Genomic DNA, 57,671 nt, shown 5'->3' with positions numbered 1-57,671 from the left:
CATCACCCATTGTATTCAGGAATTTACAGCGAAGGTTGCAAAAAAAAGGCAGAGGCCAGGATTTGCAGCCGATGGCCGAGATCAATCGCAGGGTTCGGGTTTAAAGAATTAAATTTTACTTCCACGGCGTGCGGGCTGTGCTAAGACGGCAGCAGTTACACTTTTCACCACCATGAAATTCTCCCTCGCCTCCCTGGTACTGGTCTCTCTGGCCTTTGTTTCCGTCAGTTGCAGCACGGAGGAAAAAGACGGTCGGCAGTATTACGCCGGGGGCAGCCTGCCAGTGCAGGGGCGCATGGGTGTGCAGCATAAGCGGCTGCGGACAGGCAATGAAATCCCCGGCCGCAGCGATGACGGCAGCCTTTTTGGCCGCTCCAACAATCCGGACTCCCCCGGCCTGCTGGACCGCAACCGCACACCGGATGAACCCGGCGCGATTTATTGGATGGATGCCGAGCAGAGCGCCAACCCGGTGCAGGGCCGGATGGGCGTGCAGGTGAAGCGCCGCAAGAAGGAGCCGGTAGTTGCTGAATAAGCTCACCACCACAGGATGTCCACCAGCACGGTGGCCACCATGCCCAGGCTGATGACCAGCCGCGCCACCAGGCCCACGCCGGTGCCCAGCAGGGTGCCCCAGGTGGACTTCACGGCCGGGCCCATGCGCATTTTGGCAAAGAACAGTTCAAATAGCAGCCCGCCAGCCAGCGGCCCAAGGATGAACCCCAGCGGGGCAAAAAACAGCCCGACGATGCCGCCGACAAAGACGCCTAGGATGCCCCAGCGGCTGGCACCAAACCAGCGCGCACCCATAGCCCCGGCCGCGAAATCCAGCACGTAGGCGATGACCAGCAGCACAAAAAGCAGGATCATCCCCGTCAAGCTCATGCCGGCCTCCGGCTGGAGCCAGGTGTGCAGGACGCCGGCCACAAACAGAATCAGCGGCCCCGGCAGCAAGGGCAGTACGGAGCCGATGAGACCCACCAGAAGCAGGCAGCCAGTGAGCACCCAGACGCCCATCCCGCCAAAGGGGATGGCCTCAAAGGACTGGGAAATCATTTCCCACCAGGAGGTGAGAGTTTCAATCATGATGCCAGGTGATCTTGCCCGCCACAGGCTGGCGGGCGCTGCGCGGCCAGGTAAACCCCGGTTTAGGCCAGCCGAGGTAAAGCAGCCCGAGGCAGCGGTCCTGGCTGCGGATGCCTAACCAATTTTGAAATTCAGCGGTGTCCAGCACCGGCGGGGAGGACCAAAAGGAACCCAGGCCCGCTGCCGTGGCGCTGAGCATCAGGTTCTGCATGGCGCAGGAGACGGCTTCAATTTCCTCCATCTCAGGGATCTTGCCCCCGCCGCTGCGCTCCATCACGCAGGCGATGATGACCGGTGCCAGAAGGGGATTGCTGCCCATCTTTTGTAGCTTGTCCTCGCGGAACTCGGAAGCGGGCGTGGTCTGTTGATAAAGAGTACTCAGCCCGTCCGCCAACCGCTGGCGGGAGCTGCCGCTAAAGACATGAAATTTCCACGGCTCCGTCATCCCGTGATTCGGTGCCCAGGTGGCATTTTCGATCAGCTCCGTCAGCAGAACCGTCTCCACCGGGCGCGCGGCATCCATGTCCACCGGTTTGATGGAGCGGCGCTGCCGGATCAGGGCGGAAGTGTCAGCAAGGGAGGGCAAACTCATGCGGCAAAGATTAAAGCGGGGAAGGGAAGCCGTCCACTGCGGGAGTGGGGCGGATTCGGCGGATGAATGGAGTCGTCGTCCTGGAGGATGAAGTGCGTGCGGTTGCTGTGGCAAGACGATAGAACCTGTTGAACGCGGCCGTAAGAGCTTGCCCACCACAGGCTTCCAACCTTCGCGGTCGCATTGCGGGAGCTGTTGCCGTGGCAGCTTGGCACCCCACCCATCCCCTCATGATGAAATATCCGCTCGCAGCCCTGTTCACGATTGTTTTCACGGCGGTCGTGCCTCACGGCGACCTCCAGGCAGAGGAAAAAACGCCGTTCCATTTTGCTCACCGGGGCGGCGCGCATGAGTTTGAAGAAAACACGCTCTTTGCTTTCAAGAGCACTTATGACAAGGGGATCCGTGGTTATGAACTGGATGTGCGCATGACCAAGGATGGCGAGCTGGTGGTCCTGCACGATGACTCCCTGGACCGCACGCATCAGGGCAAGGGCCCTGTCGAGCACATGGCTGCAGACAAAGCCCGGAAAATCACCTCCAAAATTCAGAACGAACCCTTGCTCTTCCTGGACACATTGCTGGCTTACTTGAATGACAAGCCGGGCCTGTATGTGGAATTTGAGATGAAGACCAGCAACAAGGAGCTTTATCCAGATTCCCGCATCGAAGAGTATGCGGCCAAATTGCATCAAAAAGTCACAGCCCATGTTCCCGAAGGCTCGACCTATATTTTCACTTCCTTTGACCAGCGCCCTCTCATCGCCATCAAAAAAATCGATCCACGGGCTGACATCATGCTGATCAAAGGCGGCCCGCTGACCCCGGAACTGATGGAAGCAGCCAGGGCCATCGGCTCCAAAAGGATCGCCGCAAAAATGGAGGGAACGACCCGTCTGGCCGTGAAGGAAGCCCAAAAGCAGGGTTTTATTGTGACCGGCTGGCCCGGGCACAATCTCAAGGATTATTTCCTCGGCGTAGGCCTCGGAGTGGATGCGATTTGCAGCGACGTACCGGTCTTGGTACAGGAATACATCAATACTAAAAAGTAAGAGTGCAGAACCGCAAGCGCTCACAACCAGCCATTATGAAAGCCAAATCTGACTCCGCCTCCCGCAACCGGCGTTCCTTTATGAAAGCTTCAGGCACCGCCATGCTAAGCGGTCTCTGGGGTCAGTCTCTCCTCGGTGCCGAGAAGGGGGAGACTCCGCCCGAAGGCTGGAAGCTGCGCATGGGCCACGCTCAAACACCGGAAGAAGCCATCGCAGAACTGGAAGCGTTTAAAAAGGCAACGCCAGATCTGGCGAGCTGGGAAAAGCGCAAGGCCGCCATTCGTCAAGGCATGCTCGAAGGAGCACGCCTTGCAAATCCGCCGGAGAAACCGCCGCTGGATCCTGTCTATTCCAACAAGCGGACCTATGAGGGCTATACCGCTGAAAGCGTCTATATCCGCAGCTGGCCTGGATTCTATGTCACAGGCACCTTGTACCGGCCTCTGGATATGAAGCCGCCCTATGCAGGCATTGTCTCCGCCCACGGTCATGGAGGCCGTTTCCTGCCCTCCCGCCAGACCCGCTGCGCCGTGCTGGCGCGCATGGGCGCGGTGGTGTTTCATTATGACATGGTGGGTTATGGCGATAGCAAAAAGGCAGGCTGGGAGCACGGCAAAGTGCCTGAAATTCTGCGCATGATCATGTGGAACAGCATCCGTGCCCTTGATTTTGTTTCCTCCATCGAAGGGGTGGATCCCAAGCGCATCGGCATGACCGGAAACTCCGGCGGCGCCACGCAGACATTCATCACCTCCGCATTGGATGAGCGGGTGGCGGTGGCGGTGCCAAGCTGCCAGGTCTCCTCTCACTTCTTTGGCGGCTGCCCTTGTGAAAGCGGCATGCCTGTCCACTGGGGGCCTAACCACAAAACCAACAACGCCGAGATCGCCGCGATGACCGCACCCCGGCCCCAGCTCATTCTTTCCAATGGCGCAGATTACACCCAAAACACACCAGAGGTGGAGTTCCCATACATCCAGCACATTTACAGCCTTTACGGAGCCACGGATAAAGTCGTAAACGCCCACTTCCCTCTGGAAGGCCACGACTACGGCCCAAGCAAGCGCCTCGCCGCCTACCCGTTCTTCATACGTCACCTGGGGCTCGACAGCAAACGCGTCTGGGCGAAGGAGGAGCAGATCAACGAAACCTTTGCGAAAGTGGAGACCGAAGAACAGATGCACGTCTTCAATGCCAGCTACCCCTGGCCCAAAGATGCAGTCCCGCCAAACACGCCCCTGCCATTTTGATCAGGCACTCTCTGCCAGATACTTGCCTTGTAGTTTTCGCCAGTTCCAGAAAAAGATGCCTGACGCCTGGACAAAGGTGACTGGGCGCTGACTCACTCCGGCGGATTTTGCGGGAGGTGGATAGAAACTAGGAGTGCGTGACTGCCGCCCCGCTCAGCTTGCCCAAAGAATCTCCACCTTCTCCCCATGCTGGTCATGGGCCGGGTTCAGGGCACGGAGTTCCAAGACGAGTTTCTCCGGCGTGGCGCGGGCGATGACCCAGCCGTTGGGCCGGTCCTGGCCAAAGACGTACGCTACGGGCGGCAGGTTGATGAGGTGCAGGCCGGTGGCTTCATCGCGGCTGTGATGCCAGTTGTGCGTGTGGCCATAGACAAAGGCCTTCACGCGCTTGTGTTTGGCCAGCACTTTGAAAAGGGCATCGCTGTCCTGCATGCCGGTGTGCTTCTGGCCCTCGCCCACGATGGGCTGCTGGGGATTGTGATGGGCCATGACGACGGTCGGTTTGGCCGGCAGGCTGGCCAGGGTGCGGTCCAGCCAGCCGAGCTGTTTGTCACCCAGCAGGCCGGGGGTTTTGTTCACCTGGTCCAGCGTATCCAGCAGCACCCAGTTCATGGTGGCGCTGGAAAAGACGCTGACATGCTTGCCATCCACCGGGCGCGGATCCTGCACGCTGGTCATGGCGGACATGAAGTTTTTCCGGTCATCATGATTGCCCAGGGTGCAGTGGACGGGGATGCCGGCATCGCGCAGGGGATTGATCAGGCTGACAAAGGTGGAGTAGTCAGCCGTTTCCCCTTTGAGGAAGGCGCAGTCGCCATTCACAAGCACGCCATACGGCTTGCTGCCCAGCTTCAGCACCTGGTTGGCGCATCGGGTCAGGTTGTCCCCCATGATGACGCCGCGCGCCTCCGCCTTGGCATCCGCAGGGATGTGGGTGTCTGAAAACAGCACCCAGGACTCCGCCGCCGGGCTTTTTTCCGCACCCATGGCCCAGCCAGGGGCAAGGGCCGCTGCGAGACTGCTTTGAATCCATTGACGGCGTGTGAGGGCGGGAAGGGTGATGGGCATGACGTTTTTTGGCTGATTTTCTGGCAGAGCCTAGCGTTCAGGCCAGGTCTCGGCAAGACATCAGGATACGCATGAAGATCGGCCTTTCTTTTGCCTCCAGGCTTGGCATGATCGCCGCACTCTCTCCCGCGTATGCTTCATGATATCTCCGCCGTCGCCCGCTCCCTCGGAATCTCTGATGACCACCTCTCCCTCTATGGGCGCGACAAGGCCAAGGTGTCTCTGAAGGCACTGGAAAACCGTCCGCAAAAGGGCCGGCTGATCCTCGTCTCCGCCATCACGCCCACTCCGGCGGGGGAGGGGAAAACCACCATGTCAATCGGCCTGGCGCAGGGGCTGAAAAAAATCGGCCAGAGCGTCGCCCTCGCGCTGCGCCAGCCTTCCATGGGGCCGGTCTTCGGGCGCAAAGGCGGTGCCACTGGCGGTGGCCGCAGCACGGTGCAGCCCGCAGAGTCCATCAACCTCCATTTCACCGGCGATTTCCACGCGATCACGAGCGCGCATAATTTGTTATCCTCCGTCATCGATAACCAATTGTTCAACCAGCAGACACGCCTGCGCCCTGACGGTGTCCTTTGGAAACGGGTACTGGATGTCAATGACCGCGCGCTGCGCAGCCTGACGACCAGTGTGGGGAAGCCGACCGAGCGCAGCTCCGGATTTGACATCACCGCCGCCTCTGAGGTGATGGCCATCCTGTGCCTCTCCGAATCCCTGGCCGATCTGCGCGAGCGTCTGGACCGCATCGTCATCGGTTTCACGCCGGAGGGCACTCCTGTCTTTGCCAAGGAATGCCACATCACCGGTGCGCTGCTCGCATTGCTTCGCGATGCCCTTCAGCCAAATCTGGTGCAGTCCGTGGAAGGCGTGCCCGCCTTTCTCCATGGCGGCCCCTTTGCCAACATCGCCCATGGCTGCAACTCCGTCCTGGCCACACGCATGGCCCTGGCCCATGCGGACTTTGCCGTCACCGAGGCCGGTTTCGCCTTTGATCTGGGGGGTGAAAAATTCATGCATATCAAATGCCGCCAGTCCGGCTTGAAGCCGGAGGCCATCGTCATCGTCGCCACCGTGCGTGCTTTGAAGATGCATGGCGGCGTGGAGCTGGACACACTCACGCAGCCGGACCCCACCGCCCTTTCTCGCGGCCTGGAAAACCTCGCCGCCCACCTCGACAGCGCCGCCCAGTTTGAGCGCCCGGTCATCGTCGCCATCAATAAATTCACCACCGACAGCGTCGAGGAAATCGCCCTCGTTCACGACTTCTGCAAAGCGCGAAACATTCCCTGCGCCACCGCCGATGTCTTTGGCCAGGGTGGAGACGGTGCCGTGGAGCTGGCCGAGAAAGTCCTCGCCGCCCTGCCTGTGGAATCGCACCCCATGCCGTATCTTTACGACGCCCACGCGCCCGTGGAGGAAAAGCTGCACGCCATCGCCACCCGCGTCTATGGCGCAGCTGGCGTCACCCTCACCGATGCCGCCAAAGAGAAACTGGCCCTCTTTTCCCGCAATCACTTCGGCCACCTGCCCCTGTGCATGGCCAAGACCCAGAACTCCCTCTCCGACGACGCCAAAAAGCTGGGCCGTCCACGCGGTTTCACCATCACCGTCCGCGATTTTGAGATCGCCAACGGCGCCGGTTTCCTCGTCGCCCTCACCGGCACCATGATGCGCATGCCCGCCCTCCCCAAAGTCCCCGCCGCCGAACGCATCCAGGTGAGTGAGGACGGGGTGATCCGGGGGATTTAGGCTGATCAAAGGAATTCGGTGCCTTTATGAAAGCAGCGGATTCCAGACCCTGGTGAAGCCAAAGTCTTCAAAATCCTTCACATTCGCAGTGGCGAACTCAGTAACTCCGAAGGCGCGCAGGCAGAGTGCCGTGCGGGTGTCATAGATACGACGGCGGGCAATTCCAGGGCTGGAGGCATACTGCCACAGATTCGCATGAATATCCCGGCTGCCCGGTGGAAACCCGAGTATCTTCCAGCGTGGATGTTGGCGGTAAATTTGGACCACTGCGACCGCTTCTTGAGCTGTTAAGGCTTTGGTCAGGACTGCCGGATTGCGCAGCAACAGGTAGTATTCCGTCAGGATAAATTCACTCAGTGCGACGTCTTCACGAGCAGACGCCGTCTCAATAAACTGACGCGCCGCTGCATGGTGCGGGGAGATCTCGCTGTAGCTGTAGAGCAGGAGATTGGCATCAAGGGAAAGCATGATTGGGGAATTAACTTTTATGCCAAATGCGGATCTGTATCAGCGAAGGCGGCTTCCCTCAATTCTTCGGGGCTGAGACCTTTCCATCCCGCTTCACCAGACGTAGGCGGAGTCCATGCCACTGCCTCGGGATTGGAGTTTTTGGGATACACATCGAGAAGCAATTCCGCACCTCGACGAAAAGTCTCGGCCAGGGACCATTCACGCTGTTTGGCAAAGGCGCGGAGCTCCTGGAACAACTCTTCAGGGACCTGGATTTGAGTCTTGGTCATATGCCAAAACATACACTTCCATCAAATTGATGTCAATGTTCGGCAGATATGCCGAGGGATCGGCTTCAAAGTGGAACTTCGATGCCCTTCCCGTTTGCACCCGCCCGCCTCCCGCTTAAAGGCCGCGCGTGCAAAAAGCTTTCGTTCTCGGTGCCGGTCTGGGGGAGCGGTTGCGTCCGCTCACGGCGCAGCTTCCCAAGCCCCTCATTCCTGTCTTTCATAAACCGCTCATTACTTATGCCTTTGACCATCTGCTGGAGGCGGGAGTGAAAGGGTTTGTGGTGAATACACATCACCTGCCGGAGCAGTATGGTGTGGCCTTTCCTGATGGCAGCTACCATGGCGCGCCGGTGGCATTCCGCGAGGAAAGCCCCCTCCGTTTGGAGACGGCGGGCGGCATTGCCAATGTGCGGGACCTGCTGGATGAGCAGCCGTTCATCGTTTATAATGGCGATATCCTGACGAATCTGCCGCTTCAGCCGCTGCTGCAGGCGCACCAGGAACAGGGGAATCTGGTCACGCTGGTGCTACGCAGTTCAGGGCCGTCCTTGCATGTGAGCTGGGACGAAAAAACCAGGCTGGTCACCGATATCCGCAACATGCTGGGCACGGGCAGGGAAGGGGAATATCTGTTCACCGGCATCTATGCCTGCCAGCCGGAGATCCATCAATGGCTCACCCCGGGCAAGGCTGAATCCGTCATCCCCATTTTCCTGAAAATGATCCAGGAAGGCGCGCGCCTAGGTGCCGTGGTGATCGATGAAGGGCACTGGTGGGACCTGGGCAGCCGGGTGGCTTACCTGGCCGCGCATCAGGCGCTGCACGGGATGAAATCCGGCGCGGCCCCGGCGATCCATCCAGGTGCTCAAGTGTCCGAACAGGCCTCGCTCAAAGGCCTGAATGTCATCGGCGACAGAGCCGTGGTGGAAGCTGGTGCGCGGCTGGAGGACTGCATCCTCTGGCCCGGTGCCACCGTGGCTGCCGAGGCTGACCTGCGACGTTGCATCATCCGCAGCGGCATTCGCGCGGAAGGGCAGCATACGGACATGGACCTGTGAGAGACTTTGGCGCAAGGCGTGATGGCATCCTGCCGTCATGCTAAGACCGGGACGGCTTCCCTACTTTTGTAGCAGCTTCTTCATCGCTCCCATGAGCACCGCCTCCACCTCGGGGCTGGTATTGCAGGCGCGGTCACTGGTCTCGTAACCGCCTTCCCCATACGCGACAGCGGTGCCGATGTAACCGGTGCCGTAGTCGCCATAGGCGGCCATGCTCACCTTTAAGTCTGGCCGCATGGCCTTGGCGGCGAGCTGGTATTCCACAAAAAGCTCCCCTGGCAGATGCAGCACGCGGGCCTGGCCGATGCGCAGGCAGTTGATGCGGATCTGATGCCCGCTGTCGCGGCGGCTCAGCCAGGCCAGCTTGGCTGCATAGGCATGCATGGGTTCTTTGGGCAGGCTGGCCACGTAGCTGCCATCCAGCAGATGTTTTCCCGTGGGCAGGATGACCGGTTCATAGGCCCAGCCGATGTCGGCAGCGGTCAGAGGCAGTTTTTCCGTGGCCTCATAGGCGCGCTTCATGCCATCGGCCAGGCGCTGCGCCAGGATCAGCCGGTTCGCGCGATTGCCGTCGTTGTACTTGCCCGCGCCGATGTTCCCGCCGGCTCCGTTGAAGTGTACATGCAGCGCCTCCGGCACATCCTGGCCGCGAAAAAACCGCGCGATGCCGGGGAAATCCGGGCTGGGGATGCCCATTCGGTAATAGCTCTGCGGATGGCAGGCATAGTAGCTCAGTACGGCCACCGGCGCGTCCCCGTTCCAGAAGCTCAGCAGCGTCACTTCAGGATCAATCGTGCCTTCCGGTTCGGCGCGGATGGCGGGATCTTTCGCCGTTGTCAGGCGCATGGCGCGGATGCGTCCGCCGGGTCCGGGCAGTCGGCGGTTGGAGGCCACCTCCTTCACCTCCGCTGCGCCCTGGCCATAATGCGTCACGATTTGCGCCTTTGGCAGGGCCGTTTTCACCGCCTCTGCCAGCCGTTGCAGCGCTTCACGCTGAAACGTGCCCTCGTAACGCCCATAGTCCGTCGCTCCTTTTTCCTTGAGGATCTTTTCCGCAGTGAAGTCACACCCCGGTGCATCGTGCTGGTGCAGGCTGTGTACGCTCACATGGTCCGGCGTGGTGCCTGCCGCCTCTGCCAGGGCGGCGCAAAAAGCATCATGCCCTTCATTGGCAATGCCCAGCCAGTCCACCGCGCAGAGCACGATTTTCTTCTCCCCGCCAATGAGCACAATGCCCCGCGCCCGCAGCGTCAGTTCATCCACGCGTTTCACCGGATCATAGGCCATGAAGGAGCCCACCGGCGGCGTCACATCCACGTCAAAGGTAGCCACCTGCACCGACTGGCCGGAGACAAAACTCGGCAAAATCAGCAGCAGGGCGAGAAAGAAGCTTTTGTTCATACAAGGTGAAGATTCATACTACGGCGCGAGTTTTGATCCTCTCGCCCGTTTTGCTTCTCCTGCTTTGTTTCGTCCCGATTCGCTTTTGCCTCGCCCCGCCTTGCTTATGAACCGTCTGCTTCTGCCCCTGGTCGCCACCTCCGCGCTCGCGTTTGCCGCTGATTTTCCCAAGCCATTCAATTCCGAAAAGGGCGACCCGATGTCAGCCGAGGAAGCCGCCGCCACCATGGAGCTGCCACCGGGATTCAAATGCGTGGTCTTTGCCTCTGAACCGGACGTGCAGCAGCCCATCGCCATGGCCTGGGATGCCAAAGGCCGCCTCTGGGTTGCGGAAAACTACACCTATGCGGAAAACCCCGCCCGCTGGGACACCAACCTGCGCGACCGCATCATCATCCTGGAAGACAAGGACGGCGATGGCAAACACGACGACCGCAAGGTCTTCTGGGATCAGGGCGCTTACCTGACCAGTGTCGAGTGGGGTTACGGCGGAGCCTGGATTCTCAATGACGGCACCCTCGGTTTCATCCCGGATAAAAATGGCGACGACGTGCCCGATGGCCCGCCGGAGATCCTGCTGGACGGCTTCAATACCAAGACCATCGGCCATAACATCGTCAACGGCCTGCGCTGGGGACCGGACGGCTGGCTGTATGGCCGCCACGGCATCACCGATACCTCCGCCATTGGCGCGCCCGGCACACCGGATGAAAAGCGCACCCAGATCAACTGCTCCATCTGGCGTTATCATCCCACCCGCAAAATCTTCGAGGCCGTCGCCCACGGCGGCACCAATTCCTGGGGCCATGACTGGAATGCCGACGGCGAGCTTTTCATGATCAATACCGTCATCGGTCACCTCTGGCATGTCATCCCCGGGGCCTATTACCGCCGCATGTTCGGCACCCATTTGAACCCGTATGTGTATGAGATCATCGAGCAGACCGCCGACCATTTTCATTGGGACACCGGCGGTGAAAAATGGAGCGACATCCGCACTGGCATCAGCAACAAAACCCTCGAACTCGGCGGCGGTCACGCCCACGTCGGCATGCTCATCTATCAGGGCGGCACCTGGCCGAAGGAATACCATGGCAAGATGCTCACCTGCAACCTCCACGGACGTCGCATCAATGTGGATACATTGGAGCGCGAAGGCTGCGGTTACGTCGGCAAACACGCCCCCGATTTCATGCAGGCCAAAGACCCCTGGTTCCGCGGCCTCGACCTCCTCACCGGCCCCGACGGCAACGTCTTCGTCTCCGACTGGAGCGACTCCGGCGAGTGCCACGACAATGACGGCGTGCATCGGACCAGCGGCCGGATTTACAAGATTGTGTATGGGGAACAGAAGAAGGTTGGGCCGATTGATGTCGCAGCGATGAAAAATGAGGAGCTGGTCAAGCTACTCGGGAGTGAGAACAATTGGTGGGCTAGGATGGCGGGCCAGACGTTGATCGAGAAAATGGTGGCTTTGTCTGGGAATACCAATCTTCCAGCTGCTGAAGCAATGAAGCTAGTGAGCATCCTTGGCGATATACAGACCAGTGCCGAATCGGCAAAGCAGGCAAAGTTTACGGAGCTAGCTATTGCTGAACAGAATTTAAGCCAGTTCAAACATTCTTGGAGCCCTCACGAAGCTGATATTTTAAAGGATGAAGTTTTTGCAGCAAAATGGGTCGATGCTGCTGTGATCACAAGCAGTGTTTCTATGGGTCGCGATGTGTTGACTAGCCATGCTGAAAGCACGCCCTCAGGCCTAGTCCGCCTCCACCTCGCTTCCGCGTTGCAACGCTTGCCGTTAGACGCCCGCTGGCCCATCGCCACCGCCCTGGCCCAACGTGAAGAAGACGCCAACGACCGCCAGCAGCCCCTCATGATCTGGTACGGCATCGAACCTGCCGTGGCTGCGGATACCATGAAAGGCGTGGAGCTCATCGACAGTGCGAAGATTCCCACCGTGCGCCGTCTCGTTGCCCGCCGCATCACCGAGGAGATTGAAAAACAGCCGGCGGCAGTGGACGCCCTGGTCGCGCTCATGACGAAGGATGAAGTTGTCCGTGAAGACGTCCTGCACGGCATGGCCGCCGGGCTCAACGGCTGGAACAAAGCCCCGAAGCCCAAAGGCTGGGATGAGCTGGCGAAGCTCGTCAAAACAAGGAGTGAGGCCGTCCCGGCCTCAACCGATGAGGGCAAGATGCCCTCACTCCTTGAAGAAATCCAGCAGCTCTCCACCGTCTTCGGCGGCGGCCGCCCGATGGAAGAACTGATCCCCATCGTCCAGAACATCGAGGCCGATGCCTCCGCACGCTGCAATGCCTTCGCCAGCCTCACCCGCAGCGCCAAGCCCGAGCTACTTCCCATTTTGCTCAAACTCGTGAATGACAAAGTACTCGCCGTCCAGGCCCGCAGCGCCCTCGCCGCTTATGATGATGAAAAGGTACCCAAGGCCCTCATCCAGCCATGGCCCGTGCGCAGCCTGGATCAGCAAGTGGCCACCGTGGATACCCTCATCACCCGCGTCAGCTATGCCCATGCGCTGCTGAATTTCATCAAAGCCGGCCGCGTGCCACCTTCCGTCATCAGCCCCTACCAGGCCCGTGCCATCCTCAGCCTGGATGATAAAGCCCTCACCCAAAAGCTGACGGAAGTCTGGGGTGAACTTCGCGACACCCCGGAAGCCAAAAAAGAGGAGATGGAAAAATGGACCGCCATCCTCACTCCCGAGGCCCTGGCCAAAGGAGATGCCGCCCAAGGCAAGACGATGTTCATGACCGCCTGCGCCGCCTGCCACAAGCTCTACGGTGAAGGCGGCATGATCGGCCCCGACCTCACCGGTGGCGACCGCCACAAGCTGACCTACCTGTTAGAAAACATCATTGACCCCAGCGCCATCGTGCCGGCGGATTATCGCATGAGCATCTTCAAGCTCAAAGATGGCCGCACCCTCACCGGCGTCATCCCCGAGCAGAACCCCAAGACTCTCACCGTCCAGACCCCCGCCGAGCGCCTCATCCTGGAGCGCAGCGAGATCGCCGAGCAGCAGCAGCTCCCCATGAGCCTCATGCCCGAAGGCCTCCTCACCGCTCTGGGGGAGGAGAATGTTATTCATCTGATGGCGTACCTGCGGAGTCTCGGGCCTGTCAAATAATCATCTACTATACGACTCGCTGGTACAGCACCACATCAAGCCACCTGCCAAATTTATACCCCACCTCCCGCAAATGCCCGCTGCGCACAAAACCCTGCCGCTCATGCAGGCGAATGCTGGCGGCATTCTCCGCATCAATGACCCCGATCATCGCATGCACGCCCTGTGCCTGTGCCATTGCGATGAGCCGCTCCAGGAACAGCTTCCCCAGCCCCTGGCCGCGAAAGTGTGACTCCACATAGATGGAATGCTCCACCGTATGCTGATACGCCGGATGCGGACGAAACGGCCCATAGGTGGCGAAGCCTGCCAGCACGCCATCCCCACTCACCGCACCCAGCACCGGATAACCACCTTTTTGTTTGGCCTCCCACCACGCCTCCATGAAAGCCACTGAGCGCGGTTCGTATTCATAAAGTGCCGTCGAGTTTTCAATGGCCTCGTTAAAGATGGCGCGAATAGCCTCCAGATGTTCCGGGCTGCATGAGATCCACTTCATATTGCGTTATTGGTTAGGATCATCCAGCCGTTGCGGCCATGTTTTCCAAAGCATCACCCGTCACGCGCATGATGCGCCAGTCGCCCTTCATCTCCGCGCCCAGACTTTCATAAAAGCGGATGGCCGGGGTGTTCCAGTCCAGCACCGTCCATTCATAGCGCCCGCAGCCGCGCTCCTGGGCGATGCGCGCCACCGCCGTGATCAGCGTCTTGCCCAGCCCGCAGCCACGATGCGCCGGCTGCACATAAAGATCCTCCAGATGCAGCCCGGGCCGCGCGAGAAAGGTGGAGTAGTTTTGGAAAAACAATGCAAAGCCGACCGCCTGCCCGTCCACGCAGCCCATCAGCGCCTCCGCACACGGCCTCGGTCCGAAGAGTGTCTCCCGCAGTCCCTCCACCGTCGCCACCACCTCATGCGTCAGCTTTTCATACTCCGCCAGCTCCCGGATCAGCGCGAGAATGACCGGGACATCAGCTTCCGTGGCGGGGCGTGTGGAGAGGTGGTGCATGCTTGGTAATGAAGTTTAAGTCGGACCCCCGCTGCCATTCAACCATTAGTGCAGATGGCCCGATATTCAGCATCCGCACCTCAAGGATCGGCGCATCTTCGCCTAAAATCTCACGGCTGCATTGCCAAACGAAGGGTTCCCGCTATTCTCAACTCACCCATGTCCCTCGAAGCCACTCTCCAGTCCGCCGCAGAAGCAGGCCACCTGCTTCCTTCCAGCCTTGAAAACATCCAGGCCCTGCTCGCCGCCAGTGAAAATCCCGTCTATCGCGCCAGCATTGAGGAACTGGCCAATGGCAGCCAGTGGGCGGAGCTGAACGACCGCTTCTTCCAGGCACTCAAATTCGGCACCGGCGGTCTGCGTGGCCGAACGATTGGCAAAGTGGTCACCACCGCCGAGCGCGGCAGCGCCCCCGCCGACCAACGCCCGGACCACCCCTGTGTGGGCACCAATGCGATGAACTTTTACAACGTCGGGCGTGCCACGCGCGGCCTTGTGGCCTATGCCAAGGCCTATCGCGCCGCCGCCGGCCTGACGGGAAAACCGAGCCTGGTTTTTGCTCACGACACCCGTCATTTCTCGCCGGAGTTCGCCAAGCGCTGCGCCCAGATCGCCACGGAAAACGGCGCCGATGTTTACCTCTTCGACGGCTGCCGCGCCACCCCGGTCATGTCCTTTGCCGTGCGTCATCTGCGGGCGGATGCCGGCGTCATGCTCACCGCCTCCCACAACCCCGGCCATGACAATGGTTACAAGGTCAATTACAGCGACGGTGCCGGCATTGTGGAGCCCCACGCCACCGGCATTATCAAGGAGGTCAATGCCATCGCCGATGAAGCTTACACCCCGCTGCCTGCGGATGAGCAGGGCAAGCTCACCATCATCGGGTCCGAGATTGACAATGCCTACCTCCAGCGCGTGGAGACCATGATGCTCCAGCCGGAGCTGTTGAAAAATGAGAAGGCCAAAGAGCTCAAGATCGTCTTCACCGCCCTGCACGGCACCGGCGGCGTCATGGTCCCCGGCCTGCTGAAAAAGCTGGGATTCAATTACCTCACTGTGCCGGAGCAGGACATCCAGGACGGTCGCTTCCCCACCGTCAAATCGCCCAATCCGGAAAACGCCTCCGCATTGCAGATGGCCGTGGACCTGGCCAACAAAGAAGGCGCGGACATCATCATCGGCACCGATCCCGACTGCGACCGCATGGGCGTAGGCGTGCGCAATGCCGCCGGTGAAATGGTCCTCCTCACTGGCAACCAGACCGGCTCCCTCATGGGCTGGTACCGCCTGAAGACCATGTTTGACCTTGGCATCCTGAATGAGGCCAACAAAGACCACGCCGTCTTCCTCAAGACCCTTGTCACCAGCCCCATGCAGGACACCATCGCCGCCAAATTTGGCGTGCTGTGCGTGAATACCCTCACCGGTTTCAAATGGATCAGCGCCAAGCTGGCCAAATACGAAGCCGCCCTGCCTGCGGAAATCCTGGTCAAATATCGCGACCTGCCTGCCGCCGAATCCCGCGCTGCACGCCTCCAGCACAGCAAGTTCCTCGTCTTCGGCGGTGAGGAAAGCTACGGCTACATGGGCGATGACTTCAGCCGTGACAAGGATGGCAATGCCGCCGTCGTCATGTTTGCCGAGCTGGCCGCCTACGCTGCCTCCCGTGACCTCACCGTCGCCGGCCTGCTGGATGAAGTTTACGGCGATGTCGGTTACTTCCTGGAAGTGAACCAGAGCAAGCTTTTCGAAGGAGCCACCGGCGCCGCCAAGATCGCCGCCCTGGCCGACAGCTACGGGGCCAACCCGCCTGCTGAGGTAGATGGCAGCGCCGTGATCAAAGTCCGCGATTTCCGCCGCGATGAAATCTTTGACGAAGAGGGAGAAGTCCTGGCCAAGGAAAAGATGCTTTTCGTGGACCTGGCCGATGGCCGCAGCTTCGCTGTCCGCCCCTCCGGCACGGAGCCGAAGATCAAATACTACATGTTTGCCCGTCAGGTTCCTGCCGCTGGCAAGAAGCTTGGCAGCGAGGAGCTGGCGGCGGTGAAAACCAAAGTCTCCGCATCGCTGGAAAGCATGTGGGCCTGGCTGGAAAAAGACATTGATGCCCGTCTGGCGTAGCCCCCACCATCCAAGCCGCAATAATAATCAGCAGTCAGGGTTTGCCACAACCCCCAGACCGCCGATAGTCGCGCGCCCTTAGGTCATCTCCAAAGGGCCATTGCCACCCAATGAGCACCGCCCAAATGTCCCGACCTCCCCTGCACCGGCGGCCTGAGCTGCCGCCGCAGGAGCCGTTGAGCTGGCGCAACCCGGGGCATTGGTGGCGGCTGTGGAAGGGGGAGGACAGCTCCATTCTCACCACCGCCACGCGCAATTCCATGCTGCCCGTGCTCATTGAAGTCTTCGCCGGATTCTCCAAGCTGGATGGCGAGGTGGAGGAGGAGGAGATCGAATCCTCCCTTGGCTACCTGCGTTATGACTACAGCGGCGCCATCTATGCGGACATGCGCCGTCTTTATTTTGAGGCGCTCCAGCAGCCGCAGGACCTCGCCCAGCGTGCCAAGGAACTCAGCAATGAGCTCACCATGGAGCAGAAGATCCTCCTCTGCGTCCAGCTCTACCTGCTCATCTCCAGCTCACTGACCAACCAGCGTCAGATGGTGGAGTTTTACCTCTTCATGACCAACTTGGGCATCGCCGCCCAGGCCATTGACATCGTTTACCAGCTCAATGCTGGCGACAAACCGGCCGAAGAAGACTTCACCAGCAAGAGCGGCCAGCCACTGGAAACCCTGCGCATCGGCTCCGGCGAGACTTGTGATGTCCTGCTCCGCTCCCTTTCGCCGGAGTGCTCCGTTGTCGCCTTCCGGTTTCAGAACCTCGTCCTGTTGAAGAACACCGGCGGCATCCCCATCCTGGTCCGCAGCCGCCGCCAGCCACCGGGGGATTTCTCCCGTCTTTATCCGGGGGAGCGCGTTGTGCTGGAGGACGTCACGCTGGATTACAACGACCTCATCTCCTACTTCAATTCCAAGAAGACGGTTACCGGCTCCCAGCTCTACCTCACGCTCACCGATTCCGGCGATGCCGAGATCGCCCAGCAGCGTGCCCGTGGCACCAATCTGCGCGTCAGTTTCGGCCTGGGCGTTTCCGTCGAAGCTCTCCGCAATACGGATGCCACCATCAACGGCATCGCCCTCAAAGAAGGCGTCATTGTCGAGGCGTCCATTGAGGACAGCATCATCGCCCAGGGGGATATTGAAATCTCCCTCCGCGACCTGCGCGTGCGCGCCCAGGAATTTGGCGGCCAGTTTCGCCTGGAAGGCAGCCGCAATACCTACCTCGTCTCCAACAAACCCGAGCTGCTGGAGGAAGGAGACATTCTCCTCTCTGAGGATACTGAGGGCGAAATCCTCCTTCGCATTGAGTGCAACTATGCCCAGAAACATGGCGAGCTGGAAGTCCTCCGCAGCTCCCGCCCCATCTACGTCGGCCAGATCCCCGTGCGGGACCGCATCATGCTCAGTGATGGGGACACCATCACTCTGGGCGAGGGCCAGTTCCTGCGCTGCCATTTTAGCGACCGTATCATCGAGGAGGAGCGCAACACCATCCGCCAGATGGAAATCCGCGAGCTGTCCCACCGATTCGACGGTCGTGATACCGCCCTGGACGGCATCAGCTTCATCGCCCGCCGGGGTGAGATGATCTGCGTCATGGGTCCCAGCGGCTGCGGCAAAAGCACCCTCCTGCGCGTGCTCGGCGGCCAGTTAAAAACGAAGGGCGGTGAGGTGCTGATGAACGGCCTCTCGCTATACAACAACCTCCCCAATCTCACCCCCTACATCGCCTACATCCCTCAGGAGGACGCTTTTGACCCCCTCCTCAAGGTGCAGGAAAACCTGGACTTCTCCGTCGCTGTCCGCTGCCCGCATTTGAAGACCGAGGAGCGCCGCAAGCGCGTCGAGGCCAAGCTGGCCGAACTCGGCCTGGCCGACATGCGCAAACGCCTCGCTGGTACCCCGCAGCAAAAATTCCTCTCCGGTGGCGAGCGAAAGCGTCTCAATGCCGGCCTGGACATGATCGGCATCTCCGATGTCTATCTCTTCGATGAACCCACCTCCGGACTGTCCTCCAAGGACAGCGAGCACGTTCTCGAGATCATCCGCAGCCTCGCCCGCAACAAGATCGTCCTCACCTCCATCCACCAGCCCAGCATGCGGCTGCTGCAGATGTTTGATAAGGCCTTGCTTCTCGATAAAGGCGGCAAAATGGCCTACTTCGGCACGCCCCAGGGCATGATCGAATATTTCTGGAAGGCCTATAACGACGAGACCGGCCAGCGCGAGGCCGAGATGCCCACCAACCTCACCCCCGACTTCGTCTTCGATGTCTTAGAAACACCCCTGCGCGACATCAGTGGCGACATCATCCAGGAACGCAGCGCCGACGGTCACCTCGTTGCCGCCCGCCGTTTCCCGCCGAATTTCTGGCGCGACCGTTACCAGAGCCACCTCATGCTGGAGAGCATGGCCAAGGCCCAGGCCTTCCCTGGCAGCACCAATCTCATCGCCCGTCCCCGGGAGGACACCGCCTCCAGCCCCCGCTCCCGGGCCATGCCCAAGCCGCCCAAGCACACGCTGCGGGAGGAGAGCATCCTTTTTTACACCCTGCTGAAGCGCGCCTTTCTCAGCAAGCTGCGCAATCGTACCAACCTCCTCACCACCCTGCTGGAGGCCCCTTTGCTCGGCTTCCTCATCGCCAGTGTATTGAAGTACAGCGAGGAGGAGAACTACACCTTCGCCACCGCCTTTCACATCCCCACCTATCTCTTCATGAGCCTCGTTGTGGCCATGTTCCTGGGGCTGACCAACAGTGCCGATGAGATCATCCGTGACCGCCACACCCTCAGCCGGGAGCGCAATCACAACCTCCGTACCTTCTATTACCTCAGCGGCAAGATCATTTCCCTGAGCACTTTCGCGCTCATCCAGTGCTTCATCTACCTGCTCATTGGCAATAACGTCCTGGAGATCCGTGACATGTTCTTCATCCATCTCTGGTGGATGTTTGTCACCGCCCTCACCGGCATCTGCCTGGGCCTGCTCATCTCCAGCATTGTCTCGGATAACCGCACCGCCATCAATGCCATCCCGCTCATTCTCATCCCGCAGATCATCCTCGGCGGAGCCCTCATCAAGTATGAGGAGATGAACAAGAACCTGGACTTTGTCTATTCCATGCAGCGCTGGATGGACAAGGCCGGCATCACTGAGGAAAGCGAGCCCAGCAAGCTCAAGGTCCCCTTCATCTGCCAGTTCATGCCTCTGCGCTGGAGCTATGAGGCCATGCTCATCTCCCAGGCCAAACTGAACCCTCTCACCTCCGCCCAGGACCAGCTCGAGGCCCGTATGCAGGAGCTCATCAACCTGCCGCCTGAGATCAAAATGACCTCCGACCAGCAGCGCGACCTGGAGGCCGCCAAGCAGGGCCTCGCCGTCGTCTCCGGCCTCTATGCTCGCAACGAGCGCGAGGCCGCCTCCAAGCTGAAGGAGATCCGCAATGCCACCATGCGTGGCCGCGTCACTCCCGAACTGCTTCAAAGCGCCCTCGAGCAGGAGGACGGCGTCAGCGCCGAGGAAGTCTATGTCAACCGCAAGGTCCTGGACCTCGTGACCAAGGCCGAAATGGAGCGTGAAGACTACCGCCGCAAGATCAGCCCGAACGTCTTCTTTGGCACCGTGAAGCGCTACTTTGGAACCGATTTCGATACCCTCTGGATCAACACCGTCGTCATCTTCCTGACGTTGGCTTTCCTTATTGCCGGCGTTGAAATCTCCCTCCGCCGCCAGCTCACCCGCGTCTGAGTACAGTATTCATCACTCTCCGAGTGATGCGATCCAGGGCAACGCATCGCATTTCAATACGCATTCCATTTCTCAATTAATTCCCTTTTGCGGCCTCCCAAACCCATCACTCGGAGAGTGATGAATACTGTGCTCCGAGTGATGTGATCCAGAGCAACGTCTGCCCTTCTCTACTCCGTCTCGGCTGACAGGGCGAATCGCCGGATACCCAGCTTTCCTTTGCCGGTTCTTCATGACATTAAACATCCAAAAACATCGCTAAAAATTCGGCATTCAATCCTTCCGCAAATCCCCACATCTGTTCCCCCTGTTGCGCCCCGCAACACCGGAACACCCCTCCACCTCATCTCGAATTATCCCGCCATTTTCCGAACTCCCACAGTCTCAACGGTTTAAATCTGGCTGATCATCGTTGGCACCGCATCTGCCATAGGAGTGACCTGCTTACCTCAAGCATCACACTCCCATGAAACCCTCCCTCCCGATCCGCCTCAGAGGCACCCTCGCTTTGCTCATGCTCAGCGCCGGGCTGGCCCTTTCGCCAGCCGTCACCCATGCCGGTGAAAAGAACACCCTCTCGCCCGTCATCGAGCCGCCGCCATCCCCGTGGCTTCACGCGCTGTTGAAGGTGGATGTTTCAGACCACTACATCACCCCTCGCGGCCTCAACATTGAAAACCAGGGTCTCATCATCCAGCCCCTCTTCCTCATCTTCTCCAACCTCTATTCCAATCCGGACGGTTTCATCAATGACGTCACACTGACCACCGGTGTCTGGACCTCCATTCACACCCGTTCCTCCGGTCCTGAAGACGGCAACTGGAACGAAGTGGACCCCATCGCCGGACTGGCCTTCAAATTCGCCAAATACTGGCAGTTCGATGTCAACTACACCGCCTTTGAGAGCATGGTGTCCGCCTTCCCGACCTCCCATCACCTGGAATTGAAGCTGTCGTTCAATGATGCGGCTTACACCGGAAACAAGACCTTCTCCATCAATCCCTACGTCGCCTTTTGGAAGGAATTGAGCGACAAAGCCACCGTGCGCTTCAATGCCGACACCTCCAGTGAGAGCCACTACTTCACCCTGGGCATGACGCCCACGATTGATTTGAAAAAGGTGAAGTTCGAATTCCCCACCTTCTTCAACTACACGGACAACGATTTCTACCAGCAGTTTGACGGCACCGGCGGCGGCTCCGGCATCGCGGTCATCCGCACTGGCATCCAGGCCACCGTGCCGCTGAACTTTGTCCCGAAAAACATGGGCTTTTGGTCCGTGTATGCCGGCGTCAAATACTATCACCTGAACAACCCCGGCCTGCTGGATGGCAACATGGTCCTCGGCGCGGATGGCTCCCGCGAACGCAACCTCGTCCAGTTTCACGGCGGCATCTCCATCTTCTTTTAGTCAAACCCGGCACGCGATCCGCATCAAACCGCCTCAACCCCGCACGCACACCCATCATGGACATGAACGCCCCTTTAAGCATCGAGGCCGAGCCCTACACCTTTGACCTTCTGCCAGCCAAGTGCGCCCTGCTCATCATCGATATGCAGCGTGATTTTTTGGAGCCGGGCGGCTTTGGTGAAATGCTGGGAAACGACGTCTCCCAGCTCCGCCAGGCCATCGTGCCTAACCAGGAGTTGCTCGCCGCCTGGCGTGCCGCAGGCCTTCAGGTCCTGCACACCCGCGAAGGCCACCGCCCGGATCTGGCCGACCTGCCGCCTGCTAAAAAAGTGCGCGGCCACGGGGCCAAAACGATTGGCGATTCCGGTCCCATGGGCCGCATCCTCATCCGTGGCGAAGAAGGACACGACATCATTCCTGAACTCTATCCGCTCCGGGGGGAACCTGTGATAGACAAGCCAGGCAAAGGGGCCTTCTTCGCCACGGACCTTCACGCCATCCTTCAAAACCTTGGCATCACCCAGCTCGTCGTCACCGGCGTCACTACTGAGGTCTGTGTCAACACCACCGTCCGCGAGGCCAATGATCGCGGCTACGAGTGCCTCGTCCCGGAGGACTGCGTCGCCTCCTACTTCCCCGTCTTCCAGGAGATGGGGCTGAAAATGATCAAAGCCCAGGGGGGCATCTTCGGGTGGGTCACCCACTCCTCCTGGATCATCCCTCATCTGGCCTAACTGCATATGAATCACATCGCTCAAGAAACTCAACGTTACTCCCGTCATGACCGCCCCTAACAAACCTAAAATCTGGACGCCCGGAGACTGGAACGCCTTTTTCGGCTTCGGCACCAATATCCTCGTCAATCTTCTCACGCTCACTGCGCTTCTGCGTTTTGTGCTGAAGATGCCGGATGACATCGTCTTCGGACGCATCCTCCCCGCCACCGGCCTCATGCTCTGCATGAGCACCATCTACTATGCCTGGCTGGCTTACAAGCTGGCTTTGAAAACCGGGCGCAACGATGTCTGTGCGCTGCCCTCCGGGACCAGTGTGCCGCACATGTTTGTGGTCGTCTTTGTCATCATGCTGCCCATCTCCTTGCAGACGGGAGATCCGATCAAAGGCTGGGAGGCCGGATTGACCTGGGTCTTCATCCAAAGCTTCGTGCTTATGATCGGCGGTTTCATCGCCCCGGTCATCCGCAAGATCACTCCGCGCGCCGCCCTGCTCGGCACCCTGGCCGGTGTATCCATCAGCTTCATCTCCATGCGCCCGGCTTTGGAAATGTTCACCACGCCGGTCATTGGTGTGGTTTGTTTTGCTATCATCCTGCTGAGCTGGTTCGGCGGTGTGCGTTATTATAAAGGCATCCCGGCAGGTCTCATCGCCATCGCTGTGGGCAGCATCATCGCCTGGGGCTCCAATTTATTCGGCCTCAATTATGGCGACATGACCCTGGCCAAGCTCACCGGTTCCTTTGCCAACTTCGGCTTCTCGGTTCCGCTTCCTGCTGTCGGCCACATCTTCTCCGGCTTTGAATTCCTGGGTGTCATCCTGGTCACCGCCATTCCCTTTGGCATCTATGATTTGGTGGAGGCCCTGGACAATGTCGAGAGTGCCGCTGTCGCCGGAGACGACTTTCCAACAACGCGCGTGCTGACCGCCGACGGTGTCATCAGCCTCGTCGGTTGCTGCCTGGGGAATCCCTTTATCAATGCCGTTTACATTGGGCATCCAGGCTGGAAATCCATGGGCGGCCGCATCGGGTATTCCGCCGCCACGGGGGTGGTGGTCATCCTCTTCTGCACCTTTGGCATCATCTCTCTGATGTCATCGCTGATCCCCATCGTCGCCATTTCACCCATTTTGTTATACATCGGCATGCTCATCGGTGCGCAGGCTTTCCAGGAGACGCCCAAGAGCCACGCTCCGGCCATCATCCTTGCTCTCACGCCGCACCTCGCTGCCTGGGGCAAGCTGCTTATTGATAACTCCCTCGGTGCCGCAGGTACCAATGCCGCTGCCGTCGGTATGGAAAAACTGGGCCAGGTGGGAGTGCTCTATCATGGCCTGGAGGTGCTTGGTGGCGGGGCTATCCTCAGCGGAGTCATCCTGCCGGCCATCGCCGTCTTCGTCATTGATCGCAAATTTGCCATCGGAGCCTACTTTGCTCTCACGGGTGCCATGCTGACCTTCTTCGGTCTCATGCACGGGGAGCAGATCGGCATTGGCGAATCTCCGGTCATTGCTTGCAGTTATGTCATGGTGGCCCTGGTCCTGGCGGGCTGCGCCAAGTATGCCGTTGTGGCTCCCAAGCCTGCCGAGGAAGAAGAGGTGCACGGGCATCTCCCCATGGCGGCTGACTGACAATGTTTGGTGTTGATGATACTCCGGGTGGTTCTGCGGTCTGGTTAACCGCAGGACCACCCGAATCTGGTTCACTCTTTGCTGTTAACGATCCATTCCAAAAATTCTGATCCCATGCCCTACATCGAAGCCGATCCCTATCCCTGGCCTTACAATGGTGACCTCCGTCCGGAGAACACGGCCTTCCTGGTCATAGACATGCAGACCGACTTTTGCGGCCCCGGTGGTTATGTGGACAAGATGGGCTACGATCTCAGCCTCACCCGCGCACCCATTGAGCCCATCAAAAAAGTCTTCGGAGCCGCTCGCGCCAAAGGCTACCACATCATGCACACCCGCGAGGGCCACCGCCCGGATCTTTCGGATCTCCCGGCTAACAAAAAGTGGCGCAGCCAGCGTATCGGTGCGGGCATTGGTGAAGCAGGACCCTGCGGGCGCATCCTGACCCGTGGCGAGCCCGGCTGGGATATCATTCCTGAGCTGTATCCCCTGCCTGGGGAGGCGGTCATTGACAAACCTGGCAAAGGCTCCTTTTACGGCACCGATCTGGACATGCTGCTGCGGCAGAAGGGCATCCTGAACATCGTCCTCGCAGGCATCACCACGGATGTCTGCGTGCATACCACCATGCGGGAGGCCAATGACCGGGGCTTTGAATGCCTGCTGCTTTCCGACTGCACCGGAGCCACCGATTACGGTAACTATCTGGCCGCCTTGAAAATGATCAAAATGCAGGGCGGCGTCTTTGGTGCCGTCAGTGATTCCGCCGCCTTCATCCAGGCCATCCAGGCCTAACGTTTGTTAATATCATCCGCCCAAAACTTCCACTCGCCATGTGCCCTGGCATTCATATGATGCCGCCCTGTTGTGACTTCCGACGATCCTCCCTCATCCCCAGGCTTCAGCTTCCCTCACTTTGAGCTGAAGGACATTTTCAACATCCTTCAAAGGGAAGATGACATTCCGTGGAGTTATTTCCGTGACGGTGTGGACATCTACCGGTTTTATGGCGATGGCATTAGCGGTCCCACGGCCGCCCTCATCCGCTTCCGCAAAGAGGCCCGTGTGCCCATGCATCTGCATGAAGGCTGGGAGCACATCCTCGTGCTGGCCGGCAGTCAGCGTGACCAGAACGGCATCATCCATGCCGGCTCCCTGCGCATCCATCCCCCCGGCACCTATCACAGCGTGGTCAGTGAGGCCGGTTGCATCGTCCTGGCCATTTATGAAAAACCCGTCCGCTTCATGGAGCGGCCCGTAAAATTGGAAGATGACCCGGCCTCCCATGAATGAATTAGAAGATAACAGACCTGTCATGGAAGCAGGACTGGAATACTAACATCCCTATGTTTAGAATTCCTGTCCAGCATGACCAAACGACCAGCCATCAAGCCACCGCGCCAGTCCAAGGGCGGCAAACTGCCGGATGTAAAGACCGGTTCGATTGAAGAGCATTTTCGTCTGCTGGTGGAGAACATCGGCGATGTGCTCTGGTTCAAGGAGGTGGATCCGCCGCGCTTCTCCTATGTCAGCCCGGCCTTTGAGCGCATCTGGGGGGTGAGCCTGGCTGAGCTGCGTGAGCACCCGGAGCTGTGGGGGGAGTCCATCTATCCCGATGATCAGAAGGCCGTCAGTGCGGCCCTGCGGCGCTGGCTCAGTGGCAAGACGCAGGATTATGAGGTGCATTACCGTGTGCAGGGACGGGACGGTAAGGTGCGCTGGCTGGCGGACCGGGGCATCGTCCTCTCGCGAAAAGACGGCCTCCCACACCAGATCGGCGGCATCGCCCGTGACATTACTGAGCGCGAGGCGGCCGAGGCGATGAACCGGAGGCTGGCCGCCGTGGTGGAGACGACGGATGACTCCATCATCACGATGGATCTCGAGGGCAGGATTGACACCTGGAATGCGGGGGCCGAACGCATCTTTGGTTATACTCAGGAGGAGACGGTGGGCAAAATGATGTCATTTCTGCGGCCCCCGCAGGCGGAGGATGATGAGGCCGTCTTCAAGCGCATGATCGAGCGCGGCCTGCGCATTGACCACTATGAGACTCAGAGGCGGCACAAGAACGGTGACATCCTGGACGTCTCGCTGACCATTTCCCCCATTCTGGATGTCAACGGCCGGCTGGTCGGGTTCTCCAAAATTTCCCGCGACATCACAGAGCGCAAGCAGGCGGAGCAGACCATTCTGCGACTGAATGCGGAGCTGGAGCAGCGGGTGGAAGAGAGGACGGCGGAACTGCGCGGCCAGATCGCCGCACGCAGACAGCTTGAGGAGGAGATCCTGCGCATCAGTGAACGTGAGCAGCGGCGCATCGGCCAGGATTTGCATGATGACCTGGGCCAGCAGCTTGCCGGAGCGTGGATGATGGCGGATGTGCTAGCGCGCAGGCTGGCTGCCAGCGGCGCGCACGAGCAGGAGCCCGCCAGCAAGCTATGCGCGCTGCTGGGCAAGTCCCTGAACCACACGCGCTCCCTGGCACGCGGCCTGGATCCGGTGGCCCCGGAACAGGGCGGACTTGGCGCGGCCTTGAAGAACCTGGCGGAGCGCTCGGCCGATTTGTTTGGCATTTCCTGCCAGTTTGAATCCCGTGCCGAGGTCATGCTGGAGGATCAAAAAGGCGCCATTCACCTTTACCGCATTGCGCAGGAGGCGATCAACAATGCGGTGCGGCATGGGCGTGCCCAGAATGTGCGCATCCGGCTTTCCACGCGAGGACCTAAAGCCGTCCTGAGTGTCATTGACGACGGTCTTGGCATCAAGGAAACGGCCGCCATGCATGAAGGCATGGGGCTGCGCATCATGCGCTACCGCTCAGAGATGATTACCGGTACGCTTGAAATTAAGAAGGCTGCAAAACGCGGCACCTGTGTTACCTGCTCCTTTCCACTCTCTGCCACTTCGAAAACCGTTTCCACTGCCCATGGCCCCGAAAAGCTCTGATCACACAGCCTCTCCCAAACGTGTACTGATTGTGGATGACCACCCGGTTTTCCGTGCGGGGCTCACCGGACTTGTCGGCATGGAGCCTGACCTGGCCGTATGCGGGGAGGCGCATGATGCCGCCCAGGCCATGGCCGCCATTTCACGATTCAAGCCTGACCTGGTGATGATGGACATGAGCCTGCCTGACAAGAGCGGTCTGGAAGCGCTGAAAGATGTGCGCGCTGAGCATCCACAGATCCCGGTGCTGATGATCTCCATGCATGACGAGACGCTGTATGCGGAGCGTGTCATCCGTGCAGGCGGACGTGGCTACATCATGAAGCAGGAGGGCCCGGAGAGGGTCATCCATGCCATTCGCAAAGTGCTCGCCGGCGGCATTTCCGTGAGCGAGCGCATTTCCAGCCTGATCCTGGATGCGCTGGCCGGCTCCCAAGGTCCGCAACAGGAGGGCGCCTCTGTCACCAAACTGACTGACCGCGAGTTTGAAGTCTATCGCCTCATCGGCCAGGGCAAGGAGCCGCAGGAGGTCGCGCGCCTGCTGCATCTCAGCGTCAAAACGGTGGATACCCACCGCAGCCAGATCAAACGGAAGCTCGGCTTGAAAAACAATACCGAGCTGGTCCATCACGCCACACGCTGGGCTGCGGAACAAGCATGATCCGGATCCGTCCGGAAACTGAGAGCATCCCAGCAAAATGCTGAGATACGGAACGCCAGGATGCCCATTGGCGCGACTGATGAGGTGTGGCAAAGGTTAGCTGTCGCAGCTGGTGCTGCGGTTCACCGCAAGTGCGGATGTCAGATAACCCCAACTCCTCCATCAGTATGAACACAATGCTCGAACTCTCCATGGATGCCCAGTATGACACGGCCGCTGCTTTCCTGATTTTTGCCGGTGCGATCGCCGCCAAACTTTGGTTCAACTACAAGAACCAGACCGCAAGCACCGCCGGGATGCAACAATAACATCAGGGGCACTGACTGGTCCGTCCCCCTGCAAGGCGGACGGACCGGTTGCAGTGAATCATTTATAATACCGCATTTCAAAAAAGCAGTGCAGCCGCCGCCGAGCCTCAGGCCGGGCGGCTATTTTTGTTGCGACCTCGACCTGCCGGGCCGCAGATTTCAAAGACGTTCCTGATTGGCAGAAAGGATGGTGGGCAGTATGCTGTACCAGAGGATGCTTGTTCTTGGTGCAGACCTGCTCGCACGCAATAAAAACACAGAAATTGTTATCCATGGTTCCTGGACCAACCGTAATTTGGCCGCAAAAAAAAATCTTTGAATGCCTGCAAACCTTTTTCCTGACAAGCCGCTTGCAGAACAGCCCACACGTTCTCTTACAACCAATACGCTGGCGCAGCTCAGTGCCATCACTGGCGTGGAGTATGATCATGAAAGGGCGAAGATTGCCATCAGCAATGCCACCCGGGCGGATGCCGATCCGCTGAGCCAGCTTGTCAGCGCGGCAGCGGAGGTTTACCTGCATGTCTCCCCGGTGCGCATGCCGCTGGCGGAGCTGGTATGGCAGGCGCACAATGACACGCCGGTGGTCATCTGGTCCGCCAGGGAGCAGACCTGGATCGTCATTACCTTTGCAGGCTGGCTGCGCCTTCGCATGGCGGACGGGGATCATCCCAGCCAGCGCTACACTCTGACGCGCAAGGATCTGGTCAAAAGGCTGGAACTGGGCAGCGTTGATGACGTCGTTGAAGCCGGGATCGTGCATCCGCAGCGTGCAGCGCATGACATCAGCATCCATGCGGCACATGCACGGCTTGCGCAAATGTACGGCAGCCAAGTGCACGGACCTCACGCCCATGGCCATGGTCATGACCATGGTCACACGCATGTCAGCCCGGTGACGCGTTTTTTCCGGCTGTTAAAGGCGGAGCGGCAGGACATCGTCACTCTGCTGATCTTTTCCGTGTTCTCCGGCATTCTTTACCTGGCGGCACCGATGGCTGTGGATGCGGTGGTGAGCAATCTGGCCTTCGGCGGGCAGTCGCAGCCCTATCTCCAGGCGCTGATCATCGTGGGGCTGGCTCTCATGGCGGCCCTGTCGTTGCAGGCGGTGATCACGGGCCTGCAATATTATGTCTCTGATATCATCCAGCGGCGCATCTTTGTGCGTGCGGCGGCGGACCTGGCGTATCGGCTGCCACGGGTGCGGGCGGAATCGCTGGAGAGCGTCCACGCGCCGGAACTGGTGAACCGCTTCCTGGATGTGGTGACAGCGCAGAAGAGTACGGCGCTGCTGTTGCTGGACGGGGTGAACCTGATCTTTGGCAGCCTCATCGGCATGATGCTGCTGGCGCTGTATCACCCGCTGCTGCTGCTGTTTGTGGCGCTGCTGCTCATCCTTATCATCCTGGTGCTGTGGCTGTGCGGGCGCGGCGCGGTGGAGACGAGCATCGCCGAGTCCCGCACCAAATATGACCTGGTGAACTGGTTTGAGGAGATCGCCGCTTATCCGTTTCTGTTCAAAGGCCCCGGCGGTTACGACCTGGCCTTTGAGCGCTCTAACCAGCTTGCCTCTGAATACGTCACCCGCCGCGCCAAGCATTTCCGGGTGGTCATGCGGCAGATCATCGGCCTCCTCATCCTTTCCGTGCTGGCTGGCGCGGCGTTGCTGGTGATGGGCGGCTGGCTGGTGGTCAGCCAGCAGATCACCCTGGGCCAGCTTGTGGCCAGTGAGCTGATCATGAGCGCCATTGTGGTCTCCCTGGCCAAGATCGGCAAGAAGCTGGAGGCCTGGTATGACTTAATGGCCGCCATGGACAAGTTGGGCCATATTTTTGACCTGGAGATCGAGCGAGAATCCGGCGAGCAGCCCGTCAGGACTGCGATGGGCGCTTCCATTGTGGCGGACAGCATCACCTTTGGATACACGGAAAACATTCCGCTGTTTAACAGCCGGACCTTTGTCATCCAGCCAGGCACCCGCGTGGCCATCGTGGGGCCGCATGGAGCGGGGGCCAGCTCCCTGCTGGACATGCTCTTTGGCCTGCGCACGCCCACCAGCGGTCACATCGCCATTGACGGGCTGGATCTCAGAAGCTGGTATCTGGAGGCCCTGCGCGACCACGTGCAGCTCTTGCGCCGGGAAGAGATTGTGGATGCCACCGTGGTGGAAAATCTGCGCCTGGGGAGGCCGGACATTGGCATGGATGAGATCCGCGAGGCGCTGGAGAAGGTGGGCCTGCTGGACACTCTGCTGGCCCGGCCGGAAGGGCTGAACCTGAGGCTGAAGATCGGCGGTGCACCGCTGTCCGGCAACCAGCGCACCCGGCTGCTGCTGGCACGCTCCCTGGTGCAGCGTCCGCGCCTGCTTCTCATTGATGAGCTGTTTGACAGCCTGGATCCCGAATCCTTCGCCATTCTGTCTGATGCCATCTTGGATAAAACTCTGCCATGGACCGTTATTCTGACGACCCGTGACCGCGATGTGACGCAGCTCTGTGACCAGGTCATTGAGCTGAGCCCCTTCAAGCTGACAGACGGCACCGCCTCCACCCAGATCAAAGGCTGATCCCTTTCTGAAATGACTGACTTTGCCAATACTCCGCAACTCCCCGCCCTTTCCCTGGCGGGTTCGGCGCGTTACACGCGCCTCTTCAGCCGGCTGCTGGTGCTGGCATTCTTGCTGTTAGTCATCGGCATCCTGTTCCTGCCCTGGCGGCAGTTTGTCTCCGGCACCGGCCGGGTCATTGCCTTCAACCCGCTGGACCGGCGTATCAATGTGGAGGCCCAGGTCTCCGGCCGGGTGAAGCACCTTCATGTGGTGGAAGGCCAGCGTGTGAAGAAGGGTGATCTCATCATCGAGATCCAGGACAATGACCCGAACCTGATCGCCAACCTGAAAGCGCAGCGGGAGGCGATCGAAAGCCGGCGCAACTTTGCCATCGGGCGGGTGGAATCGCTCATTGCCCAGGTAACGCAGCAGGAGCTGGCCAAAGCGCAGGCCATTGACGGGGCGGAGCAGCGGGTGGCGGCGGCCAAGATCGCGGCTGAAACATCCATGCTCAATTACACGCGTACGCATGCCCTGTTTGAAAAAGGGCTGACCTCCCAGCGGGAGCATGAACTGGCCACGCTGCAGCGTGATTCCACCGCTGCCGACCTGAAGTCCGCGCAGGCGGCGCTGAACCGGACCAGCAATGACTTTGACGCCACGATCGCTTCCATCCATGCGCAAAAAGGCTCCGCGCATGGAGATGTGGCTTCTGCGGAACGGGATCTGTCGGTCATAGATGTGCAGATCAACCAGACGCTGAGGCAGATTGTGGAGGCGCCGCGTGATGGCATCGTCCTGCAGGTGGCGGCCACGGACGGCACCTACCTGCGGCCGGGTTCCCTGATCTGCGTGATCATTCCGGAGACGGACAGCCGGTTTGTGGAGATCTGGGTGAACGGCAACGACATGCCGCTCATCCATGCCCGCAGCGAGGTGGACGGCAAGGTGATTCCTGGCAACCAGGTGCGCCTGGCCTTTGAAGGCTGGCCGGCGGTGCAGATGATCGGCTGGCCGCAGCTGGCCATCGGCACCTTCGGTGGCGAGGTGGTGTTTGTGGATGCCACCGATGATGGTATGGGCCGCTTCCGCGTCGTCGTCGGTCCATCGGATGATGTGGTGGACCGGGGGGATGGCCAGGGGGCCGTGAAGGTGGGCTGGCCGGACAAGGACCGGTGGCTGCGCCAGGGCGTACGAGCGAACGCCTGGGTCATGCTGAACGAGGTGCCTCTATGGTTTGAATTGTGGCGGCAGATCAACGGCTTCCCGCCTTTGATATCGAATACTGACGGTAAACTCGACCCCACGAAGAAATGAAGAACATCTTTTTGGTTATCCTTTTCGGCGTGGCTCTTACCCAGGCCACTTTTGCTGAAAAGCCGCTGCTGCTGGGGGAGGTGCTGGCCAGTGTGCAGACACAATATCCGCCCTATCTGGCGGCCCTGATCGAGCAGGACATCGCCAATGGCCGGGCGCGGCAGGCGCAAGGAGCCTTTGATCTCAATCTGAATGTCGGCGGGGCGTTCAGGCCGGCGGGTTATTATGACGGGCAGTCGGGCTATGCTGTACTGGACCAGCCGCTGCCTTTCTGGGGCGGCAATGTCTATGGTGGCTACCGGCTGAGCAGCGGCTTTCTGCCGAACTACAACAAGGACCGCACCAGTACAGACGGGGAGGCGGTGCTGGGTTTCCGGGTGCCGCTGCTGCGTGATGGAACGATCGACCGCCGCCGGGCGGCCTTCTGGCAGTCGCAGATTGACCAGGAGCTGGCGGATCCGATCATCCTGCGGCAGTATCTGGACTTCATCCGGGCGGCCACCATTTCCTATTACAACTGGGTGGCCGCCGGCCAGCGGCTGACGCTGACGGAGGAACTGCTGCGCATCGCCAAGGACCGGGATTCCGCCATCGCTGAGCAGGTGAAGCGCGGTGCCTCAGCACCGATTGTGCAGATTGACAACCAGAGGCTGGTGGTCAGCCGTGAGATCGCCGTGGTGCAGGCGCTGCGGCGGTTTCAGGCAGCGGCCATTGAGCTGTCCCTTTTCCATCGCTCCCGGGAGCTGGCGGAGCCTGTCATCAGCCCGCGTGAACGTGTGCCGGCGGCCTTTCCTCCGCATCCCCGGCCGGATGAAGGCGAGGTTACCGCCGCTATCGCCAGGGCGGCCATTTTCCGGCCGGAAATCCGCCGCATCGAGCTGACGATTGAGAAGAACGAGATCGACCGCCAGCTCGCCAAAAACAACATGCTGCCGAATCTGGACGTCGGTGTCGAGGCGAACCAGGCCACCGGCGGCAACCTGCCAAAGGACCTGGAGCGGACGGAGATCGAGGCGAAGATCGAGTTTAAGATGCCGCTTCAACGCCGCGAGGCCAGAGGCCGGATCGAGGTGGCCGAGGCCCTGATCCAGCGGCTGAACAATGACAGGCAGTTCGCCCGTGACCGCATCGCCGCCGATGTACGCGACAGCCACAGTGCCATCATTGCGGCCTATGATGCACTGTTGCAAACCCGCAAGAACATGGATCTTTCCCAGCAGCTCGAAGCAGCGGAGAATGAGCGTTTGAAGCAGGGCGCCACAGATCTGCTGGCCCTGCAAATCCGCGAGCAGGCCACCTTTGATGCCAAGGTGCTGGAGGTGGAGGCTCAGGCAGAATATTTTCGAGCCCAAGCCAACTTCCGCGCCGCCACTGCGGCGGATGCACCATCCAGCCTGGCGCGGTGAGGCTGGGGCAACCCTGCGGGTTGAGGGGACCCAATGCGCTCATGCCATCTTCGTCATCCTCTGGGCAGGATGGCATGATGAGTGCTTGAACACCATGCATACCATTCATGCCAGAACCAGACGCTCCTGTCAGGGCACCGGCGATTCTTGCCCTGGTGCTGGGGGTGGCTGTGTCTCTGCTGCTGACAGCCATCCTGCTGGAAGCGCGGGAGGATGACCGGCAGGATGAAGTGCGGCGGCTGGCCAAAGACCGGACGGAGGTCATCCGGGGGCAGATCCTTCGGTCTATGGAGGTGCTGCACAGCATCGTGGCCTTTCTCCAGACGCGGGAAGAGGTGAGCCGCGCGGAGTTTGGCCGTTTTGTGGGCAGCTTCCTCACCCGTCAGCCGGAGCTTCAGGCGCTGGCCTGGGACCCACGGGTGCCGGGACCTGATCGAGCGGTGTGGGAGGCGAGGGCAAGGGCTGAGGGTTTTACCGGTTTTCATTTTACCGAAGAGAAGGCGGAGGGGGAGATCGTGACGGCCGAGCCGGCTGAGGAATACTTCCCGGTCTTTTATCTGGAAAGCCTGCAAAAGAATGCACCGGCGCTGGGCTTCAATGTGAAGGCGGAGCCAAGACGGCGGGAGGCGCTGGAACGGGCGCGCGATACGGGAGTGGCGCAAGCCACGGCCCCTATCCGGCTGGCGCAGGAACAGGGGGCGCAAAAGGGTTTTGTGGTCTTTGAGCCGCTGTATGCGGGCACAGCGGCCACGGAGGAGCAGCGGCGGGTGTCTCTGGCGGGCTTTGCAACAGCGGTCTTCCGCATTGGGGATCTCATTGATCTTTCGCTGGTGGATGCCCAGGAGAACGGGGTGGCGCTGACCCTCAAGGATGAGGCCGACGGATCTGTGCTGTATCACCAGGCAGGTGAGCGGCTGGCAGGCTATCCGGCCTGGACGACGAGTGTGGATGTGGCGGGCCGGCGGTGGACGCTTTTGTTTGAGCCGACGCGGGACTTCCTGCGGCTGCGGTCGGACTCCATGCCGTGGCTGACCTTAAGCGGTGGCATGGTGATGAGCCTGATGCTTTCCGGCTATCTCTGGAAGAGCGCCACGCAGACGGCGGAGGTGAAACGGGCGCAGCGAGAGCTGCTGGCAGAGGTGGGGGTGCGCAAGCAGGCGGAGGCGGCGGCGGAGGCGGCCAGCCGGGCCAAGTCTGAATTCCTGGCCAACATGAGCCATGAGATCCGCACACCGATGAATGCCATCCTGGGCTATGCGCAGATCCTGGCGCGGGACGGGGCGCTGCCGCGCTTTCACCGCGATGCGGTGGCGACCATCCTCAATAGCGGGGATCATCTGCTGCATCTGATCCAGGAGATTCTGGACCTGTCCAAAATTGATGCCGGGCGCATGGAGGTGGAGGCGGGTGACTTCGACCTGGCTGCGCTGATCCGCGAACTCGGGGCGATGTTTCAGCATCCTTGTGAGGAGAAGCAGATCGGCCTGCGCATGGAGGCGGGCGGGCTGGACAGGGCAGTGATGGTGAATGGAGATGAAGGCAAGCTGCGGCAGGTTTTGATTAATTTGTTAGGCAATGCGGTGAAGTTTACCACGAAGGGAAGAGTGATCCTGCGGGCGGTGCCACTGGAGCAGGAGCGCTGGCGCTTTGAGGTGGAGGATACGGGTGCGGGCATTTCTGAGGAGGCCCGGCAGCGGATCTTTGAGCCGTTTCAGCAGGAGGCCGGGTCTCGTGGCGGGGCGGGGCTGGGGCTGGCGATCGCGCGGCGGCAGATGGAGATCCTGGGGGGAAGCATCGGGGTGCATTCACAGCCGGGGCAGGGCTCGTGTTTTCATGTGGAGCTGAGGCTCCCTGCAGTGGCGGGGAGCGGGGTGCCAAGGTCCGCTGCGCGGGAGCCGGTGCGGCTGGCACCGGGCCACATGGTGCGGGTGCTGGTGGTGGATGACATCCGTGAAAACCGCGAGGTGCTGGCCTCCATGCTGACGCTGGCGGGCTGTGAGGTGGTGCTGGCGGAGCATGGCCGCCAGGCGGTGGAGGTGGTGCGGGTATCGCGCCCGCAGATGGTCTTCATGGACATCCGCATGCCGGAATTTGACGGGCTGGAGGCCACGCGCCGCATCCTGGAGGAATTTGATCCGGAGGAGATCAAAATTGTGGCCACATCGGCCTCAGCGCTGGCGCATGAGCGGGAGCTCTGCCTGAAGGCTGGCTGCGATGACTTTGTGGCCAAGCCTTTCCGGGCGGAGCGCATTTACGGTTGTCTGCATCATTTGTTAGGCGTGGAGTTTGTATGCAAGGAGGATCCTGCATCGGAAGAGCCGCCCGATTCCATTGACCTGAGCCAGATCAACCTGCCGGAGGACCTGGCCGCACGGCTGACGATGGCGGCGGAACTGCACAGCGCCACGGTGCTGAAAAGCTGCCTGGCGGAGCTGGAGCAGCTGGGCACGGCGGGAGAGCGGCTGGCCCAGCACCTGCGCGGCTTTCTGGCCAGCTATGACATGAAAACCATCCAGCGCATCATTGCCCAAATATCCATTTCATGAACCGACCCCGCATTCTCATCGCCGATGACACCCCGGCCAGCCTGACCCTGCTAAGCCATGTCCTGGAGCCGCAGGGGTATGAGATTCTGGCCGTCTCCAGCGGCAAGGATGCGCTGAAGCTGGCGGAGCGGGCCAGGCCGGACCTGATCCTGCTGGATGTAATGATGCCGGGGCATGACGGGTTTCACGTGTGCCGCACGCTGAAGGCGGAGGAGGCCACGCGGGACATCCCGGTCATCTTTATCACCAGCCGCCAGGAGACGGAGAGCGTGCTCAACGGCTTCCGCATGGGGGCGGTGGATTACATTGTGAAACCCTTCCAGGCGGAAGAGGTGGTGACGCGGGTGGCCACGCATTTGAAGATCAGCGGACTGACGCGTGAGCTGCAGCAGCGTAATGCCGAGCTGGAGGCCGAAGTGGCACGGCGGGTGGAAGCGGAGCGCACACGGGACAAGGCCACACAGCGGCTGTCCAGCCTGGCTTCACGGGAGGCGCAACGCTGGGGGCTGGATGGTTTTGTCGGCGGCAGCCCGCACATGCAGCGCATCCTGGCGGACATCGAGCGGCTGCGAAACTTCGCCAAAACGAGCGTGCTCATTACTGGCGAAAGCGGCACGGGCAAGGAACTGGTGGCGCGTGCGCTGCATCATCACAGCCCGCGTGCGGAGGCGGCCTTCATCCCGGTGAACTGTGTGGCGGTGCCTGCGGACTTGCTGGAATCGCTCTTCTTCGGCCACGTGAAAGGGGCTTTCACGGGAGCCACGGCGGACCGCAAAGGTTACTTTGAACTGGCGGATGGAGGAACGCTGTTTTTGGATGAAATTGGTGACATGCCGGCGGCTCTGCAGGCCAAGCTGCTGCGTGTGCTGGAGGACGGGGAGGTGACACCGGTGGGCTCCACGAAGTCCCATCATGTGGACGTGCGGGTGCTCAGTGCGACGAATGCGGACCTGTCCGCGAAGATCCTCAGCGGGGAGTTTCGGCAGGATTTGTACTATCGCCTGGCCCGCTACACGGTGGAGACGGCACCGCTGCGCGAGCGGCGGGAGGACCTGCCACTGCTGGCGGGACATTTCCTGAAGGTCTTCGCTGCGGAGATGGGGATGGCGGCTCCGGCGCTGGATGAAACGGCGCTGAAGCTGCTGCAACATCACTCCTTTCCAGGGAATGTACGCGAGCTAAAAAATGCGATGGAGCGTGCCCTCATCCTCAGCGGTGGCAAGACGGTGAGGCGGGAGCATTTGCAGCTCTTTGACATGGCGGCCAATCCGGCTGCCAGTGCTGTCAAGGCTGCGCCTGCGCGGGTTTCATCCGAAAGCGTGCCGATGAATCTGGAAGCTGCCGAACATACTTTGATACAACGGGCACTCGAGCAAACGGGCGGCAACGTTACCGAAGCCGCCCGTCTTTTGAATGTGAACCGCAGCCGGATTTACCGGCGCATGCCTGGCGTGAAGCAGGCTTAGCGCATGGCTTCGAGCCGCTTTTTGAGGATATCTTTCTGGCTCATGCCGTTGAGCTTTTCCTGGGTGGAGTCGATCCACTTTTGCTCCAGGGCATTTTTCGTCGGACGCTCCACCTGGTAATAGACGCCAAACTGGCCAGGGGAAGGTTCATCGGCCATCTTGAATGCGGCAACGTCGTCGGTGACGTTGTGCTGGGTTTCATCAATGATGTTATAGACACCGCCTTTGCGCGGGGTGCTGTCATCAAAGGAACCGGCGTAGAACATGACGCACTCGCTGAGGCACTCCACAACGCTGAAGCCGTCATGCAGGATGGCGCGCTCGAAGATCTCCATCATGTGCTTCACCTGGGCCGCATGGGTGCGGGCGATGAAGGTGGCGCCGCTGGCCAGTAGCTGCTTCATCGGATTGATGGGGCGGTCAATGCTGCCGGTGGGGTCGGTCTTGGACTTGAAACCCTGTGGGCTGGTGGGGCTGGTCTGCTTTTTGGTCAGGCCATAGACGAAATTGTCCATGATGACATAAGTCAGCTTGATGTTTTTGCGCGCGGCGTGGTTGAGGTGGTTGCCGCCGATGGAGAAGCCGTCGCCGTCACCGCCGAAGACAAAAACATGCACGTCCGGGCGGCTCAGGGAAATGCCGGTGGCAAGGGGCAGGGCACGGCCATGGATGAAGTGGATGCCGTGGCTGTTGACGAAATACGGGAAGCGCGAAGAACAGCCGATGCCGGCGACGCAGACGATTTTTTCATGCGGATACTGAAGCTTTTCCAGCACCTTGTAAAAGGCGGCAAGCACCGCAAAGTCACCGCATCCTGGGCACCACGTGGGGTGGTCGGCCGTGAGGATTTTTTTGGTGAGCTTGTCAGCAACGGGGGTGAGGGTGGCGTCGGAAGCCGGAGCCTCCAGGGTGGCAGCGGACATGATGGTTGGTTAGGTTGGAATACCCAGGCTAAACGAATCCGGGATCACGGGTCAATCATGAACCGCACCTTTTGCCAAAATCGGTGGCTGCCGTTCTTTACACAAAATCAGTGATGGAGCCGAAATCGGCGTCAAAAAGGCGGCGGTAGGTGCGGAAGGCGAAGCTGTCGGTCATGCTGGCCACCCAATCACAGACGAGGCGGGCACGTGTGCTGGCATCGGGGGCTTTGGCGATCTCGGCCTCCAGGGTGGCGGGCATGAGATGCAGGGTGTTTTCTTTGTCCTGCTCAATGTAGCGGTCCCGCAGCACTTCAAAGAGACGGGTGAGGATAAAGTCGGCCTTGTAGTCTAGCTGCTGAAGCTGGGGGCTTTTGAAGACGAGCTCGAAGGCGATCTTTTTGTTCAGCCGGGACTGGGCCTGCATGACGGGATCAATTTCCAGGCGGAACTGATGCCGCCGGGTCATGGAGCTAAGGAAGGTGCTGTCAGGCACCAGCCGGGCGGCGCGGATGTAACGGCCGATTGCGCTGTTGAGCTTCCTTTCCACACGTCCTTCACGGATGGCGGCACAGAGTTTTTGGATGTGGGTGGTATCGGTTTCATCCAAGGTCTGGCCGGAGGCCCACTGCTCCAGCCGGGCGACGTTGATAAAGCCGGCGTGGATGCCATCGGCGATGTCATTCAGCGAATAAGCGGTGTCATCCGCCCAGTCCATGATCTGGCATTCGATGCTGCGGAACTGGTTGCGGATTTTACCCGGCGTCAGCTCTGGCGGGAAGGACTGGCCACCGAGGGTGAAGTCCAGCCAGCGTTCCTGGTCATTGTACAGGTAGTGGTTTTTGGCCGTGGGGACCTCGGCCTGGAGGGTCTTGTATTTGAGGACTCCATCCAGCACAGCTCGGGAGGGGTTCATGCCTTCACGGCCTTCGTTAAAGAGGGTTTCGGTGAGGATTCGCAGGGTCTGGGCATTGCCTTCAAAACCACCATAGGGCTGCATGACGCGGTGCAGGGTGCGCTCCCCTGTATGGCCGAAGGGCGGATGGCCGAGGTCATGGGAAAGGCAGGCGCATTCGACCAGGTCGGGATCAATGTAAAAATCCTCGTCCAGCAGGTCGCGCTGGTGGGCCAGGTAGGCGCAGATGGAGCGGCCGATCTGGGCGACCTCGATGCTGTGCGTCAGGCGGGTACGGTAAAAATCGTACTCGCCGGAGAGGAAGACCTGGGTCTTGTTTTGCAGACGGCGAAAGGCGCTGCTGTGGATGATGCGGTCCCGGTCGATTTGGAAAGCATTGCGGTATTCGCCCTGGCTGGAGGGGCGTGGATTCAGCGTATCGGAATCGAAGCTGTTATAAAATCGGTTGGCAGGCATGGAGGGAGGACCGGGTGCTTTTTCCTCAGGCTTTAAATGCTGATGGTAGGGCGGTCTTCAAAGTCCCTTGGCGGCAGGGAAGAGGGGCCGGGGCCAGGGAAGCTGCCTGGACCGGGGCCGGTGGGCACATCATACTGCATGCCACCCGCGCGGGTCTTGCTGCGCAGGGCAGGATCATCCAGCGCGCGGTCCACGGCATCCTGAAGCGCGCCGGAGACAAGGTCACGCAGCATGGGGACGGGGGAGCCGCTGCCGGGGAGGTAGGCACCGCCGCTGCGCTCGCCCGTATAGACGCGGCTGTGGATGATCTGGCCGGTGCCAGCTTCAAGCACGGTCACACGCACGCGTGCATAACCATAAGGCCGCACCAGCATCTGGCAATACAGGTCCAGGATGTCCCCGGTGACGATGTAACGGGCTGCGCGGGGGCGGGTGAGCATGCCCCTGGCCTGAAGCCCGTAACCGAAGGCATTGGTCACTACCTCGCTGATAGGCACGCGGGTCTGCACATGTTCCAGCGGCGTGCCGATCTGCGTTCGCACGGTGCCCAGATCCAGGGGCCCGAGGCCGCGCTGGTCGCTGAAAAGGCGGGTGGAATACTCTGGGGAACCCGGCTTTACGTGTCCAGGGCCGGAGGCATAGTCAAGGCTCACCTGGGATGTGGTGCTGCAGGCGGCCAGGGCCAAAACACTGAGCAGGGTGGCAAAAGAAAGCAGGCTCTTCATGGATGGCAGGACGAATAGCTGTGTAAACGTCACTTTCAATCCCGCAAAATCATCTTCCGCAGCCCCTATAAAAAGGACAGCCCTGCCGGACTTGGCGCTCAGGAAAAAAACCCCCAAAACCTGAAACCAATTAATTATCCGGCAGGGCCGATTTATGAGTATATTCAGGTCGAACTTCTCCAGGCAATCCCAAAAAATGATCTCATTGGCAAAAACCTTTTCATCGTGGATACAATGTCATGACAATGCCCAGGCAAGGTATGTCGCGAGCCGATGGAATTTATTTTTAGTTTGCCTGACGCTGGCGCTCTCTTTGACATGCATTCCCGCTAAATCCTCCGCACAGATCGGAAAAAGCGTGCGTCAGGTCATTGTGGCGCAGGCTGCTGGATGGAATTCCAATACGGCGACGTTGCAGGCTTATCAGCGGGCCTCGGCCAGCAGCCCCTGGCAGCCCGTCTTCGGCCAGCCGGTGCCGATCTTGCTCGGGCGGTCCGGACTGGCCTGGGGCAGGGGAGTCTTCACGCCGCCTCGTAATGGCATTCCTATGAAGGTGGAGAAGGACTGGCGTGCGCCTGCAGGAGTGTTCCAGCTTGGTTCTCTTTTTGGTTATGCCGCTCGCCCGCCAGCGGGGACGAACTGGCCGTATGTGCAGGTGGGGCCGTGGGATGCGTATGTGGATGATCCCAACAACCCCTATTATAACCAGCATGTCCGTGTGGACCCGAAGCGGGGCGTGCCACCCTGGTTTGAAAAGCAGCGCATGCGGCTGGGGGATGCGGCTTATAAATGGATGCTGGAGATCCGCCACAACCAGCAGCCGGTGGCACCGGGCTATGGCAGTGCCATCTTTTTCCATGTGCGTCGTGGCCCGACGAAACCCAGCGCCGGCTGCTCCACGATGGCGCTGGAGAACTTGGAAAGCCTGATCCGCTGGCTGGACCCAAAGGCGTCTCCTCATTATGTGCTGCTGCCCAAGGCGGACTATCAGGCGCTACGGGGGACATGGGGGCTGCCGTGAATGTAAAAAGAAGAAATTAAGAAAACGGAAAGCTAAAATGAAAAAGCGGGAAGCGGAGGCTGGCTCCACTTCCCGCTGAGGAAGAATCGGTTTTGGAAGAACAGCCTTACTTGGCAGCGGGCTGCCAGTTTTTCACGAACTCGAGGCTCTGCTTGATCTCAGGCAGGCTGGTTTCCCAGTTGTGCTCATATTCGACATGCAGGGGGCCGGGATAGCCCTGGGCGTGGTATTCGGCCAGGATGGCGGGGATGTCAGACTTGCCGGTGCCGAAGGGGAGGTCATGGGCTTTCGGATTGCCGAATTCGCTGAGGTCCTTCATGTGGCTGTCGAAGATGCGGCCCTTGAGGATACGGATGCAATCCACAGGATTCAGGCCGCTGCGCACCCAGTGGCCGACGTCGGCGCAGGCGCCCATGCGGGGGTCGCGGTCTTTGACGAGCTCCAGCACATAGTTTGGATCCCAGAAAAGGTAGGAGCGGTCCAGAGGGCGCTTGGGATGGTTGTGAATGGCCATCTTGATGTCGAATTCCTTCACCAGGGCTTCGATGCCGTCCAGGCCTTTGACATCGGGTTCGGTGATGACAATGCCGATGCCCATGGTTTTGCAGAATTCAAAAACCTTGCGGTCAGCGGCGGCATCGGTGCCGATTTTGATGACGCCATAACCGACGGCAGTGATGCCCTGCTCAGCCAGCTTGGCCTTGACGGCGGCGATGACTTCCGGTGTGGATTCGTGATTGAAGATGACTTCAGGCTGTTCTGGAGACAGCTTCTGCTTGGGGTAAAACTCGATGGTCTTGCCGCCGGCGGCGGCCGTTTTCTCGATGGCCTCCATGACGGTGAACATGCGGAAGCTATAAGCCTGGCAACCGGCATAAAAATGTCCGACTTTGGCGGAATCCGGAATGGTCGCGGCGAAGCCGGCGACGGCAATGAGAAGGAGAGGGAGAAGGAATTTCTTCATGGACGGATGGGAACGGGGTTGGGGACAGCTTCTTGCTGCGGACTCTGGTCCGCGCTGAAGTGTTTCTGCATAGTGCAGATGAGGAGGCTCCAGGCGAGCAGGTTTTTTAGCGGTTCGCGGTGCCTGTGGCCGGTGCACGGTCTTTGGGCACTCCGCTAGAGGCCCATTCGAAAACCTGCTTGCCACCATGTTTGATTTTCAAGACGACACCTTCGATGGAATCCTTCCTTCGTGAACGTGAGCCATCCGAGTAGTAAAATCCGCCTTCCAGTTTGTACGTGACCAGTTTGACATCGCTGGTTTGAAAATTGATTTCCTGCAAATGTTTGATGCTGCCGACCGCTGCGCTGCCCGTGGCTTTGCGAGTGACATAATCCGGGCCATTGGCCTGGCTGAAGTAAATTTCATAATCCACCTTGAGGTCATCCAGTTGCTGGCCTGAGCGGTTGAGCAGCTTCACATTGCAGACCCAGCTTTCAGTCGTTCTCTCCTCATTGTTGACCACGGCCTTGCTGCTGTCCGTTTTGCTTTTTGTGAAGGCAGGCACAAACTCATACTTGATGGTCTCGGGGTTGGCCTTCCGCCATTCGGTGATGAAGGCCTGGTCGGCTTTGCTAAACTTGCTGACAGGTACCGTCATTGCGGGACCCGCTGCCAGTTTGAGCGTCACAGTGTCTGCCGTGGCGGCCTGGATCTCGGCCTGGAGGGTGCGGCCATCCGGGCTGGTGAAAGTACGGGGCGCTGCTTCAGCAGAGAGGGCGAGGACAACACCCAGAACCACCGACGGGGCGGAGCGAAAAAGACGGGAGGAGAGTTCCATAAGATTTAATCGTTTGCACCCCGCTGATTTTTTCAGATGAATCCAAGATTTGGCCAATCTTACCTAAGTTATTTGAAATGTTAATCTGGGATCATAAAAGATTACGTTTTCTAGCTTCCCTGAAAGGGGACCTGTGCCTGATTGGCGTCATGATTCTGCGGACCACCCTTCTTTGCTTTGCCGGGATTTCCCTGATTGCCGCTGCGGCGGATCTGCCGGTAAAAGTGGTGCTTTCGGGGAAGCCCGGCGTTTATACCAAAGAACAGTGGAAAAAGGACTGGCCTGGCTGCGGCTTTGAGGGTGGCATTGCGCCGGGACGGGTGGAGCAGATTGGGGAAGGGGAGGAGGCCGTGCTGCGGGTGAGCTTTGCGCCGGGGGAGATCGGCCCAGAAGACGGCGGGGCCGGGTGGCGCTGGCCCTTTGGCCGCCAGGAGGGTGCGGAACTGCGCTACACATTGAGGTTTGGGCCTGACTTTGAGTTTGTCAAAGGCGGCAAGCTGCCAGGTCTGTGCGGCGGGCCGGAGAACGTCAGCGGTGGCCGTCCGGCGGACGGGGAGAACGGCTTCTCAGCGCGCCTGATGTGGCGGCGGGAGGGCCGTGGTGAGGCGTATGTGTATCACAAAAACCAGCCGGACAAATACGGTCACAGCTTTCCCTTTCCGGCGGACTTCCGTTTTCCCAAAGGCCGGCCAGTGGGCGTCCGCCTGGCCGTGACGATGAACACAACGGGGAAACGCGACGGGACTTTGCGGGTCTGGATCACGCTGCCGGAGGTGCCGGAAAAGCTGATGGTGGAGCAGACGGACATGGAGTGGCGCAGCCAGGATACCTTCGGCGTGGACGGGCTGTACTTTGAGACTTTTTACGGTGGCGGGGACAAGTCCTGGGCACCCAAAGGGCAGGGCTGGGCGGAGTTCGGGGGGATGGAGGTGCGGGCGGTGGAGAGGGAGTGAGGAATGACCTGACGAAGGTGGCTGTTGGATGAAACGATTGCAGCCAGGAGTGGCCGCATCACTTTAAATCCACCAGCGCATGCGCAGCCAGCGGGTAAATTTGCGAAGGAGGACGGTGCCGGCGGGGCGGCGTCCGAGCTCGATTTTGGCACGTCCAGTCAGGCCGGGGCGCATGAGGGGGCGCAGCTCTTCGGGGATGTCCACCGTGGGCAGGGTGATGCTGAAGACGCCGCCGTCCGGGCCGGGCTGGAGGGCGGGGCTGATCTGATTTTTGCCGGTGAGGCTGGCGTGGAGCTGGCGGGAACTTTGGGTGTAAAGCAGGTAGTCCACGGGGCGGGGGCTGCTTTCATCCAGGGCTTCTTCGATGAGGCTGATGTCGGCTTCGGCGATCTCCAGCCGCAGGTCCCAGACGTCCACGCTGGCCACCTCCGCCAGGACTTCGCCGGCTTGCAGAAAGGTGCCGTTTTTCAAATGCACCTCCTTGGTCATGATGAGGCCGTCCAGGGGGGATCTGAGTTGGGCGAGCTCGATCTCCAGGCGCAGGCGGTTTTCCATTTCGGCCTGGGCTTCGGCCTCCAGGCTGGCGATGCGGGCCAGGGCTTCTTTTCCCTGGCCGCGCTGGCGCTGGGCCTCGGCCTGCAGCCGCTTGCGGGCCTGGGCTGTGGCGGCGAGGTCGCTCTCCAGACGGCGGGTGTCCAGGCGGGCGATGATTTGGTCTTTGGTCACACGGTCGCCTTCGCGAACGAGTACTTCTTCCACCCGGCCGGCGGCCTCGGCGGTGACGAGGGCCCGCTTCAACGGCAGCAGGCTGCAATCGCCCTCCACCTTCACCTTCATGGGCCAGAGGGCTGCCATAACCAAAAAGGCGGCAAGGAAAGCCGTACGGAAAACCCAGCGCCGCTTGCTGGAAGCGGAGGCCTCATGCTGCCAGCGGCCGAGCTTGGTCAGCGACTTGCCAAAAGGCATCGCCTGATGTACAAGGGCGGCATTCAGCGCCTTGCCAGAGAGGTCGGCCAGCCATTGGGCCAGGGCCAGGGAAGGGGGACGCGGATCCCCCGGTGCCCCGGCAGCACCGAAGCTGGCGGCATCCGTGGATTCACACAGCAGGCAGCCGAGCACGCGCCCCTCCGGCCCATCGCGCAGCGGGACGAGGGCGGCGGACTGCATCTGGCTGTCGGTGAAGTAGGGCTCATTTGAATCTGCGAGCACGACCCAGGCCTGGTCCCTGGCCTGGCGGGAAACGAAGAGCAGCAAGCCGGTGACGAGGCGGCTGCGTTTATCCACGGATTCCTGCCCGGAGATGGCCAGCACGCGCCAGCGGTCCCCGTGGCGGAGGAGGATGCTGACACGGTTGATGCCTAACAACTCACGCGCATGGGCGGTGGCCAGCTTGCCGCCAGTTTCGGCATCCAGCACGCCGGTTAAATCGCCCGCCAATTGCAGCAGTCGCTGCTGGCGCTGGCTCTGGGCACCGAGATCGCGGAGCTGCCGGGAGCGCAGGCGCGGACCCAGTTCGGTCAGCAAGGCCTGGATCATGAGGACGATGTCCGCCAGCTTTTGGGGATCGCTTTTGGCAGGAAACCAAAGCTGCACTGCACCGAGGTGGTCGTCGCCGCTGCGCAGTGGCGCACCGATGATGGCGTGCGGGCCGAGGTTCACCAGGACGCCAGGAGTGACGGGTCCCTGCCCGGCGGGGGAGGGCATGAGGACAAGGGGCTGGGAGGAGAGGATGGTTTCCGTGGCGGCCTGCAGGGTCTGCTGGCGCTGGTCGCTTTCTGCTGGTCCGGCGGCGGTTTCCAGTTCTGAGGCTGCGCCTAACCGAAGGGATATCTCTTTGCCCGTGCGCTGGGCCACCAGCCAGACGGCTCCGCCGAGAGCCTCCGTGGCGGAGACAAGACGCTGAAGCACAGCCTGATGGATGTCGGCCTCGCTGGCATTCAGGCCGGCCAGCCGGGAAAGCTCTGCGGAGAGGGCTTTCATGGCCTGCTGGCGGTCTGGTGTGAGGGCTGCCATTGGAGGGAATTTCAATGCTTGTCTTTCACCGCCTGCGGCTGCCGGCCGCTGCGGTCTATGCGGATGCCCTGGCGCTCCAACAGCGTGCCGGTGATGAGGGAGAGCTGGGTGGCGGCTTTGTTATAATCTGCCAGCGCGGCGATCTGGCGCGTGCGTGCATCAGCCTGATCTCGCCGGGCTTTTAGGACATCAAAGGTGCGGGCCACGCCCTGGCCTAACCGCTTTTGCTCCGTCTCCACCAAGCGCTCGCTCAGGCCCACGGATTCGCGGGTGGATTCCAGCCGGGCTTTGGCGGCCTTCACCTGGGCGATGATGGTGTCCAGCTCCACGGACACATTCAGCTCGGACCGGGCGATGTTCAGGATGGCCTGCTGCTGGCGGTTTTCCGCGACGGCGCTGTTGGCCTTGGCGGTGCGGTTGCCCAGCGGGATGGAAAACTGGAAGCCCACCTGAGTATCGTATCCCTGGCGGTCAAACGCCCGCTCATACGCTCCGCTGCGGTCGCCGCTGAGGCCGTTGGCGGTCAAAGTGGCCTGCAGGTCGAGCCGGGGCAGAAGCTGGTTGCGGGTGTACTTCACCACGATGGCCTGCTTTTCTGCTTCCTCGATGGCCGCGCGATGATCCGGGCGGCGGGCCAGGGCGGACTGCAACAGGGCGGTCCGGTCCGTGCGCGGTGAGATGAGGGGCAGGGAATCCCGGGGCAGGAAAATGAGGCCCGCACCTTCCTCAAGCGAGCCGAGGATCTGGCCCTTGATGCTGCGCTGTTTTTCCACGGCAAAGCTGAGCGCCGTGATGACCTCTTCCTTCGCGATGGCCACGGCCACCTCCGCCTCCTGCACATCCGCCGGGGAGAGCTGGCCGGCCTCCAACCGCTTCTTGTTTTCAGCGACCAGCTTTTGGGCAAAGACGACGACATCCCGTTTCACCGTCAGATTTTCCACGGCAAAGATGAGGTCGTAGTAATCCAGCATCACCATGGCGATGGAGCGCTGCAATTTGGCCTCCCACTGATGGTCGGCAATCGCCTCGTTGCGGCGGCTGATGTGCACCTCGGCCAGATTCACATCGGGACCGAAATCCCGCAGCAGGGGCTGGGTGAGTGTGACCCCCACCGCCGCAGCATACTCAGGATAAAAGATGGAGGGTGGCGTCTGCCGGTTGAGGTCGTTGCGAAATTCCCCCAGGCTGGCGAAGAGCTTATACTGCGTGCCCAGCGGCAGCAGACCCTCAATGCCCGTCTGGCTCAGGAAGCTCTGCTGCTTGAACATGTTCGGCTCATCCAGCGCCACAAAGATGCCGCCCGTCTGGACGTATTCCAGCGCGTTCTGCGGGAGATTCGATTCCCGCCAGGTGGAGTTCAGGAAATACGAAGGCTCAAACTTGCCCCAGGCCGCATCCGTCTGGGAATCCGCCACCGCCCAGTTCAGCCACTCGATGCGTACATCCAGGCTTTTTTCCAGGACCTTGTGCAGGGCCTCCTCCATCGTCAGGTAGCTCGGCTGGAGCCCCAAAGTTTCCTCAAACGTCTGCGCCTGTGCCCGCGAGTCCGGGAACAGGCAGGCGGTGAGGGCCAGAGCAAGAATGGGCAGCAGACGAAACACGAGCGCAAGGTGGGGCGCTGGGGCGGCATTGCAAGCGGGGGGATGGGAGGGGGCGCCCGCAGAATGAAACACAGGATAAAACCGGATACATCATGTGTTGGTGATTGACCGGGGCGGGTGGCTTCGTTTGGAATGGCCTTCGCTATGCGTCATTCCATCCTCTCCCTTCTCACTGCCCTGGCTCTGGGCGGCACTGCTGCCGCTGCGGACTTGGCTTATGAATTTGCTCCCAACTTCATCACACCGCCTCCGGGCAAGGAAACGCTGGGCAATGGCCATGGCGAGATCGCCTGCGACAGTGCGGGGAATTTTTATGTGAGTGTTCAGGAGCCGAATGCGGGAATCCAGGTCTATGGGCCGGATGGCAAGTTCATCAAGGCGCTGCCGCTGCCGGCCTCGCTGCATGGTTTTGTGATCCGCAAGGATGAGGGGGGCGAGTTCATCTTCGCCGCCGTGCTGACGGAGCAAAAGGTGATCAAAGCCAAGCTGGATGGCATGGTGGTGATGGAGATCCCCACCTCCGCTTTTCCTGAGGGCAAGGCTGGTCCGAAGGGGCTGAAGCTGACCAACTGCGATGTGGCTCCTAATGGCGACATCTTTGTGGTGGATGGCTACGGGCAGAGCTGGATTTTCGTTTTTGACCGCGTAGGCAAATTTAAGAGCGTCTTCGGCGGCCCCGGAGAGCCTCTGAAACTGGCCAATACGCACAAGATCTTCATTGACCGCCGCTTTGAGCCCGCCCGCATCCTGGCCTGTGACCGGGGCAACAACCGCCTGTTGCACCTCGAGCTGGACGGCAAGCTGATCAGCGTCATCGCCAGCGAAGGCCTGCGCCGCCCTAGTAGCGCCTCCTTTCATGGTGACCTGATGTGCGTGGCTGAAATCGCCGGGCGCGTGAGCGTGTGGGACAAGGAAGGCAAGATGGTGGCCGAGTTGGGGGCCAACGAGAATGAAAAACAAGTGAATACTCCCAAGGTGACGCCTCCGGACTGGAAGCAGGGCACGGTGACCTCCCCGCACGGCATCACGTTTGACAATGACGGTAACATCCTGGAGACCGAGTGGAACCAGTTTGGCCGGGTGCTGCGCTGGAACCGGAAGTCATAAATTTAAATGACCGGCCGCAGAGTCATTCTTTCAATGCTCGCAGGGGGGGCCATGATGGCCCCCCTGCTTGTTTTTGGCCATGCCTGTGAGTTTCTCGTGGCACGGCTGGAGGTGAAGCAGGGCACCCTGCATCTGGAGATCACCGCCGACTATGGCGGAAATCCTTTCATCACGGATGAAGCCGAAGCGCGCGAGGCGGTGAAGGGAGCCGTGAAACTGCACATGGGAGATACCCTGCGTGCCCTGGAAGAGCTGGCTCCGATGAAGCTGGAGAAACGCTCCGACTGGGATGCGGATGCACCCACGGCCTTTGCCCCCGCTCCCGATGGGCAGCCTCATCAGCTCGTGACGGGCATCTGGCAGTGGCATGCGGCTGCGAAGGTGGATGAAGTGACGCTGGTGCTCCCTGAAGTCACCGGCCACGATGTGCTGCTGTGGACCCGGGATGAAAAGCTGGGGGACAGACAGGCCAAATGGATGATGCTGATCGGCGGCGAGAGCAGCCCATTGATCCGGTTGGAGAGGCCGGTTCAGTATTCAGCCTCATGGCTGGCAGGGGGAGCCGTGGCCGCCTTGCTGGGATTGCTCGGGACCTGGTGGGCCAGGCGACAGGTGAGGAGCTGAGTCTTCTTCATCCAGGCTTTGCATTTTCCCAGGCTGCGGGTAATTCTGCGCATGGCTGTTTCCATCACTGTTGATTATGAAGGCGGACTGCGCTGCCGCGCGACCCATGGTCCGTCGAAAAACGAGTTGCTCACCGATGCCCCGGTGGACAATCACGGCAAGGGGGAATCCTTTTCCCCGACGGATCTCGTCGCCACCGCCCTGGCCACCTGCATGGCCACGGTCATGAACATCAAGGCGCAGCAAAAGGGCTATGACCTGGTGGGTATGAAGGTGAGCGTGGAAAAACACATGAGCGAGGATTCACCACGCCGCATCGTGCGCCTGCCCATCGTGATCGAGATCCCCTTTCCTGAGGATCACCCGGACCGCAAGCTCCTGGAGGCCACGGCCCTGGCCTGCCCGGTGCATCACAGTGTGCATCCGGACATTGACAAGCCGGTGAGCTTCGTCTGGAACGGCTGATTCGGGTGGCGGAAAGGCCGCAGGTGCGAAAAGTATCGGAGCCCGTGTCTTTAGCAGCGCAAGACGCGGGCGGGTATGCGCGATTCTACAGTTGCCTATGAATCGCCGCACACTTCTGCATCAAACTTCCGCCATCGGCATCACTGCCGCGTTTTCCTCCCTGACCCGTCTGCGGGCCGCCGACAAGGCGGGTAAAAAGCTAAAAGTAGCCGTGGTGGCGCTGGGCCGTGGCATGGCCCATGTGCAGGCGCTGCTGAGGCTGCCGGATGTGGAGATCGCCTATCTGGCGGAGACAGATGCGAACCGCCTCCAGCAGGGCCTCAAGGTCGTCGCCGACAAGCAGGAAGTTTCCTGCCAGGGCGTGACTGACTTCCGCAAAATCCTGGAGGACAAGTCCGTGGATGCGGTCTTCATCGCCACGCCGAATTTCTGGCACACACCGATGGCCATCCTGGCCATGCAGGCGGGAAAGCATGTGTATGTGGAAAAGCCCGGCAGCCAAAACCCTGGCGAGGCCGAGGCGCTGGTCGCCGCCATGAAAAAGTATGACCGTGTGGTGCAGATGGGCAATCAGCGCCGCACCTGGATGAAGGAAGCCATCGCATCCCTCCACGGGGGTGCTATCGGCACGGTGCGCTACGGGCGCGGGTTTTACTACAACTCCCGCAAGGAGGTGGGGGCACCGGTCAAGCCTGCCCCGGCGGACATGGACTGGAACCTGTGGCAGGGTCCTGTACCGGATGATGCGCAGCATGACATCAAAAAATACGCCCACTACGACTGGCACTGGCTCTGGCATTGGGGCAATGGCGAGCTGGGCAACAATGGCATCCACACACTGGACATCCTGCGCTGGGGCATCAAGGGTGATTATCCGCTCAAGGTCACCTACAATGGCGGCCGCTACTTTTATGATGACATCCAGGAGACGCCCGATACCGGCACCGCCGTGTACGACTTTGGCCATGCCGGCATGAGCTGGGAATGCAGCAGCTGCCATCCGCGCGCTGCGGAAAAACCCCTCGCCGAAGTCGTGTTCTACGGTGACAACGGCACCATGGGCATCGGCCGGGATTCCTGGACGATTTATGATCCGAAAGGCAAGGAGATCAGCACCGAGAAAGGCGCTGGGGGCGGTGATCCCGCCCACATGGGCAATTTCCTGGATGCCATCCGCGGCACCGCCCAGCTTAACAGCCCCATTGATGAAGGCCAGAAGAGCACCATGCTATGCCACCTGGGCAACATTGCCTACAGGACGAATACCGTCGTGCGCTGTGACCCGAAGACTGGCAAACTCATTGACAATCCCGAGGGTGAAAAACTCTGGAGCCGCGAATACCGCCCCGGCTGGGGACTGTAATTTTCGCCCGGTTACCCGCTCCGCGTCCTTCCCAGGTTATCAGAGCCTCAGAAGGAAGCGGAGCTTCTATTCCAGAAGGGCTTCGCCTCCATCACCGCCCATGTCCAGCTCCCTCACCCGTTTGCGATCCCGTTCGGCCTGAACTGCGGTGCGCAGCATTTCCCTGACAGCTTCCACATTGGGGATGGCTTTGATCGTAACGGTGGGCGTGCTTAGATCCGATGTTATTAAAGTCAGGTGCCCCAGGCCAAGCATCCGGAGAAAAAATGGCCGGACCATCGAGTAATCCTTCACCCGGAAAAGCTCCATTTCGTCCAGATGCTTGTTAAAAATGCCGGTGGAAATTTTAAGCCGCTGGCTGGTCAGTTCATACAAGGTGCATTTGGTAAGCCACCAGCGGATGATCCACATCAACAACGGCACGACCAAGCCCACAGCAGCGAGTCCGCCCGTGACGGTGGCTCCAACCACTGCTCCAATGGCAAGCAGCACGCAGAAAAAATAATACCAAAAGTGCACCCATTGGGAGGTATGACCCGACCAAAGCGGGGATTCCGTGGCCAAGTTTGCGGAGGCAGGTGAGGTGGTCATAATCAATGATGGGAGTGGGCTTGCCTGACGCCCGATTATGCCACGAGAGAAGGCAAAGCCAAAATGCTTTCGTGCGCAATGTCATCTGAGGTGCTCTAGATTTCTGGACCAGTGTCAAAACCAAAAGCACAGTCCGATCATGAGCCAGAAAACCTATCAACGAGACACCCCCGAGTTCAAGTAGCAGGCCCTCGGCAAGCCATTCTCCGAAGTGGCCAGGGAACTCCAGATCAGCGAAAACCTCCTCTACAACTGGCGCTTGGCCGCGAGAACGCCCGTCTGCAGGCTGAAAATGACATTTTAAAAAAGGCCGCCATTATCCTCGGCTCCAGACCCTAGCCCAGCTGCGCGAAATGATCCACCTCATCTTCCAGGACACAGGTCACAGCGTGCGCCTCATCTGCCAGTGCCTCCAAGTGCCCCGCAACAGCTACTACCATGCCGCCACGCCCACCGCGAGCCAGCGCAGCGACGCGCAACTCAGCCAGGCCATCGGCATCATCTTCCACCACCATCGCCGCCGTTACGGCTACCGGCGCATCTGGAAGCAGCTCGCCGCTGACGGTATCGTATGCGCTCCAGACCGTATGCGCCGCCTCATGCAGGAGCAAGGCCTCATCGCCCTCCAGCCACGGACCTACACACCCCAGACCAGCGACGGGTGTGCCGACCTCCCTTCACCCAACCTGCTACTGGACAAACCCATGCCAGAGCGCCCCAACGAGGGCTGGGCAGGCGACATCACCTTCATCCCCTGTGGCGAAAAATGGCTTTACCTGGCCGTCGTCATCGACCTGTGCTCACGGCGCATCATGGGCTGGTCGCTGGCCGATCACATGCGCAGCGAGCTGGTCGTTGAGGCCATGCAGCAGGCCCTCACCTCGCGCCGTCACACCGGCGGCCTCATCTTCTATAGTGACCGCAGCAGCCAATTGGCAGCCGCGCCTTCCGCCAGGTGCTCCAGCAGGCCCAGATGAGGCAGAGCATGTCAGCACGGGCCAACCCGCCTACTTCCTCAGCTACCGAACACCCCCACCACTTCGAGAGCGAAATCGCTCTCTCAAACTAAATCACTTTTGGTCCAATGATCCGTGGCATCTCAGTATTATCTGTAACCTGAATGAAATGCTCGATGGCTTGGCGTGCAAAATGCTGAAAAATGATTTTCAATTTGTAAAATTGACTTCCGTAAATAAACCCTTATCATTTGTGAGAAATAAGCCAAAAGACCTAAGAATTTAAAATCAGTTTTATTTTTTCAGCATCCACCCCGTTTTTTTAAATTTGGCATTAGTAACCTTCGACAAAATATTGCGTATCACTTTGCATGAGCACCGTTTTAATTCGTCTCTTGACGCTTGAGGCAAAAAATGTCATTCCTGAGATCCTCTGGGCGATACTGGGAATTTACGTTTGTGCAGTGCTGGTCACCCTCGCCAGTGTTTGGGTGACGAACAAAAGTGTGGTGTCACGTTTTTTTTGGATTTTCGTCGTTGTCGGGATGCCTTTTCTGGGAATACTGGCGCACTGCCTCCACTGTGTGACTCTTGCTGATATCAGTTCGTTGAAACAATTTGGCTTTTTTTCCCGAAAGGCCGCTTGAGACTTTTTCGTTTCCTTCACTCCTGCTCCCGACTTTATGGCCCACTCCCATGCCTGTAACAGATACTATGCCCTCAGCGTGGTGAAATTTGCCTGCTTGCTCACGCTCCTGCCGATTGGGCATGTGACGGCGCAGACAGCTTATGAACCCACTTTGCCTGCTTCGACTGAAGTCCAGAGTGCTGGCTACTTCCCAACGATCACCGAAGATATCTTACTCCGTGGACCCAGTGATTCGCGCAGTCTTGGGATAGGCCTTGGGCCGGATGCTGCGGGAGGGCCTGATGGTAGGGGGCAAGTAGCCTCAGGTTTATTCAGGTATTACGACAATAACCCGGATTTTTATCAAAGGAATATAGACTTTTTTAGGCCAGTAAACAATGTTTTGGGTCACTTCACTCCCCACGACAGTTTCGTGCTGGAATCACAAAGGCTGCAACACGTTTCGTTTTCCGCTGATGCCAGCTTGAACCTTTTTACTCGAACTTTTAATCCAGAGCTGGCCCACGTTAAATTGGGTATGCTGTACTTTGATGTTTTGTGGGTGGGCAGTGGTGTTGTTTACTCAGATTTCAAAGGCGATATGCCTGTTACTGTAAATGGCGATGATGATGAGGATGGTTGGATTGCGTATGTAGAATTGGGTGTAAGAGGGTTAGTTAGAATAACAGATTCAATTTACTTTTCAGTTGTTGCTAACGTTATTTATCTTCCATTCGAAAACAAACTCGGATTTGCATTAGGAAATAGCGGTAATTCAGGTATTGACTTTAATTTTGCTTATAACGATACAATTGGCGAATGGGAAATTTTGCTCTACAATAGATTTACGGGCAGGCCTGGGCTTGAAATATTTGTAGATTCTAGCTCCACGGCATTTGATAGAGCTGGGCGCTATTCATTTGGATTCTTGACGGATCGAAGCAATGATTTCTTTAATGAAAACACAGCATTGTTTGGAAACACTGTTGGATTTGCTGCATCTCGGGCACTTTTTGGGAACCAATGGAGATTGTTTTTCGACATTGGTCATGGAGATTTTTGGCAAACATTTGACTTCGATAATCATGGAACTCGTGACTTTTTGAATTTGGCTATGCAATATGAGGGGTCATCCATACCCTTTGCACCCAGGTTTAGTTATGGATATGTATCCAATGATGGTTATCGGAGTCTCTTGCACATATTTGAACTCCAGCTTACGGGCAGAATCACAGAAAATATTGATTGGGCTGGAAGTGTGGGTTATGCCACCTCCACTGGGGATACTTCAGAAAATGATAATTTTATTTGGTCGTTATCTCTAAATCACGATTTATCCCGTTCTACAAGGCATGGTGTCTCTATGGGGGAAAATTATTTCCAAAATGAATTTATCTCGGATACTCGTTTTGCTAGGTATCTTAGATACTCATTGGATCAACGGATTACATCCAGATTCAATGCGGGTTTCTTTGCTCAATTTTCTGAAAATGAGACATCAACAACTGATCTTTTCCCCACCCGTGATCGAATGGGAATGGGACTTTCTTTAACTTACCGACCGCTCGATTTCACTTCGATAAATGCATTTGCTCTTTATGAGCAAAGTGATTCTGATAGAGAAGTATTTGATGACAGTGCCCGGTGGTTGTATCGGATCCAGTTGAACCAGCAGCTAGGACATCGGTTGACGGGCAATGTATTTTATCAATATGAAGAATTCCGGAGTGACCTCACACAATTTTCGGAACATGTATGTGGTCTCTCTTTGCGCCGATATTTTTAAGCACTCGCACTTGTCTTACCATTCAATGACTAATAAAATGAACATCGTGAAAGCAAATCATCAAAAAGCATCATTAGAGCTTAGCTCTTTTTTATGTGCCGCGTTAGCATTTGTCTCAGCAAGTGCTTTAAATGCAGGGGATCCTAAAGGTGTTATCGAACCCGCTCCTCCCGCACTTCAAACAAACCGGGATGTGCCTGCGGATTTTCATAAATACTTTGGCCAGCGGGTCAATAGCTGGCGCGATCGGGAGCGCCAGATCGCCAAACTGGACATGGATGCTGACATGAATCAGGATGGTACCATTAGCAATACGGACCCTGCTGACAACGGCGCATTTGAAGCTACGCCACCGGGAGTGATTTTGGGTGCTGGTGAATTGACACGTGTGGTCATCCGTTTGTTACCTTATCGCATTGACTTTGATGGTGAGGTTGTGATCACTTTGGAAGCCGAGGGAATCAACCGCTCTGACAAGACAGGTGAGTTTGCTTCTCTTGACGAGGAACTTGCTTCAATGGGGCACATTCGTGTCTGGAGGGATTCAACCAAGAAGACCTTGTTGCTGGACACGCGGGATCCGGCAAAGCGTGTTGTTGAGTTCACTACTCAGTATAAAACCTACCCTTACAACCTGCCATTGGAAGTGCCTCGCTTTGTCTTTGTTGAAGGCGTTTCTTCATCCCCAATTCATATTGGTGACATCCGGCTTCTCGTCACATGTTCACACCGTGCTATTGGACAACCTGCATACAGCGATCTGACTTCTGGCAAAACATCTGGAAAACAGGGCGATCCACTGCCTGAGCAAAAATCAAGTCCGATTAAGAGCTTCCGAACTAGTTTTGACCATATATTGTTCACCGTGCAACCAACGCCGGTGCCAAAAGAGTTTATCAATGGCAATAACGAAGGTGTGTGGGTCAGCCCCACAGGCTCCTATTGAAATTGCTCATCAAAGCCAGGAATAGAGGAGGTCTGATAATATCGGGCCTCCTCGTTCCTTTTTGCAATCCTTCTCTCTGCTGACATAGATACTGAACACCTTTTCATGATGCCTGTGCATTTTCCCATCGTCTGGAAATATTTTTCTACTTGTGCCTTGCTGTTACTGCTTGCGAGCTGCGCGAAAACCCAATCTGATGAGGCATTTCCTGGGCCAGTTGCTGTTGTACCTCCAACGATTGGTCAACCCGTTAAACCAAATGCTTTTCGAGCTGGAGATACGCTGGAACTCTTCGTTAAAGAAGATTCTACTTTAAATGGTAGCTATGCAGTACGTGAAGGCGGTTATATCGTCATTCCGAGGGCTGGACGGATCACCGTGTCCGGATTCACCCGTGAAGAGATCGAACCTAAACTGAAAGAGTTTCTTCAAAAATCCCAGCTAACGCAGGCAAGTGTAATAGTGGAGCGGCTTCCTGGGGCTTCCAGTTCTTCCGGTCCGGGTTCCGTCTCAGGAGAAAGCATTGTCCGGGTGCCTGTTTATATTACAGGAAGCGTTCCGCGTTCAGGTCTGCACGCGATTCCAGTTCCACCTGGCAAGATAGTCGGTGTTTATGAGGCTCTTTTGATTAGCGGTGGCCTTGGCAAGTTCGCGACCCTGGGCAAGGTTGAAATTTTTCGTTTTGATAGTTCAGGTAAGAGGAAAAAAGCGATTGTGGATCTGCGTCCTATCATGAAGGGCGAAGCTGATGATCCTCCCATCTCAGAGGGTGACATTATTAATGTTCCAGAAAAAGTGTTTGGTTTTTGAGCCGGGGGGCCAGATGATTTATTTGCAGTTCACCTGAGTTTTACTTCGGTGGAGTCTGCTGATCCAATTGACAGGTTTATGAACATGCAAGCAAACAATCAGGCGGGCAAAGAGTCCAAATTCGACTCTTCAAGTATAATTCGTTTTGTTTTGGGATATGAAGAATACTGGCGTCTGATGATCATAATGCTGCTTGCCGGATTGCTTGCGGCCGTATGCTATTTTGTATTCGCCACAGCGACTTATGAATCACGCTCTTTGGTCAGGGTCAATACGTTCATCGTTGGCGTAGATACTGCGAGCGGCCAAGGTAATAACGAATTTGGGTATTTGCAGATTAGAAGCCTGGCTAGCAGGCTCAATACTGGGATTCATATTTTGGAAGCTGCGAAAAAAATCGGAGTGGCTGATTCTGAGACATCATACGACAACTTGAGGGAATCCCTGCTGCCTGTATGCCGCGTTTCCGTCTTGGACTCGTCGCATCTTGAAGTTTTGGTCCTTTCTTTCAGTCCCCACGTCGTGAGGGAGCTGCCACAGGCGTTGGTAGATACTTACGAGGAGTTGCGTCTAAAAATGAATGCTGAATATCGCGAAAAGGCGATTGAAAGGTATCTGCTCGAAATTAATCAAGTGCGAAAAAAAGTTGCAGAGCAATTGGAAAAAAAGCTTCAATTTGAAGAGCAAAGCGCGTTGGCCAGTGCGCAGATTGAGATGGAACGGTTGAGTAACATACCCGTAGATATTGTCAGAACCAAATACAGGCTCAGCCAGCATGCGGAAATTGAGTCGATTTTGGACGCCCAGAGTAATACTCTGGATGTTATAGCCAAGCTTGCGTTGTTAAACAGTTTTGATGAAGATGAAAATGATCCGCTAGAAGCCGGGAGGGTTGTCAGGCGGGCAGGTGGCTCATCTCCTTTTACGTTTACCAGTCCTAACACGGTGAGCAACCAAGTTGTAGTCAAACCGAATATGGTTGAAGGGTTGAGACCTTGGC

50 protein-coding genes (2 of these 50 cut by a window edge) are annotated in these 57,671 nt (G+C 59.0%); 33 read left to right on the top strand and 17 right to left on the bottom strand.

Annotated elements, in window-relative coordinates:
* On the bottom strand, nucleotides 1-3 hold the 5' end (the start) of the coding sequence (locus WJU23_RS01260; protein ID WP_346330708.1) for a sigma-70 family RNA polymerase sigma factor. The gene continues 735 nt to the left of window position 1, outside the view; only the first 3 of its 738 coding nucleotides appear in the window; the start codon lies at nucleotides 1-3; the stop codon falls past the left edge of the window.
* Between the two features lie 169 nt (nucleotides 4-172).
* On the opposite strand from WJU23_RS01260, the gene WJU23_RS01255 reads away from it, so the two are divergent.
* Nucleotides 173-535 carry a hypothetical protein gene (locus tag WJU23_RS01255; RefSeq protein WP_346330707.1) on the top strand — a complete coding sequence of 121 codons (363 nt, stop codon included), beginning with the start codon at nucleotides 173-175 and terminating at the stop codon, nucleotides 533-535.
* 2 nt (nucleotides 536-537) lie between these two features.
* On the opposite strand, the gene WJU23_RS01250 is transcribed toward WJU23_RS01255, so the two are convergent.
* Nucleotides 538-1,086 (bottom strand): DUF456 domain-containing protein, encoded by a 549-nt coding sequence (locus WJU23_RS01250; RefSeq protein ID WP_346330706.1) that lies wholly within the window; start codon nucleotides 1,084-1,086, stop codon nucleotides 538-540.
* On the bottom strand, nucleotides 1,079-1,678 hold the full coding sequence (locus WJU23_RS01245; RefSeq protein ID WP_346330705.1) for a nitroreductase: 600 nt from the start codon (nucleotides 1,676-1,678) through the stop codon (nucleotides 1,079-1,081). The genes WJU23_RS01250 and WJU23_RS01245 overlap by 8 nt, the downstream gene beginning before the upstream one ends.
* Nucleotides 1,679-1,908: 230 nt before the next feature.
* Here WJU23_RS01245 and WJU23_RS01240 point away from each other — a divergent pair, with 230 nt between their 5' ends.
* Together WJU23_RS01240 and WJU23_RS01235 are read left to right on the top strand one after the other, a co-directional pair.
* The gene (locus tag WJU23_RS01240) at nucleotides 1,909-2,730 is read left to right on the top strand and encodes a glycerophosphodiester phosphodiesterase (RefSeq protein WP_346330704.1); all 822 of its coding nucleotides are present in this window, start codon (nucleotides 1,909-1,911) and stop codon (nucleotides 2,728-2,730) included.
* Between the two features lie 35 nt (nucleotides 2,731-2,765).
* Nucleotides 2,766-3,980, top strand: a complete 1,215-nt coding sequence (locus WJU23_RS01235; RefSeq protein ID WP_346330703.1) for an acetylxylan esterase — start codon at nucleotides 2,766-2,768, stop codon at nucleotides 3,978-3,980.
* Between the two features lie 153 nt (nucleotides 3,981-4,133).
* On the opposite strand, the gene WJU23_RS01230 is transcribed toward WJU23_RS01235, so the two are convergent.
* Nucleotides 4,134-5,048: a metallophosphoesterase gene (locus tag WJU23_RS01230; protein WP_346330702.1), complete on the bottom strand. Its 915-nt coding sequence runs from the start codon at nucleotides 5,046-5,048 to the stop codon at nucleotides 4,134-4,136.
* 132 nt (nucleotides 5,049-5,180) lie between these two features.
* On the opposite strand from WJU23_RS01230, the gene WJU23_RS01225 reads away from it, so the two are divergent.
* Nucleotides 5,181-6,797: a formate--tetrahydrofolate ligase gene (locus tag WJU23_RS01225; RefSeq protein ID WP_346330701.1), complete on the top strand. Its 1,617-nt coding sequence runs from the start codon at nucleotides 5,181-5,183 to the stop codon at nucleotides 6,795-6,797.
* Nucleotides 6,798-6,821: 24 nt separating this feature from the next.
* On the opposite strand, the gene WJU23_RS01220 is transcribed toward WJU23_RS01225, so the two are convergent.
* Together WJU23_RS01220 and WJU23_RS01215 are read right to left on the bottom strand one after the other, a co-directional pair.
* The gene (locus WJU23_RS01220; protein ID WP_346330700.1) at nucleotides 6,822-7,265 is read right to left on the bottom strand and encodes a TA system VapC family ribonuclease toxin; all 444 of its coding nucleotides are present in this window, start codon (nucleotides 7,263-7,265) and stop codon (nucleotides 6,822-6,824) included.
* A gap of 17 nt (nucleotides 7,266-7,282) precedes the next feature.
* Entirely contained in the window at nucleotides 7,283-7,537 is a 255-nt protein-coding gene (locus tag WJU23_RS01215) for a hypothetical protein (RefSeq protein WP_346330699.1), read from the bottom strand.
* A 128-nt stretch (nucleotides 7,538-7,665) separates the two neighbouring features.
* Between WJU23_RS01215 and WJU23_RS01210 the strand changes: the two genes are divergently transcribed.
* A complete protein-coding gene (locus tag WJU23_RS01210; protein WP_346330698.1) occupies nucleotides 7,666-8,595 on the top strand; it encodes a sugar phosphate nucleotidyltransferase in 930 nt (309 codons plus the stop codon).
* 60 nt (nucleotides 8,596-8,655) lie between these two features.
* Here the strand turns inward: WJU23_RS01210 and WJU23_RS01205 are convergent, their stop codons facing one another.
* Nucleotides 8,656-9,996 carry a hypothetical protein gene (locus tag WJU23_RS01205; RefSeq protein WP_346330697.1) on the bottom strand — a complete coding sequence of 447 codons (1,341 nt, stop codon included), beginning with the start codon at nucleotides 9,994-9,996 and terminating at the stop codon, nucleotides 8,656-8,658.
* Nucleotides 9,997-10,102: 106 nt separating this feature from the next.
* Here WJU23_RS01205 and WJU23_RS01200 point away from each other — a divergent pair, with 106 nt between their 5' ends.
* Nucleotides 10,103-13,147: a PVC-type heme-binding CxxCH protein gene (locus tag WJU23_RS01200; RefSeq protein ID WP_346330696.1), complete on the top strand. Its 3,045-nt coding sequence runs from the start codon at nucleotides 10,103-10,105 to the stop codon at nucleotides 13,145-13,147.
* A gap of 7 nt (nucleotides 13,148-13,154) precedes the next feature.
* Here WJU23_RS01200 and WJU23_RS01195 read toward each other — a convergent pair whose 3' ends face one another.
* Entirely contained in the window at nucleotides 13,155-13,646 is a 492-nt protein-coding gene (locus tag WJU23_RS01195) for an N-acetyltransferase family protein (RefSeq protein ID WP_346330695.1), read from the bottom strand.
* Nucleotides 13,647-13,665: 19 nt separating this feature from the next.
* Nucleotides 13,666-14,154 (bottom strand): GNAT family N-acetyltransferase, encoded by a 489-nt coding sequence (locus WJU23_RS01190; protein ID WP_346330694.1) that lies wholly within the window; start codon nucleotides 14,152-14,154, stop codon nucleotides 13,666-13,668.
* Between the two features lie 159 nt (nucleotides 14,155-14,313).
* On the opposite strand from WJU23_RS01190, the gene WJU23_RS01185 reads away from it, so the two are divergent.
* The 15 genes from WJU23_RS01185 to WJU23_RS01115 all read left to right on the top strand — a co-directional run bounded on the left by WJU23_RS01185 (nucleotide 14,314) and on the right by WJU23_RS01115 (nucleotide 37,006).
* On the top strand, nucleotides 14,314-16,278 hold the full coding sequence (locus WJU23_RS01185; RefSeq protein WP_346330693.1) for a phospho-sugar mutase: 1,965 nt from the start codon (nucleotides 14,314-14,316) through the stop codon (nucleotides 16,276-16,278).
* A gap of 125 nt (nucleotides 16,279-16,403) precedes the next feature.
* A complete protein-coding gene (locus WJU23_RS01180) occupies nucleotides 16,404-20,027 on the top strand; it encodes an ATP-binding cassette domain-containing protein (protein ID WP_346330692.1) in 3,624 nt (1,207 codons plus the stop codon).
* 466 nt (nucleotides 20,028-20,493) lie between these two features.
* Entirely contained in the window at nucleotides 20,494-21,438 is a 945-nt protein-coding gene (locus WJU23_RS01175) for a hypothetical protein (RefSeq protein ID WP_346330691.1), read from the top strand.
* Between the two features lie 62 nt (nucleotides 21,439-21,500).
* Complete coding sequence (locus WJU23_RS01170) at nucleotides 21,501-22,172, top strand: cysteine hydrolase (protein WP_346330690.1); 672 nt, start codon at nucleotides 21,501-21,503, stop codon at nucleotides 22,170-22,172.
* A gap of 46 nt (nucleotides 22,173-22,218) precedes the next feature.
* Nucleotides 22,219-23,805, top strand: coding sequence for a regulator (locus WJU23_RS01165; protein ID WP_346330689.1), 1,587 nt, complete (start codon nucleotides 22,219-22,221; stop codon nucleotides 23,803-23,805).
* A 114-nt stretch (nucleotides 23,806-23,919) separates the two neighbouring features.
* A complete protein-coding gene (locus tag WJU23_RS01160) occupies nucleotides 23,920-24,600 on the top strand; it encodes an isochorismatase family cysteine hydrolase (protein WP_346330688.1) in 681 nt (226 codons plus the stop codon).
* Nucleotides 24,601-24,672: 72 nt separating this feature from the next.
* Entirely contained in the window at nucleotides 24,673-25,098 is a 426-nt protein-coding gene (locus tag WJU23_RS01155) for a cupin domain-containing protein (protein ID WP_346330687.1), read from the top strand.
* A 75-nt stretch (nucleotides 25,099-25,173) separates the two neighbouring features.
* Nucleotides 25,174-26,754: a PAS domain S-box protein gene (locus WJU23_RS01150; protein WP_346330686.1), complete on the top strand. Its 1,581-nt coding sequence runs from the start codon at nucleotides 25,174-25,176 to the stop codon at nucleotides 26,752-26,754.
* Nucleotides 26,735-27,415, top strand: coding sequence for a response regulator transcription factor (locus tag WJU23_RS01145; protein ID WP_346330685.1), 681 nt, complete (start codon nucleotides 26,735-26,737; stop codon nucleotides 27,413-27,415). The genes WJU23_RS01150 and WJU23_RS01145 overlap by 20 nt, the downstream gene beginning before the upstream one ends.
* Before the next feature lie 176 nt (nucleotides 27,416-27,591).
* Nucleotides 27,592-27,723 (top strand): hypothetical protein, encoded by a 132-nt coding sequence (locus WJU23_RS01140; RefSeq protein WP_346330684.1) that lies wholly within the window; start codon nucleotides 27,592-27,594, stop codon nucleotides 27,721-27,723.
* Between the two features lie 319 nt (nucleotides 27,724-28,042).
* Complete coding sequence (locus WJU23_RS01135) at nucleotides 28,043-30,289, top strand: ATP-binding cassette domain-containing protein (protein WP_346330683.1); 2,247 nt, start codon at nucleotides 28,043-28,045, stop codon at nucleotides 30,287-30,289.
* 12 nt (nucleotides 30,290-30,301) lie between these two features.
* The gene (locus tag WJU23_RS01130) at nucleotides 30,302-31,588 is read left to right on the top strand and encodes an HlyD family efflux transporter periplasmic adaptor subunit (RefSeq protein WP_346330682.1); all 1,287 of its coding nucleotides are present in this window, start codon (nucleotides 30,302-30,304) and stop codon (nucleotides 31,586-31,588) included.
* Nucleotides 31,585-32,994 carry a TolC family protein gene (locus WJU23_RS01125; protein ID WP_346330681.1) on the top strand — a complete coding sequence of 470 codons (1,410 nt, stop codon included), beginning with the start codon at nucleotides 31,585-31,587 and terminating at the stop codon, nucleotides 32,992-32,994. Before WJU23_RS01130 ends, WJU23_RS01125 begins: the two co-directional genes overlap by 4 nt.
* Nucleotides 32,995-33,101: 107 nt before the next feature.
* A complete protein-coding gene (locus WJU23_RS01120; protein ID WP_346330680.1) occupies nucleotides 33,102-35,540 on the top strand; it encodes a CHASE domain-containing protein in 2,439 nt (812 codons plus the stop codon).
* On the top strand, nucleotides 35,537-37,006 hold the full coding sequence (locus WJU23_RS01115) for a sigma-54 dependent transcriptional regulator (RefSeq protein WP_346330679.1): 1,470 nt from the start codon (nucleotides 35,537-35,539) through the stop codon (nucleotides 37,004-37,006). The genes WJU23_RS01120 and WJU23_RS01115 overlap by 4 nt, the downstream gene beginning before the upstream one ends.
* On the opposite strand, the gene WJU23_RS01110 is transcribed toward WJU23_RS01115, so the two are convergent.
* The 3 genes from WJU23_RS01110 to WJU23_RS01100 all read right to left on the bottom strand — a co-directional run bounded on the left by WJU23_RS01110 (nucleotide 37,003) and on the right by WJU23_RS01100 (nucleotide 40,023).
* Nucleotides 37,003-37,929, bottom strand: a complete 927-nt coding sequence (locus WJU23_RS01110) for a thiamine pyrophosphate-dependent enzyme (protein WP_346330678.1) — start codon at nucleotides 37,927-37,929, stop codon at nucleotides 37,003-37,005. The two genes, WJU23_RS01115 and WJU23_RS01110, sit on opposite strands and share 4 nt — an antisense overlap.
* Before the next feature lie 97 nt (nucleotides 37,930-38,026).
* The gene (dgt, locus tag WJU23_RS01105) at nucleotides 38,027-39,298 is read right to left on the bottom strand and encodes a dGTP triphosphohydrolase (RefSeq protein WP_346330677.1); all 1,272 of its coding nucleotides are present in this window, start codon (nucleotides 39,296-39,298) and stop codon (nucleotides 38,027-38,029) included.
* 32 nt (nucleotides 39,299-39,330) lie between these two features.
* Complete coding sequence (locus WJU23_RS01100; RefSeq protein ID WP_346330676.1) at nucleotides 39,331-40,023, bottom strand: hypothetical protein; 693 nt, start codon at nucleotides 40,021-40,023, stop codon at nucleotides 39,331-39,333.
* A 358-nt stretch (nucleotides 40,024-40,381) separates the two neighbouring features.
* On the opposite strand from WJU23_RS01100, the gene WJU23_RS01095 reads away from it, so the two are divergent.
* Complete coding sequence (locus WJU23_RS01095; protein ID WP_346330675.1) at nucleotides 40,382-41,044, top strand: L,D-transpeptidase family protein; 663 nt, start codon at nucleotides 40,382-40,384, stop codon at nucleotides 41,042-41,044.
* Nucleotides 41,045-41,150: 106 nt separating this feature from the next.
* On the opposite strand, the gene WJU23_RS01090 is transcribed toward WJU23_RS01095, so the two are convergent.
* Together WJU23_RS01090 and WJU23_RS01085 are read right to left on the bottom strand one after the other, a co-directional pair.
* Nucleotides 41,151-42,008, bottom strand: a complete 858-nt coding sequence (locus tag WJU23_RS01090; RefSeq protein ID WP_346330674.1) for a sugar phosphate isomerase/epimerase family protein — start codon at nucleotides 42,006-42,008, stop codon at nucleotides 41,151-41,153.
* Between the two features lie 106 nt (nucleotides 42,009-42,114).
* Complete coding sequence (locus tag WJU23_RS01085) at nucleotides 42,115-42,828, bottom strand: hypothetical protein (protein ID WP_346330673.1); 714 nt, start codon at nucleotides 42,826-42,828, stop codon at nucleotides 42,115-42,117.
* A gap of 149 nt (nucleotides 42,829-42,977) precedes the next feature.
* On the opposite strand from WJU23_RS01085, the gene WJU23_RS01080 reads away from it, so the two are divergent.
* Nucleotides 42,978-43,781, top strand: a complete 804-nt coding sequence (locus WJU23_RS01080; RefSeq protein ID WP_346330672.1) for a polysaccharide lyase — start codon at nucleotides 42,978-42,980, stop codon at nucleotides 43,779-43,781.
* Between the two features lie 63 nt (nucleotides 43,782-43,844).
* On the opposite strand, the gene WJU23_RS01075 is transcribed toward WJU23_RS01080, so the two are convergent.
* Both WJU23_RS01075 and WJU23_RS01070 read right to left on the bottom strand, forming a co-directional pair.
* Entirely contained in the window at nucleotides 43,845-45,794 is a 1,950-nt protein-coding gene (locus WJU23_RS01075) for a GAF domain-containing protein (RefSeq protein ID WP_346330671.1), read from the bottom strand.
* 11 nt (nucleotides 45,795-45,805) lie between these two features.
* Complete coding sequence (locus WJU23_RS01070; protein ID WP_346330670.1) at nucleotides 45,806-47,395, bottom strand: TolC family protein; 1,590 nt, start codon at nucleotides 47,393-47,395, stop codon at nucleotides 45,806-45,808.
* A gap of 144 nt (nucleotides 47,396-47,539) precedes the next feature.
* On the opposite strand from WJU23_RS01070, the gene WJU23_RS01065 reads away from it, so the two are divergent.
* The 4 genes from WJU23_RS01065 (at nucleotide 47,540) to WJU23_RS01050 (ending at nucleotide 50,954) form a co-directional block, all read left to right on the top strand.
* Complete coding sequence (locus tag WJU23_RS01065) at nucleotides 47,540-48,502, top strand: hypothetical protein (protein WP_346330669.1); 963 nt, start codon at nucleotides 47,540-47,542, stop codon at nucleotides 48,500-48,502.
* Between the two features lie 51 nt (nucleotides 48,503-48,553).
* Entirely contained in the window at nucleotides 48,554-49,126 is a 573-nt protein-coding gene (locus WJU23_RS01060; protein ID WP_346330668.1) for a hypothetical protein, read from the top strand.
* Between the two features lie 51 nt (nucleotides 49,127-49,177).
* Nucleotides 49,178-49,591 (top strand): OsmC family protein, encoded by a 414-nt coding sequence (locus tag WJU23_RS01055; RefSeq protein WP_346330667.1) that lies wholly within the window; start codon nucleotides 49,178-49,180, stop codon nucleotides 49,589-49,591.
* A gap of 97 nt (nucleotides 49,592-49,688) precedes the next feature.
* Complete coding sequence (locus tag WJU23_RS01050; RefSeq protein WP_346330666.1) at nucleotides 49,689-50,954, top strand: Gfo/Idh/MocA family oxidoreductase; 1,266 nt, start codon at nucleotides 49,689-49,691, stop codon at nucleotides 50,952-50,954.
* 66 nt (nucleotides 50,955-51,020) lie between these two features.
* On the opposite strand, the gene WJU23_RS01045 is transcribed toward WJU23_RS01050, so the two are convergent.
* A complete protein-coding gene (locus WJU23_RS01045; protein WP_346330665.1) occupies nucleotides 51,021-51,545 on the bottom strand; it encodes a PH domain-containing protein in 525 nt (174 codons plus the stop codon).
* 353 nt (nucleotides 51,546-51,898) lie between these two features.
* Between WJU23_RS01045 and WJU23_RS01040 the strand changes: the two genes are divergently transcribed.
* From WJU23_RS01040 to WJU23_RS01015, 6 genes are all read left to right on the top strand, one after another.
* Complete coding sequence (locus tag WJU23_RS01040) at nucleotides 51,899-52,522, top strand: IS3 family transposase (protein ID WP_346330664.1); 624 nt, start codon at nucleotides 51,899-51,901, stop codon at nucleotides 52,520-52,522.
* Nucleotides 52,523-52,872: 350 nt separating this feature from the next.
* Nucleotides 52,873-53,148: a hypothetical protein gene (locus WJU23_RS01035; RefSeq protein WP_346330663.1), complete on the top strand. Its 276-nt coding sequence runs from the start codon at nucleotides 52,873-52,875 to the stop codon at nucleotides 53,146-53,148.
* A 96-nt stretch (nucleotides 53,149-53,244) separates the two neighbouring features.
* Entirely contained in the window at nucleotides 53,245-54,915 is a 1,671-nt protein-coding gene (locus tag WJU23_RS01030; protein ID WP_346330662.1) for a hypothetical protein, read from the top strand.
* A 37-nt stretch (nucleotides 54,916-54,952) separates the two neighbouring features.
* On the top strand, nucleotides 54,953-55,861 hold the full coding sequence (locus tag WJU23_RS01025; RefSeq protein ID WP_346330661.1) for a hypothetical protein: 909 nt from the start codon (nucleotides 54,953-54,955) through the stop codon (nucleotides 55,859-55,861).
* A 105-nt stretch (nucleotides 55,862-55,966) separates the two neighbouring features.
* Complete coding sequence (locus WJU23_RS01020) at nucleotides 55,967-56,671, top strand: polysaccharide biosynthesis/export family protein (protein WP_346330660.1); 705 nt, start codon at nucleotides 55,967-55,969, stop codon at nucleotides 56,669-56,671.
* Between the two features lie 78 nt (nucleotides 56,672-56,749).
* On the top strand, nucleotides 56,750-57,671 hold the beginning of the coding sequence (locus tag WJU23_RS01015; RefSeq protein WP_346330659.1) for a polysaccharide biosynthesis tyrosine autokinase. 1,316 nt of this gene lie beyond the right edge of the window; the window shows 922 of its 2,238 coding nt (coding positions 1-922); its start codon is at nucleotides 56,750-56,752; the stop codon falls past the right edge of the window.

It is taken from the genome of Prosthecobacter sp. SYSU 5D2, from assembly GCF_039655865.1.
Taxonomy (GTDB): Bacteria; Verrucomicrobiota; Verrucomicrobiia; order Verrucomicrobiales; family Verrucomicrobiaceae; genus Prosthecobacter.
The sequence above is the reverse complement of the archived record's forward strand: the minus strand, read 5'-3'. Positions and strand labels throughout refer to the sequence as shown.

Bases quoted from the DNA above. Each gene is read 5' to 3' on its own strand.
- WJU23_RS01190 (WP_346330694.1), bottom strand. From the start codon at position 14,154: ATGCACCACCTCTCCACACGCCCCGCCACGGAAGCTGATGTCCCGGTC.
- WJU23_RS01145 (WP_346330685.1), top strand. From the start codon at position 26,735: ATGGCCCCGAAAAGCTCTGATCACACAGCCTCTCCCAAACGTGTACTG.
- WJU23_RS01185 (WP_346330693.1), top strand. From the start codon at position 14,314: ATGTCCCTCGAAGCCACTCTCCAGTCCGCCGCAGAAGCAGGCCACCTG.
- WJU23_RS01115 (WP_346330679.1), top strand. From the start codon at position 35,537: ATGAACCGACCCCGCATTCTCATCGCCGATGACACCCCGGCCAGCCTG.
- WJU23_RS01025 (WP_346330661.1), top strand. From the start codon at position 54,953: ATGAACATCGTGAAAGCAAATCATCAAAAAGCATCATTAGAGCTTAGC.
- WJU23_RS01040 (WP_346330664.1), top strand. From the start codon at position 51,899: ATGATCCACCTCATCTTCCAGGACACAGGTCACAGCGTGCGCCTCATC.
- WJU23_RS01110 (WP_346330678.1), bottom strand. From the start codon at position 37,929: ATGTCCGCTGCCACCCTGGAGGCTCCGGCTTCCGACGCCACCCTCACC.
- WJU23_RS01165 (WP_346330689.1), top strand. From the start codon at position 22,219: ATGACCGCCCCTAACAAACCTAAAATCTGGACGCCCGGAGACTGGAAC.
- WJU23_RS01225 (WP_346330701.1), top strand. From the start codon at position 5,181: ATGCTTCATGATATCTCCGCCGTCGCCCGCTCCCTCGGAATCTCTGAT.
- WJU23_RS01060 (WP_346330668.1), top strand. From the start codon at position 48,554: ATGATGGCCCCCCTGCTTGTTTTTGGCCATGCCTGTGAGTTTCTCGTG.
- WJU23_RS01175 (WP_346330691.1), top strand. From the start codon at position 20,494: ATGAAACCCTCCCTCCCGATCCGCCTCAGAGGCACCCTCGCTTTGCTC.
- WJU23_RS01250 (WP_346330706.1), bottom strand. From the start codon at position 1,086: ATGATTGAAACTCTCACCTCCTGGTGGGAAATGATTTCCCAGTCCTTT.
- WJU23_RS01045 (WP_346330665.1), bottom strand. From the start codon at position 51,545: ATGACCACCTCACCTGCCTCCGCAAACTTGGCCACGGAATCCCCGCTT.
- WJU23_RS01255 (WP_346330707.1), top strand. From the start codon at position 173: ATGAAATTCTCCCTCGCCTCCCTGGTACTGGTCTCTCTGGCCTTTGTT.
- WJU23_RS01205 (WP_346330697.1), bottom strand. From the start codon at position 9,996: ATGAACAAAAGCTTCTTTCTCGCCCTGCTGCTGATTTTGCCGAGTTTT.
- WJU23_RS01050 (WP_346330666.1), top strand. From the start codon at position 49,689: ATGAATCGCCGCACACTTCTGCATCAAACTTCCGCCATCGGCATCACT.
- WJU23_RS01020 (WP_346330660.1), top strand. From the start codon at position 55,967: ATGATGCCTGTGCATTTTCCCATCGTCTGGAAATATTTTTCTACTTGT.
- WJU23_RS01120 (WP_346330680.1), top strand. From the start codon at position 33,102: ATGCCAGAACCAGACGCTCCTGTCAGGGCACCGGCGATTCTTGCCCTG.
- WJU23_RS01170 (WP_346330690.1), top strand. From the start codon at position 21,501: ATGAACGCCCCTTTAAGCATCGAGGCCGAGCCCTACACCTTTGACCTT.
- WJU23_RS01230 (WP_346330702.1), bottom strand. From the start codon at position 5,048: ATGCCCATCACCCTTCCCGCCCTCACACGCCGTCAATGGATTCAAAGC.
- WJU23_RS01055 (WP_346330667.1), top strand. From the start codon at position 49,178: ATGGCTGTTTCCATCACTGTTGATTATGAAGGCGGACTGCGCTGCCGC.
- WJU23_RS01130 (WP_346330682.1), top strand. From the start codon at position 30,302: ATGACTGACTTTGCCAATACTCCGCAACTCCCCGCCCTTTCCCTGGCG.
- WJU23_RS01200 (WP_346330696.1), top strand. From the start codon at position 10,103: ATGAACCGTCTGCTTCTGCCCCTGGTCGCCACCTCCGCGCTCGCGTTT.
- WJU23_RS01245 (WP_346330705.1), bottom strand. From the start codon at position 1,678: ATGAGTTTGCCCTCCCTTGCTGACACTTCCGCCCTGATCCGGCAGCGC.
- WJU23_RS01090 (WP_346330674.1), bottom strand. From the start codon at position 42,008: ATGAAGAAATTCCTTCTCCCTCTCCTTCTCATTGCCGTCGCCGGCTTC.
- WJU23_RS01100 (WP_346330676.1), bottom strand. From the start codon at position 40,023: ATGAAGAGCCTGCTTTCTTTTGCCACCCTGCTCAGTGTTTTGGCCCTG.
- WJU23_RS01140 (WP_346330684.1), top strand. From the start codon at position 27,592: ATGCTCGAACTCTCCATGGATGCCCAGTATGACACGGCCGCTGCTTTC.
- WJU23_RS01160 (WP_346330688.1), top strand. From the start codon at position 23,920: ATGCCCTACATCGAAGCCGATCCCTATCCCTGGCCTTACAATGGTGAC.
- WJU23_RS01215 (WP_346330699.1), bottom strand. From the start codon at position 7,537: ATGACCAAGACTCAAATCCAGGTCCCTGAAGAGTTGTTCCAGGAGCTC.
- WJU23_RS01150 (WP_346330686.1), top strand. From the start codon at position 25,174: ATGACCAAACGACCAGCCATCAAGCCACCGCGCCAGTCCAAGGGCGGC.
- WJU23_RS01125 (WP_346330681.1), top strand. From the start codon at position 31,585: ATGAAGAACATCTTTTTGGTTATCCTTTTCGGCGTGGCTCTTACCCAG.
- WJU23_RS01080 (WP_346330672.1), top strand. From the start codon at position 42,978: ATGATTCTGCGGACCACCCTTCTTTGCTTTGCCGGGATTTCCCTGATT.
- WJU23_RS01065 (WP_346330669.1), top strand. From the start codon at position 47,540: ATGCGTCATTCCATCCTCTCCCTTCTCACTGCCCTGGCTCTGGGCGGC.
- WJU23_RS01240 (WP_346330704.1), top strand. From the start codon at position 1,909: ATGATGAAATATCCGCTCGCAGCCCTGTTCACGATTGTTTTCACGGCG.
- WJU23_RS01085 (WP_346330673.1), bottom strand. From the start codon at position 42,828: ATGGAACTCTCCTCCCGTCTTTTTCGCTCCGCCCCGTCGGTGGTTCTG.
- WJU23_RS01220 (WP_346330700.1), bottom strand. From the start codon at position 7,265: ATGCTTTCCCTTGATGCCAATCTCCTGCTCTACAGCTACAGCGAGATC.
- WJU23_RS01075 (WP_346330671.1), bottom strand. From the start codon at position 45,794: ATGGCAGCCCTCACACCAGACCGCCAGCAGGCCATGAAAGCCCTCTCC.
- WJU23_RS01135 (WP_346330683.1), top strand. From the start codon at position 28,043: ATGCCTGCAAACCTTTTTCCTGACAAGCCGCTTGCAGAACAGCCCACA.
- WJU23_RS01235 (WP_346330703.1), top strand. From the start codon at position 2,766: ATGAAAGCCAAATCTGACTCCGCCTCCCGCAACCGGCGTTCCTTTATG.
- dgt (WP_346330677.1), bottom strand. From the start codon at position 39,298: ATGCCTGCCAACCGATTTTATAACAGCTTCGATTCCGATACGCTGAAT.
- WJU23_RS01180 (WP_346330692.1), top strand. From the start codon at position 16,404: ATGTCCCGACCTCCCCTGCACCGGCGGCCTGAGCTGCCGCCGCAGGAG.
- WJU23_RS01195 (WP_346330695.1), bottom strand. From the start codon at position 13,646: ATGAAGTGGATCTCATGCAGCCCGGAACATCTGGAGGCTATTCGCGCC.
- WJU23_RS01035 (WP_346330663.1), top strand. From the start codon at position 52,873: ATGAGCACCGTTTTAATTCGTCTCTTGACGCTTGAGGCAAAAAATGTC.